General features: G+C 70.9%; 50 protein-coding genes and 2 pseudogenes (2 of these 52 running past the window's edge). 34 read left to right on the top strand and 18 right to left on the bottom strand.

The genetic code is table 11. From position 1 onward, the window contains the following. From leuA to ACWD12_RS17305, 6 genes are all read left to right on the top strand, one after another. Window positions 1–274: the 3' portion of a 2-isopropylmalate synthase gene (gene leuA / locus ACWD12_RS17330; RefSeq protein ID WP_358352898.1), read on the top strand. The gene continues 1,490 nt to the left of window position 1, outside the view; the window shows 274 of its 1,764 coding nt (coding positions 1,491–1,764); the start codon falls outside the window, past its left edge; the stop codon is at window positions 272–274. A 331-nt stretch (window positions 275–605) separates the two neighbouring features. Further along, complete coding sequence (locus tag ACWD12_RS17325) at window positions 606–1,226, top strand: TerB family tellurite resistance protein (protein ID WP_450100202.1); 621 nt, start codon at window positions 606–608, stop codon at window positions 1,224–1,226. Between the two features lie 53 nt (window positions 1,227–1,279). After that, window positions 1,280–2,032, top strand: a complete 753-nt coding sequence (gene recO, locus ACWD12_RS17320) for a DNA repair protein RecO (RefSeq protein WP_358352894.1) — start codon at window positions 1,280–1,282, stop codon at window positions 2,030–2,032. Between the two features lie 35 nt (window positions 2,033–2,067). Next, on the top strand, window positions 2,068–2,928 hold the full coding sequence (locus ACWD12_RS17315; protein WP_358352978.1) for an isoprenyl transferase: 861 nt from the start codon (window positions 2,068–2,070) through the stop codon (window positions 2,926–2,928). 75 nt (window positions 2,929–3,003) lie between these two features. Beyond that, entirely contained in the window at window positions 3,004–4,230 is a 1,227-nt protein-coding gene (locus ACWD12_RS17310; protein WP_450100201.1) for a permease, read from the top strand. Continuing rightward, the gene (locus tag ACWD12_RS17305; RefSeq protein ID WP_450100200.1) at window positions 4,215–5,105 is read left to right on the top strand and encodes a TIGR03943 family putative permease subunit; all 891 of its coding nucleotides are present in this window, start codon (window positions 4,215–4,217) and stop codon (window positions 5,103–5,105) included. The genes ACWD12_RS17310 and ACWD12_RS17305 overlap by 16 nt, the downstream gene beginning before the upstream one ends. A gap of 107 nt (window positions 5,106–5,212) precedes the next feature. Here the strand turns inward: ACWD12_RS17305 and ACWD12_RS17300 are convergent, their stop codons facing one another. The 4 genes from ACWD12_RS17300 to ACWD12_RS17285 form a co-directional block, all read right to left on the bottom strand. Further along, on the bottom strand, window positions 5,213–5,629 hold the full coding sequence (locus ACWD12_RS17300) for a Fur family transcriptional regulator (protein ID WP_358352888.1): 417 nt from the start codon (window positions 5,627–5,629) through the stop codon (window positions 5,213–5,215). Further along, window positions 5,626–6,621, bottom strand: a complete 996-nt coding sequence (locus ACWD12_RS17295; RefSeq protein WP_450100199.1) for a metal ABC transporter permease — start codon at window positions 6,619–6,621, stop codon at window positions 5,626–5,628. The genes ACWD12_RS17300 and ACWD12_RS17295 overlap by 4 nt, the downstream gene beginning before the upstream one ends. Window positions 6,622–6,670: 49 nt before the next feature. Continuing rightward, a complete protein-coding gene (locus ACWD12_RS17290) occupies window positions 6,671–7,462 on the bottom strand; it encodes a metal ABC transporter ATP-binding protein (RefSeq protein ID WP_450100198.1) in 792 nt (263 codons plus the stop codon). Between the two features lie 98 nt (window positions 7,463–7,560). Beyond that, window positions 7,561–8,550, bottom strand: coding sequence for a metal ABC transporter substrate-binding protein (locus ACWD12_RS17285; protein WP_450100197.1), 990 nt, complete (start codon window positions 8,548–8,550; stop codon window positions 7,561–7,563). Between the two features lie 179 nt (window positions 8,551–8,729). Here ACWD12_RS17285 and ACWD12_RS17280 point away from each other — a divergent pair, with 179 nt between their 5' ends. From ACWD12_RS17280 to ACWD12_RS17265, 4 genes are all read left to right on the top strand, one after another. After that, window positions 8,730–10,112 carry a glycine--tRNA ligase gene (locus tag ACWD12_RS17280; RefSeq protein WP_358352881.1) on the top strand — a complete coding sequence of 461 codons (1,383 nt, stop codon included), beginning with the start codon at window positions 8,730–8,732 and terminating at the stop codon, window positions 10,110–10,112. Window positions 10,113–10,450: 338 nt separating this feature from the next. Then, a complete protein-coding gene (locus ACWD12_RS17275) occupies window positions 10,451–10,960 on the top strand; it encodes a pyridoxamine 5'-phosphate oxidase family protein (RefSeq protein WP_450100196.1) in 510 nt (169 codons plus the stop codon). 193 nt (window positions 10,961–11,153) lie between these two features. Beyond that, the gene (locus ACWD12_RS17270; protein ID WP_450100195.1) at window positions 11,154–11,744 is read left to right on the top strand and encodes an RNA polymerase sigma factor; all 591 of its coding nucleotides are present in this window, start codon (window positions 11,154–11,156) and stop codon (window positions 11,742–11,744) included. Then, window positions 11,741–12,319: a hypothetical protein gene (locus tag ACWD12_RS17265; RefSeq protein WP_450100194.1), complete on the top strand. Its 579-nt coding sequence runs from the start codon at window positions 11,741–11,743 to the stop codon at window positions 12,317–12,319. Before ACWD12_RS17270 ends, ACWD12_RS17265 begins: the two co-directional genes overlap by 4 nt. Window positions 12,320–12,402: 83 nt before the next feature. Here the strand turns inward: ACWD12_RS17265 and ACWD12_RS17260 are convergent, their stop codons facing one another. Beyond that, the gene (locus ACWD12_RS17260; RefSeq protein WP_450100193.1) at window positions 12,403–13,044 is read right to left on the bottom strand and encodes an NADAR family protein; all 642 of its coding nucleotides are present in this window, start codon (window positions 13,042–13,044) and stop codon (window positions 12,403–12,405) included. A gap of 289 nt (window positions 13,045–13,333) precedes the next feature. Here ACWD12_RS17260 and dusB point away from each other — a divergent pair, with 289 nt between their 5' ends. Continuing rightward, window positions 13,334–14,521 carry a tRNA dihydrouridine synthase DusB gene (dusB, locus tag ACWD12_RS17255; protein ID WP_450100192.1) on the top strand — a complete coding sequence of 396 codons (1,188 nt, stop codon included), beginning with the start codon at window positions 13,334–13,336 and terminating at the stop codon, window positions 14,519–14,521. Window positions 14,522–14,563: 42 nt separating this feature from the next. Here the strand turns inward: dusB and ACWD12_RS17250 are convergent, their stop codons facing one another. Next, window positions 14,564–15,148, bottom strand: coding sequence for a hypothetical protein (locus tag ACWD12_RS17250; RefSeq protein WP_450100191.1), 585 nt, complete (start codon window positions 15,146–15,148; stop codon window positions 14,564–14,566). Window positions 15,149–15,269: 121 nt separating this feature from the next. Between ACWD12_RS17250 and ppdK the strand changes: the two genes are divergently transcribed. Continuing rightward, entirely contained in the window at window positions 15,270–18,161 is a 2,892-nt protein-coding gene (ppdK, locus tag ACWD12_RS17245; protein ID WP_450100190.1) for a pyruvate, phosphate dikinase, read from the top strand. 96 nt (window positions 18,162–18,257) lie between these two features. Beyond that, window positions 18,258–18,824 (top strand): annotated as a pseudogene (locus tag ACWD12_RS17240) (TetR/AcrR family transcriptional regulator); the annotation flags it as partial. Between the two features lie 444 nt (window positions 18,825–19,268). Here ACWD12_RS17240 and ACWD12_RS17235 read toward each other — a convergent pair. Further along, window positions 19,269–19,811: pseudogene (locus ACWD12_RS17235) on the bottom strand (peptidoglycan DD-metalloendopeptidase family protein); the annotation flags it as partial. A 388-nt stretch (window positions 19,812–20,199) separates the two neighbouring features. Continuing rightward, on the bottom strand, window positions 20,200–20,442 hold the full coding sequence (locus ACWD12_RS17230; protein WP_450100189.1) for a hypothetical protein: 243 nt from the start codon (window positions 20,440–20,442) through the stop codon (window positions 20,200–20,202). 640 nt (window positions 20,443–21,082) lie between these two features. Between ACWD12_RS17230 and rpsB the strand changes: the two genes are divergently transcribed. From rpsB to rlmN, 6 genes are all read left to right on the top strand, one after another. After that, window positions 21,083–22,036, top strand: coding sequence for a 30S ribosomal protein S2 (gene rpsB / locus ACWD12_RS17225; RefSeq protein ID WP_358352869.1), 954 nt, complete (start codon window positions 21,083–21,085; stop codon window positions 22,034–22,036). Window positions 22,037–22,179: 143 nt separating this feature from the next. Then, window positions 22,180–23,013 (top strand): translation elongation factor Ts, encoded by an 834-nt coding sequence (gene tsf / locus ACWD12_RS17220; protein WP_450100188.1) that lies wholly within the window; start codon window positions 22,180–22,182, stop codon window positions 23,011–23,013. A gap of 191 nt (window positions 23,014–23,204) precedes the next feature. Continuing rightward, window positions 23,205–23,903 carry a UMP kinase gene (pyrH, locus tag ACWD12_RS17215; RefSeq protein ID WP_358352974.1) on the top strand — a complete coding sequence of 233 codons (699 nt, stop codon included), beginning with the start codon at window positions 23,205–23,207 and terminating at the stop codon, window positions 23,901–23,903. A gap of 36 nt (window positions 23,904–23,939) precedes the next feature. After that, window positions 23,940–24,497, top strand: coding sequence for a ribosome recycling factor (gene frr / locus ACWD12_RS17210; protein WP_358352866.1), 558 nt, complete (start codon window positions 23,940–23,942; stop codon window positions 24,495–24,497). Next, a complete protein-coding gene (locus ACWD12_RS17205) occupies window positions 24,497–25,777 on the top strand; it encodes a phosphatidate cytidylyltransferase (RefSeq protein ID WP_450100187.1) in 1,281 nt (426 codons plus the stop codon). Before frr ends, ACWD12_RS17205 begins: the two co-directional genes overlap by 1 nt. A gap of 215 nt (window positions 25,778–25,992) precedes the next feature. Beyond that, window positions 25,993–27,099: a 23S rRNA (adenine(2503)-C(2))-methyltransferase RlmN gene (gene rlmN, locus ACWD12_RS17200; protein ID WP_358352863.1), complete on the top strand. Its 1,107-nt coding sequence runs from the start codon at window positions 25,993–25,995 to the stop codon at window positions 27,097–27,099. 446 nt (window positions 27,100–27,545) lie between these two features. Here the strand turns inward: rlmN and ACWD12_RS17195 are convergent, their stop codons facing one another. After that, a complete protein-coding gene (locus ACWD12_RS17195; RefSeq protein WP_450100186.1) occupies window positions 27,546–28,868 on the bottom strand; it encodes a hypothetical protein in 1,323 nt (440 codons plus the stop codon). An 18-nt stretch (window positions 28,869–28,886) separates the two neighbouring features. Then, window positions 28,887–29,621 carry an ABC transporter ATP-binding protein gene (locus ACWD12_RS17190; RefSeq protein ID WP_358352859.1) on the bottom strand — a complete coding sequence of 245 codons (735 nt, stop codon included), beginning with the start codon at window positions 29,619–29,621 and terminating at the stop codon, window positions 28,887–28,889. A gap of 407 nt (window positions 29,622–30,028) precedes the next feature. On the opposite strand from ACWD12_RS17190, the gene ACWD12_RS17185 reads away from it, so the two are divergent. Then, complete coding sequence (locus ACWD12_RS17185) at window positions 30,029–30,844, top strand: tyrosine-protein phosphatase (RefSeq protein WP_450100185.1); 816 nt, start codon at window positions 30,029–30,031, stop codon at window positions 30,842–30,844. Window positions 30,845–30,962: 118 nt separating this feature from the next. Here the strand turns inward: ACWD12_RS17185 and ACWD12_RS17180 are convergent, their stop codons facing one another. The 4 genes from ACWD12_RS17180 to ACWD12_RS17165 all read right to left on the bottom strand — a co-directional run bounded on the left by ACWD12_RS17180 (window position 30,963) and on the right by ACWD12_RS17165 (window position 34,996). Continuing rightward, a complete protein-coding gene (locus tag ACWD12_RS17180) occupies window positions 30,963–32,339 on the bottom strand; it encodes an NAD(P)/FAD-dependent oxidoreductase (protein ID WP_450100184.1) in 1,377 nt (458 codons plus the stop codon). After that, window positions 32,336–32,998, bottom strand: a complete 663-nt coding sequence (locus tag ACWD12_RS17175) for a pyridoxamine 5'-phosphate oxidase family protein (RefSeq protein WP_450100183.1) — start codon at window positions 32,996–32,998, stop codon at window positions 32,336–32,338. Before ACWD12_RS17175 ends, ACWD12_RS17180 begins: the two co-directional genes overlap by 4 nt. A gap of 145 nt (window positions 32,999–33,143) precedes the next feature. Then, complete coding sequence (locus tag ACWD12_RS17170; protein ID WP_358362088.1) at window positions 33,144–34,526, bottom strand: aspartate aminotransferase family protein; 1,383 nt, start codon at window positions 34,524–34,526, stop codon at window positions 33,144–33,146. Next, entirely contained in the window at window positions 34,523–34,996 is a 474-nt protein-coding gene (locus ACWD12_RS17165; RefSeq protein ID WP_358362091.1) for an Lrp/AsnC family transcriptional regulator, read from the bottom strand. Before ACWD12_RS17165 ends, ACWD12_RS17170 begins: the two co-directional genes overlap by 4 nt. A 257-nt stretch (window positions 34,997–35,253) precedes the next feature. On the opposite strand from ACWD12_RS17165, the gene ACWD12_RS17160 reads away from it, so the two are divergent. After that, window positions 35,254–36,690 (top strand): gamma-aminobutyraldehyde dehydrogenase, encoded by a 1,437-nt coding sequence (locus tag ACWD12_RS17160; RefSeq protein ID WP_358362093.1) that lies wholly within the window; start codon window positions 35,254–35,256, stop codon window positions 36,688–36,690. Between the two features lie 219 nt (window positions 36,691–36,909). Next, a complete protein-coding gene (locus ACWD12_RS17155; RefSeq protein ID WP_450100182.1) occupies window positions 36,910–38,121 on the top strand; it encodes a polyamine ABC transporter substrate-binding protein in 1,212 nt (403 codons plus the stop codon). Between the two features lie 55 nt (window positions 38,122–38,176). Here ACWD12_RS17155 and ACWD12_RS17150 read toward each other — a convergent pair whose 3' ends face one another. Beyond that, a complete protein-coding gene (locus ACWD12_RS17150; protein ID WP_450100181.1) occupies window positions 38,177–39,436 on the bottom strand; it encodes a cation:proton antiporter in 1,260 nt (419 codons plus the stop codon). 118 nt (window positions 39,437–39,554) lie between these two features. Here ACWD12_RS17150 and ACWD12_RS17145 point away from each other — a divergent pair, with 118 nt between their 5' ends. After that, a complete protein-coding gene (locus ACWD12_RS17145) occupies window positions 39,555–40,817 on the top strand; it encodes a geranylgeranyl reductase family protein (protein WP_450100180.1) in 1,263 nt (420 codons plus the stop codon). On the opposite strand, the gene ACWD12_RS17140 is transcribed toward ACWD12_RS17145, so the two are convergent. Further along, the gene (locus ACWD12_RS17140; RefSeq protein ID WP_450100179.1) at window positions 40,786–41,475 is read right to left on the bottom strand and encodes a hypothetical protein; all 690 of its coding nucleotides are present in this window, start codon (window positions 41,473–41,475) and stop codon (window positions 40,786–40,788) included. The genes ACWD12_RS17145 and ACWD12_RS17140 overlap by 32 nt on opposite strands. A 368-nt stretch (window positions 41,476–41,843) precedes the next feature. Then, window positions 41,844–42,569, bottom strand: a complete 726-nt coding sequence (locus ACWD12_RS17135; RefSeq protein WP_450100178.1) for a hypothetical protein — start codon at window positions 42,567–42,569, stop codon at window positions 41,844–41,846. Between ACWD12_RS17135 and ACWD12_RS17130 the strand changes: the two genes are divergently transcribed. Together ACWD12_RS17130 and ACWD12_RS17125 are read left to right on the top strand one after the other, a co-directional pair. Then, window positions 42,562–42,837: a hypothetical protein gene (locus tag ACWD12_RS17130; protein ID WP_450100177.1), complete on the top strand. Its 276-nt coding sequence runs from the start codon at window positions 42,562–42,564 to the stop codon at window positions 42,835–42,837. The two genes, ACWD12_RS17135 and ACWD12_RS17130, sit on opposite strands and share 8 nt — an antisense overlap. Before the next feature lie 332 nt (window positions 42,838–43,169). Next, window positions 43,170–45,158: a protein kinase domain-containing protein gene (locus tag ACWD12_RS17125; protein ID WP_450100176.1), complete on the top strand. Its 1,989-nt coding sequence runs from the start codon at window positions 43,170–43,172 to the stop codon at window positions 45,156–45,158. 49 nt (window positions 45,159–45,207) lie between these two features. Here the strand turns inward: ACWD12_RS17125 and ACWD12_RS17120 are convergent, their stop codons facing one another. Next, window positions 45,208–46,821 carry a PucR family transcriptional regulator gene (locus ACWD12_RS17120; RefSeq protein WP_450100175.1) on the bottom strand — a complete coding sequence of 538 codons (1,614 nt, stop codon included), beginning with the start codon at window positions 46,819–46,821 and terminating at the stop codon, window positions 45,208–45,210. A 455-nt stretch (window positions 46,822–47,276) separates the two neighbouring features. On the opposite strand from ACWD12_RS17120, the gene ACWD12_RS17115 reads away from it, so the two are divergent. From ACWD12_RS17115 to ACWD12_RS17075, 9 genes are all read left to right on the top strand, one after another. Beyond that, complete coding sequence (locus ACWD12_RS17115; RefSeq protein WP_450100174.1) at window positions 47,277–48,773, top strand: gamma-aminobutyraldehyde dehydrogenase; 1,497 nt, start codon at window positions 47,277–47,279, stop codon at window positions 48,771–48,773. Between the two features lie 95 nt (window positions 48,774–48,868). Further along, window positions 48,869–49,993 (top strand): ABC transporter ATP-binding protein, encoded by a 1,125-nt coding sequence (locus tag ACWD12_RS17110; protein WP_450100173.1) that lies wholly within the window; start codon window positions 48,869–48,871, stop codon window positions 49,991–49,993. Continuing rightward, window positions 49,990–50,913: an ABC transporter permease gene (locus ACWD12_RS17105; protein WP_450100172.1), complete on the top strand. Its 924-nt coding sequence runs from the start codon at window positions 49,990–49,992 to the stop codon at window positions 50,911–50,913. Before ACWD12_RS17110 ends, ACWD12_RS17105 begins: the two co-directional genes overlap by 4 nt. Next, a complete protein-coding gene (locus ACWD12_RS17100) occupies window positions 50,913–51,719 on the top strand; it encodes an ABC transporter permease (protein WP_450100171.1) in 807 nt (268 codons plus the stop codon). Before ACWD12_RS17105 ends, ACWD12_RS17100 begins: the two co-directional genes overlap by 1 nt. A 116-nt stretch (window positions 51,720–51,835) precedes the next feature. Continuing rightward, the gene (locus ACWD12_RS17095; protein ID WP_450100170.1) at window positions 51,836–53,251 is read left to right on the top strand and encodes an NAD(P)/FAD-dependent oxidoreductase; all 1,416 of its coding nucleotides are present in this window, start codon (window positions 51,836–51,838) and stop codon (window positions 53,249–53,251) included. Between the two features lie 204 nt (window positions 53,252–53,455). Continuing rightward, window positions 53,456–54,958: a CoA-acylating methylmalonate-semialdehyde dehydrogenase gene (locus ACWD12_RS17090; protein ID WP_450100169.1), complete on the top strand. Its 1,503-nt coding sequence runs from the start codon at window positions 53,456–53,458 to the stop codon at window positions 54,956–54,958. Between the two features lie 224 nt (window positions 54,959–55,182). Continuing rightward, entirely contained in the window at window positions 55,183–56,127 is a 945-nt protein-coding gene (locus ACWD12_RS17085) for a metallophosphoesterase (protein ID WP_450100168.1), read from the top strand. An 80-nt stretch (window positions 56,128–56,207) separates the two neighbouring features. Further along, on the top strand, window positions 56,208–57,011 hold the full coding sequence (locus tag ACWD12_RS17080) for a tyrosine-protein phosphatase (RefSeq protein WP_450100167.1): 804 nt from the start codon (window positions 56,208–56,210) through the stop codon (window positions 57,009–57,011). A 224-nt stretch (window positions 57,012–57,235) separates the two neighbouring features. Then, a protein-coding gene (locus ACWD12_RS17075) for an aminotransferase class IV family protein (protein WP_450100166.1) crosses the window boundary here: on the top strand, window positions 57,236–57,671 show its 5' portion. The gene runs 392 nt beyond the window's last position; 436 of the gene's 828 nt are visible here — the first part of the coding sequence; the start codon lies at window positions 57,236–57,238; its stop codon lies beyond the right edge, outside the window.

Here is a 57,671-nt window from a genome sequence, read left to right as displayed (position 1 = left end):
CGTGGACGGCGCCGCGCAGACGCTGGAGGGTGTCGGCAACGGCCCGATCGACGCGTTCGTACGGGCGCTGGGCGGCATCGGCTTCGACGTCCGCGTGCTGGACTACACCGAGCACGCGATGAGCGGCGGCGAGGACGCGCGGGCCGTGGCGTACGTCGAGTGCGCCGTCGACGGCCAGGTGCTGTGGGGTGTGGGCGTCGACGAGAACATCGTGCGCGCCTCGCTGAAGGCGGTCGTGAGCGCGGTCAACCGGTCGGCGCGCCAGGCCGGTTGAGGTCGGCCGAGGCAAGCGGGTTCAGCGACGGGTTGAGACAAGCGGGTTGAGACAAGCAGGTTGAGGCGGCGGTCCCGGTTTCCGGGGCCGCCGCCTCGGCGTTCGGAGTGGTGGGCCGCGGTGGGCCGGGGAGCCGGCCGCGGTGAGACCTTGAGCGGGCCGCGGTAAGTCGCTGAGCCCCAAGTGCCCCTTGTGTCACGGGAGTAGCACGCATGCCACGCGTACTGTAGCTCTCTGTGCCCAAGTGATGACGTGCCGTGAAAACTGTGCCAGTATCGAACGCGGGAACGCGTTGGCGCGTCGCGGCCGAGGGGTGCAGGGGAGCCACGCCATGGTGGTCATCGTGGGGGTCCGGACACTGCGGACAGTGCTCGACGACGGTGAGTTCTTCTGCCCGGAGTGCGGCGGCGACCGGCGCTACCAATACGGCGTGGGACGGCGCTTCCTGGTCGTGTTCGGCATATCTGTGCTCCCGTTGTCCCGCTCGGCGGGAAGCGTCGAATGCGCGGTGTGCCGCGTGGCGTTCGACCGTACGGTGCTCGAAGTGCCCACCGGGCGAAGACTCACCGTGCTGCTCCGGGACGTGACGCGCGCACTGGCGGTCGGCGCGCTGGTCGCGGGCGGCGAGTCGTCGCCGGCCGCGCGGGCGGCCGCGATTGCGGCGGTGCGCGAGGTGGGGGTGTTGGCGTACACCGACGAACTGCTCGGCGCCGACCTGTACGCGCACATAGGTGACGACGACGCGGCGGAGGCACTTGCCGCGCTGGCGGACCACTTGGCACCCGAAGGGCGTGCGCGATTGGTCGCGGTGGGCGCGCGCGTGGCCCTGGCCGACGGGCCGTACCGCACGCTGGAACTGGACATGCTGCTGTCGGCCGGCGCGCGGCTCGGGCTCACGCGGGACGAGGTGGACCGGGTGCTCGACGAGGCCGCGGGGCACATGCCGCTGTGAGGGCGGGGCCCTCGGCGGAACACCTGTCGGTCCCGGGAGTCAATAATGGGGGCATGGGTCTCTACCGCGACGAGGGTGTTGTGCTGCGCACCCAGAAGTTGGGTGAGGCGGACCGCATCATCACCCTGCTGACGCGCGGGCACGGCCGCATAAGGGCCGTGGCGCGGGGGGTACGCCGCACGAAGTCGAAGTTCGGCGCGCGCGTCGAGCCGTTCGCGCACGTCGACGCGCAGTTCTTCGTCAAGGGCAGCGACTTCCCCGGGCGCGGGCTGCCGGCGATCACGCAGGTGGAGACACTGGGGGCGTACGGCGGCGGGCTGGTCTCGGACTACCCGGCGTACACCGCGGGGACCGCGATCCTGGAGACCGCCGAGCGGCTCACCGACCACGAGGGGGAGCCCGCCCTCCAGCAGTACCTGCTGCTCATCGGGGCGCTGCGCACCCTCGGGGCCAAGTCCCACGAGCCCGCCCTGGTGCTCGACGCCTTCCTGCTGCGCTCGCTCGCGGTCGCCGGGTACGCGCCGAGCTTCGCCGACTGCGCGCGCTGCGGGCTCACCGGCCCGCACCGGTTCTTCTCCGTCGCGGGCGGCGGCGTAGTGTGCGGGGACTGCCGCCCGGCCGGATCCGTCGTACCCTCTCCCGAGGCCCTCGACCTGCTCGGCGCACTACTGACCGGGGACTGGGCCGGTGCCGACGCGAGCGAGCCGCGGTACCGGCGCGAGGGCAGTGGCCTGGTGGCCGCGTATCTGCAATGGCACTTGGAGCGGGGAATCCGCTCGTTGAGACTGGTGGAGCGATCATCGTGAGTCAGGCACGCGGCCGATGGGGTCTGCTCTCCTTCCTGAGGAGGCCGCAGCAGTCTGCGGCGCGGACCGAGGCCCGGCAGCCGCACGAGTACCGCGAGCCCAAGCCGCACGCCGGTGGTGCGCAGCCGCCGGACTTCCCGCGCGACCTGGTGCCGCGGCACGTCGCGCTCGTCATGGACGGCAACGGCCGCTGGGCCAAGGAGCGCGGGTTGGCCCGCACCGACGGGCACACCGCCGGCGAGGCGTCGTTGTTCGACGTGGTCGAGGGGGCGGCGCAGATCGGTGTGGAGTACGTGTCGGCGTACGCCTTCTCCACCGAGAACTGGAAGCGCTCGCCCGAGGAGGTGCGCTTCCTGATGGGCTTCAACATCGAGACCATCCACCGGCGCATCGACGAGATGGACGAGCTGGGCGTGCGCATCCGCTGGTGCGGGCGGCGGCCGCGGCTGTGGAAGAGCGTCATCCGCGAGCTGGAGATCGCCGAGGAGCGCACCAAGCACAACACGCGGCTCACGCTGGCGATGTGCATCAACTACGGCGGCCGCGCGGAGATCGTGGACGCGGCGGCCGCGCTGGCCGAGGATGTACGCGCCGGCAAGGTGGACCCGAAGAACGTCGACGAGCAACTCTTCGCGAGCTACCTCGACGAGCCGGACATGCCGGACGTCGACCTGTTCATCCGTTCGTCGGGCGAGCAGCGCACCTCGAACTTCCTGCTGTGGCAGTCGGCGTACGCCGAGATGGTGTTCGACGACGTCCTCTGGCCGGACTTCGACCGCACGCACATGTGGAAGGCCGTCGAGTCGTACGTCTCCCGCGACCGCCGCTACGGCGGGGCGCTGCCGAACATCGTCACCGCCGACCCGGCTTCGCCCGCGGATACGAACGCCCGGTAAACCCGTAGCGAAACGGTCGCGGAACCGGGTGACATTTGCGGGCCGGAGGGCTGCCCGGATGCCAGCATGTACGGCATGTCCGAGCAGACCGTGCCCGCCCACGGACCACCGCCGCCCCACGGCCCCGACGCCGCGGACGCCGAGGCCGCGCGCCCTGAGGCCATGACCGCAGGGGGCGCCGACCCCCAGGCCGCGACGGCGGACGTGTCCGCGCGTACGCCCGTCTCCGTGTCCGCCACGGCAGCGGGGGCGGGGGAGGGAGTCGGCGTAGGCGTCGGCGCGGGCGCCGGAGCGGGTGTTCCGGGGCAGGTGCGCGGCGGTTCCGGAGCCCCGGCGGCGCCGGCCGGTCCGTGGCGGCCCGGCCAACTCGAACTGTTCGTCGTGGGCCTGCTGGTGCTCCTCGTCGGCCAGTCGTGGATCGTCGACCGCCTCGACACACGCGCGATCCAGACATGGAGCACGGTCTTCGTCGCGATCGCCGTGCAGGCGCTGCCGTTCCTGGTGCTCGGCACGGTCATCTCGGCGGCGATCACCGCCTTCGTCCCGGCGTCGGTGTTCACCAAGGTACTTCCGCGCAATCAGGCCCTCGCGGTGCCGGTCGCGGGCGCCGCGGGGGCGGTACTGCCCGGCTGCGAATGCGCATCGGTGCCGGTCGCCGGGGGCCTGATGGCCCGAGGCGTGGCACCCGCAGCGGCGCTCGCCTTCCTGCTCTCGGCTCCGGCGATCAACCCGATTGTCATGACGGCAACGGCCGTTGCCTTCCCGGGCCGACCCGAGATGGTGTTCGCGCGCTTCGCGGCGTCGCTGGCCACGGCCGTCTTCATGGGCTGGTTGTGGGTGCGGTTCGGCAAGGCGGAGTGGCTGCGCATCCCGAAGCGCTTCACCGAGGCGGGGTCCGGGTCGCGGTGGGAGGACTTCCGCACCGGGATGCAGCACGACTTCCTGCACGCCGGGGGCTTCCTCGTGGTCGGCGCCATCACCGCCGCGACACTCAATGTCACGGTGCCCAAGGACGTCATCGACGCGGTCTCCGACAACTGGTGGATCGGCGTCATCGCCCTGGCGTTCCTCGCCGTCATCCTGGCTGTGTGCTCGGAGGCCGACGCCTTCGTGGCGGCCAGCCTCACCGGCTTCTCGCCCACCGCCAAGCTCGCGTTCATGGTCGTCGGCCCGATGGTCGACGTGAAGCTGATCGCCCTGCAGTCGGGCACGTTCGGCAAGGGCTTCGCGGCCCGGTTCTCCAGTGTGACGTTCGTCGTCGCGGTGCTGACCAGCATCGTCGTGGGGTGGTGGCTGCTGTGAAGCGCGACGTCCAGTCGATCGTGCTGGTCCTGATCGGCGCGGCGCTGCTGCGCATCTCGCTCGACGACGCGATGTACCTGAGGTACGTCAAGGAGGGCCTGCGGCCGGCGCTGATCGCCTCCGGGGTGATCCTGCTGGTGCTGGGCGCGGTCGGAGTGGTCCGCGACGGCATCCTGCGCAAGCACGAGCGCGCGGAGGCGCACGTACCCGCACACGACGCAGCCGGCGCCGACCAGGCGCACGGCGGGGGTGACCACGGCGACGACCACGGGGGAGACGGGGGAGACGGCGACCACGGTCACGGGCACGGCTCCGACCGCGGACACGGTGCTCACGAGGGGCATGACGGGCATGACGGGCACGGTCATGACCACAGCAAGGGACCACATGTCGCCTGGCTGCTCTGCCTCCCGGTGCTGGCGTTGTTCCTGATCGCGCCGCCGGCGCTCGGCTCGTACACCGCGGAGCGCTCCGACACCACGATCGCCAAGCCGGCCGCCAAGACGGTCGACGCGGGCTTCCCGGCGCTGCCGCCCGGCGACCCGTACGACATGACCCTCGGCGACTTCGGGGTGCGCGCCGTCTGGGACCCCGCCGAGACACTGACGGGCCGCAACATCCGGCTGACCGGCTTCGCCACTCCCGGCAAGGACGGCACCTGGTACATCAACCGCCTGGTCATCAGCTGCTGTGCCGCCGACGCGGTGGCCCGCAAGGTCCAGATCCACGGCGTCCCCGCGCCGCCCACGGACACGTGGGTGACCGTGGTGGGCACCTGGCTGAAGACCGGTGAGGCCGCGTCCGAATCGGCGACGCCGGCCCTGACCGCCACGAGTGTGGAAACGGTCCCGGCGCCCAAGGAGCCGTACGAGTAGCCGGACCGCGCCGGACGCGCCTCCGCACCCGCGTACCTCCGAGCGAGGGCCGGGTGCGGGCCGGGGGCAGAGGCCGTCCGTGTCCGCGACGGGTGTCAGGGACAGGCTCAGGGACGGGCGGCCAGGGTGCAGGGGCCGCAGGTGCCGAAGATCTCCAGTTCGTGGGAGACGTCCGTGAACCCGTGTTCGGCGGCGATGCGGCCTGCCCAGCGTTCGACGGCGGGGCCCTCGACTTCGACGGTACGGCCGCAGACGCGGCAGACCAGGTGGTGGTGGTGCCCCTGGCTGCACCGGCGGTAGACGGCCTCGCCGTCCTGGGTGCGCAGCACATCGACCTCGCCGGCGTCGGCGAGGGACTGGAGCGTGCGGTAGACCGTCGTCAGGCCGACGGATTCCCCGCGCTGCTTGAGCAGGTCATGCAGGTCCTGTGCGCTGCGGAAGTCCTCCACCTCGTCCAGCAGGCTCGACACGGCCGTGCGCTGCCGCGTCGACCTGCCACGGGCCGGGCTGTTCGCGGTGGTCACCGGGGCTCCTCCTCGACGGGCGGCTTCTCGACGGCGCCTGGGGCGCGGCGCGTCCCCGACATTGTGCCGGAAGCGGCGGTGCCGCCGTCGGGCCGCGGCGCGGCGCCGACCTGGAGGTCGTCCTGCGGGGCGTTGTCGAGAGCGCCGGAGTCGGCGGCGAGGTCGGCGGCGTGTGCCGCCCGGCGTGCGCGGCGGTGGTTGAGTGGCGCCGCGACCACGCCGACCACGACGAACAGGCCGATCGCGAGGAGCACGATGGTCGCGCCCGGCGGCGCCTCGACGTAGTAGGTGAGGGTGGTGCCGGAGACCGACACGACCACCCCGATCCCGATGGACGCCGCGGCGGTGAGGGCGAAATTGCGGGTGAGCTGCTGCGCGATGGCGACCGGTACCACCATCAGGGCGCTGACCAGCAGCAGGCCGACGACGCGCATGGCGACGGTGACGGTGACGGCGGCGGTCACCGCGATCAGGAGGTTGAGGGTACGGACGGGCAGGCCCGTGACGCGGGCGAACTCCTCGTCCTGACACACCGTGAACAGGGGCCGCCGCAGGCCGATGGTCACCGCGAGCACCGCGATCGCGAGGATGACGATCACCCGGAGGTCGTCCTCGGAGACGGACGTCAGCTGGCCGAACAGGTACGCGTCGAGGTTCGCCCCGGACTCGGACTGGCTCGCGAGCATCACACCGCCCGCGATGCCGCCGTAGAACAGGACGGACAGCGCGACGTCGCCGCTGACCTTGCTGCGCTCGCGGATCAGCTCGATCGCCACCGCGCCCGCGGCCGCGGTGATCACCGCGAAGAGCACCGGAGAGCCCTTGAGGAGCAGGCCGAGTCCGACGCCGGTGAGCGCCACGTGGCCGATGCCGTCGCCCATGAACGCCTGGCGGCGCTGCACGAGGTAGACACCGACGGCGGGTGCGGTCATGCCGACGAGCAGCGCGGCGAGCAGCGCGCGCTGCATGAACTCGTACTGGAGCAGGCTCACGTCGGCAGTCCCGGGTGTGTGGCGGTGTCGGTGGCGGGCGGGGCGGGGGTCACGAGAGCAGCCCGGGCCTGGCGTTGTGGTGGTCGTCGGCGTGCGGGTGCACGTGGTCGTGGCCGGGCAGCGCGTGCTGGCCGGTCGCGGGCGGCGGTGCGCCGTCGTGGCACACGCAGCCCTCACGCAGCACCACGGCCCGGTCGATCAGCGGTTCGAGCGGGCCGAGTTCGTGCAGGACGAGCAGCACCGAGCGGCCCTCCTCCTGCTGGCGGTGCAGCGTCTCGGCCAGGACCTCCTGGCTGGCGAGGTCCACACCGGCCATCGGCTCGTCCATGATCAGCAGGTCGGGACGCCGGGCGAGGGCACGCGCGATGAGGACGCGCTGCTGCTGGCCGCCGGACAGCGCGTCGATGCCGTCGCGGGCCCGGTCGAGCATGCCGACGGCGTCGAGCGCCTCGTCGACCGCGGTGCGGTCGTCGCCGCCGAGGCGGAACATCCGGCGCCGGGTCAGGCGCCCGGACGCGACGACCTCGCGCACGCTCGCGGGTACGCCGGCCGCGGCGGTGGTGCGCTGCGGGACGTACCCGACGCGCGACCAGTCGCGGAACTTCGCGTACGGCGTCCCGAAGAGTTCGATGTGTCCGCCGGTGAGCGGTACCAGGCCGACGAGGGTGCGGACCACCGTGGACTTGCCGGAGCCGTTGGCGCCGAGCAGGGCGACCACCTCGCCGCGTGCCACCTTGAGGTCGACGCCGCGCAGCACGGTCCGGCCGCCGAGGGCGGCGGTGCCGCCGGTCAGGCGTACGGCGGGGGGCGCGGTGGAGGCGGGTATCGCGGTGTCGGTCATCGTGGCACCACCCTGGCACGGGGCGGGGGGAGCCGCATGGGCGCGCTGCCCCGGTCGGCCGGGCTGCGCGGGCACCTGCCCCTGCCGCCGACGTGAGTTCACGAGCATGAGAGGGCCTTCCGCAGGGCGTCGAGGTTGGCGCGCATGACGGTGAAGTAGTCGGCCTTGCCCTCGTCCTTGATTCCCTCGATCGGGTCGAGGACGCCGGTCGAGACGCCGGTGTCGCGGGCCAGGGTCTCGGCGGTCTTCGGGCTCGCGAGGGTCTCGAAGAAGACCGTGGTGACGCCCTTCTCCTTCACCAGCTTCTGGAGTTCGGCGATGCGGGCCGGGGCCGGCTCGGACTTGGGGTTGACGCCGTTGACCGCGACCTCGTGCAGGCCGTAGCGCTCGGCGAGGTAGCCGAAGGCGGCGTGGCTGGTGACGAACTCCCTGCGCTGGCAGGTCGCCAGGCCGGTCTTGTACTCGTTGTCGAGGGCGTCGAGCTTGCCGCTCAGGTCGGCGGCGCGGGTGCGGTAGTCCTGGGCGTGCGTGGGGTCGGCCTGGGCGAGCGTCTCGGCGACGCCGTTCGCCACGGCGGCCAGGCGGGTCGGGTCGAGCCACAGGTGCGGGTCGCCGCCGTCGCCGACGGCGTGGTCGTGGCCGTCGTCCGCGCTGTGCTCCTCCTCCGCGTGGTCTTCCTCGCCCGCGTGTCCGGAGCCGTCGACCTCGGTGCCGTGCGTCTCCAGCGGGCTGAGCGCGCTCGCGTCGACGGTGTGCTTCGGCTTGTTCTGGTCGACGGCCTTGTCGACGGCGGGCTGGAAGCCCTTGAGGTACAGCACCACGTCGGCGTCCGAGACGCTCGCCACCTGCTTGGCGGTCAGTTCGAGGTCGTGCGGCTCGGCGCCGGCCTTGGTCAGATTGGTGATCCTGACCTCGGGGCCGCCGACCTGCTGGGCGACGAACTTGAGGGGGTAGAACGACGCGACGACGTCCACCGATCCGCTGCCCGACGCCCCGGCCTTGTCGTCCGTGCCGCACCCGGTGAGCAGCAGCGCGGACGCGGTGGTCGCGGCAAGCAGGGACATGGGGACGGCGCGGCGTATGTTCATGACAATCATTCTCAACTTAGATGACAATGATTGTCAATTGCGCATGTTCGGGGCGGATGCCGCGCGGGCCGACGGGCCTGCGCCATTGCGGGTGACAACGACGTGGCCGCGGTACTCCGCGCGCCGGTACCCTGTGCGAACACCGTCACTGACCGCATCGTCGCACCGAAGAGAGCATCGTGGCCGCCGACAAGATCGACACCATCGTCCAGCTGAGCAAGCGCCGCGGGTTCGTCTACCCGTGCAGTGAGATCTACGGCGGCCAGCGGGCCGCGTGGGACTACGGACCGCTCGGCGTGGAGCTCAAGGAGAACATCAAGCGCCAGTGGTGGCGCTCGATGGTCACCTCGCGCGACGACATCGTCGGACTGGACTCGTCGGTCATCCTCGCGCGCGAGGTGTGGGAGGCGTCCGGCCACGTCGAGGCGTTCGTCGACCCGCTGACCGAGTGCACCTCGTGTCACAAGCGGTTCCGCGCCGACCACCTCGAAGAGGCCTACGAGGCCAAGCACGGCCGCCCGCCGGCCGACGGCCTCGCCGACGTCAACTGCCCCAACTGCGGCACCAAGGGCGCGTTCACCGAGCCGAAGCTGTTCAACGGGCTGCTGCAGACGTACCTCGGCCCGGTGCAGGACGAGTCGGGCCGCGCGTACCTGCGTCCCGAGACGGCGCAGGGCATCTTCGTGAACTACAAGCTCGTGCAGGAGAGCGCCCGCAAGAAGCCGCCGTTCGGCATCGCGCAGATCGGCAAGAGCTTCCGCAACGAGATCACGCCGGGCAACTTCATCTTCCGCACGCGCGAGTTCGAGCAGATGGAGATGGAGTTCTTCGTCAAGCCGGGCGAGGACGAGCAGTGGCACGAGTACTGGCTCCAGGAGCGCTGGAACTGGTACACCGGGCTCGGGCTGCGCGAGGAGAACATGCGCTTCTTCGAGCACCCGAAGGAGAAGCTGTCGCACTACTCCAAGCGGACCGCGGACATCGAGTACCGCTTCCAGTTCGGCGGCAACGAGTTCGGTGAGCTCGAAGGCGTCGCGAACCGCACCGACTTCGACCTCTCGACGCACTCCAAGCACTCCGGCACCGACCTCTCCTACTTCGACCAGGAGACGAAGGAGCGCTGGATGCCGTACGTCATCGAGCCGGCCGCCGGTGTGAACCGCGCGATGCTCGCGTTCATGATCGACGCGTACAACGAGGACGAGGCGCCCAACGCCAAGGGCGTCATGGAGAAGCGCGTCGTCATGCGCCTCGACCCGCGCCTGTCGCCGGTCAAGGCCGCCGTGCTCCCGCTGTCGCGCAACGCCGACCTGTCGCCCAAGGCGCGCGGGCTCGCCGCCGACCTGCGGCAGTTCTGGAACGTCGACTTCGACGACGCGGGCGCCATCGGCCGCCGCTACCGCCGCCAGGACGAGATCGGCACGCCGTTCTGCATCACCGTCGACTTCGACACCCTCGAGGACAACGCGGTCACCATCCGGGACCGCGACACCATGGGCCAGGAGCGCGTCTCGCTCGACCGCGTGCGCGAGTTCCTGGCGCCGCGCCTGCTGGGCTGCTGAGCGCCGGCTTCTTCGCGCGCCCGCGCTTTCGTGCAGTACCCGGGCCCCGGGTTCCGTGCCGCCACTGTGATGGCGGAAATCGGAACCCGGGGCCTTTGGTGTGTCCGGACTGTCCTTGGCGCTCCGTGCCGAGCCGGCGTTGCGGTGCGCGGCCGTCGGTGCGCGGCCTTGGCACTCGGACTCGTTGCCCGGTGCTCGGCGGGTACCTCGGTCACTTTGAAGTGCCTACTTCCGCGCGGTCGGCGCCGGGCGCACGATGTTCCCAGGAGCCGATAGGCACCAAAAGGAACTGAGGGGCTCAGTGGGAACTGACCCCACCTTGCGAGGAGGGCACCATCATGGCCACCACGACCCGCGAATTCTCCGCCGTCGCCGACGATTTCCTGCGTACCGTCGCCGAGATCAAGTACGCCACGATGACCACCGTCGACGGCCTGGGGAGGCCGCGGGCACGCGTACTGCTGCCGATCTGGGAGGTGGTCGACGGCAGGCCGGTCGGGTGGCTCGCGAGCTTCCCGACGCGCGTCAAGAAGGCTCATCTCGCGGCGAACCCGCACTCGACCCTGTCGTACTGGGCGCCTTCGCAGAACACGGCCTCGGCGGACGCCGTCACGGCCTGGGTCGAGGACCCCGAGACCAAGCATGCCGTCTGGGAGCTGTACCGGAAGGGCAGCCCGCGCGGTGTGGGCTACGACCCACGCGCGTACTGGCGACAGGGGCCGGACGACCCGGGTTACCACCTGCTCCGCTTCGACCCGTTCCGCGTCCAGGTGATGTCGGGGCGCGACCTGGCGACGGGTCGCCCGGCCCGGATCTGGGTCGCGGATCCGGTCCAGGCAGGGAGGTGAGTGCCGTGGCTTGTCAAGCGCTCCCGCGTGATTCCCCAGCGGGTGCAACCCGCTGGTAGCCTCCTGGCCCGGCCGCGAATCCCCTTGTGCCACTCGGGATTTCGCGGCCTGGTCCACGCCGCCGCCCGCCTTCCGGACACGTCGGAACGCAAGCGGCGACCCACGGGGGAGGTTCATTCAGAACGTGGCAGATGTGCCCTTTACCAAGGCGTACCGGACGCATTACGCGGCCGTCCTCAAGTACGTGCTGCGCAGGACCCACGATCCCGAGAGCGCGCAGGACATCGTGGCCGAGGTGTTCGCCGCCGCGTGGCGCCGCCGGGACACTTGGCTCGGGCCCGCCGAAGCCGAGCAGCTGATGTACCTCTACCGCACGGCGTATCTGACCGTGCAGAACGCGAACCGCGCGCAGTCGCGGCTCACCCGGCTCTTCCAGCGCGCGCAGCGCGATCCGCTGACCGCTCCCGAGCCCCGGGCCGACGAGGACGAGACGGCACAGGAGGTCCTCGCCCGGGCCGCGGCCGCACGGGCGTACGCCGCGCTGTCGGCCGGCGACCGCGAGGTGCTGGCGCTGATCGCCTGGGAGGGGCTGGGCGCCCGCGACGTCGCGAAGGTGCTCGGACTACGTACTGTCGACGCCGCGCATTCGCGGATCCACCGGGCACGCAAGAATCTTGAGCGCGGGTTGGTGGACGTGGACATGGGCATGGACATGGACATGGACACAGGCGGGGACGCGGACGGCGATGCGACCGCGCCGAGCGCGGCGGGGAGAGGTGTATGACGCGGGACGGCAGCGGCGACGAGGCCGCGATCCGCGCGTTGCTCGGCGGCGCCGACCCCGCCGGAGCACCCGTGTACGACGAGTTCCTGCGCGCCCCGATCCCGCCGCCGCTCCTCGATGCCGCCCCGGCGGGCCCGGTGCGAGTACGCGGCGCCGGGCGGTTCTCGCGGCGCGCACGATGGGGACTCGTCGGCGTGGTGGCCGTGTTCGCGGGTGCCGGGGGAGTGGCCGTCGGTTGGGACGGCCGGGCGGGCCGCCCCAAGAACACCGACGTGATTCGGTGCTACTCGGACACCGACGTCGGCGGTGGCGACACGTTCAACGGCGCGGTGGCCGGCATCGGCCGAGGCACGAAAGACTCGGGCGAACCGTGGCCGGTGCTCAAGACCTGTTCGTCGATGTGGCGCACCGGGATGCTTGTTCCGGGGGGCCACATCCGAGAGACGCAGGCGGGAGCCGACCTACCGGTGCCACCCCTGATCACCTGCGTGGCCCACGGGAACGTGTCCGCACTTCCCGCGTTCAACGGCGAGACCTGCGCGTCGCTGAAGTTGAGAACCTGGCCGACGGAATAGCGCCGCGGCCGAAGCCTTCCGCCCCTCGGCCCGACCCCCGGCCACGGCCCCGGCGGCACGCGGCAGCCGGGGCCGTGGCGCGATCAGACGGGGTCCGCCGCCCGCAGGCGTGCGCGCGTCTCCATCAGCGCGAAGCCCAGGAGGTTGAGGCCCTGCCAGTTCTCCGGCTGGTCGGCGTACGCCTCCGCGGCCGACAGGCCGATGCCCCACACCCGGTCCCGCGGACTGGCCTCCACGAGCACCCGCGTGTTCGTGCCGAGCAGGTACGCGCGCAGCGCCGGGTCCTGCCCGAACTTGGCGACGTTGCCCGCGACGACCAACTCGAACCGGCCCGCGACCCACGTGGCTTCGTCGAAGTCGCGCACCTGGCGGCCCACTGCCTTCGCCGTCTTGGGGTGCTTGGCCGTGATGGCGCGCTGCTCCGCCTCGGCGTCGCCGAACATGCGGGCCTTGCCGGCCATCATCCAGTGCTCGGCCGTCGCGTAGGTCACGCCGTCGACCGTGAACGGCGAGGGCCACCACTGGCTGAGGCACCCGGCCCCCAGCGAGCCGTCGGCCTGGGGCTGGTGCCCCCAGAAGTGCAGGAAGCGTACGCGCCGGCCCGTCGCGACCAGCGCCTTCAGGCTCTCCACGTCGCGGGGCTCGGCGGTGCTGCCGGGCGCCGCCTCACGAGCCGCGTCGTGGGCTGCCTCGTGGGTCGACCCGGGCTGTGTCTGCGCGTTCATGTTCCCCGCCTCCGATGTTCGCGGCCATGCCGACCCGGCAATCGTGGCAGGCCGCGGTCACCGCGGCCACTGGTTTTTCTCGCTATGAGAACAACGAGACGGTGGGCGGCAGGACGTGAGCGGAGAGCGGTCGGAATCGCAGACCGAACCGATGACCAAACCGAAGACCGAACCGCAAACAGACACGCAGACCACGCGGACGGACCGGGCCGGAACGCAGGCGGCAATGCAGTGGACCGGGTGGGTGACAATGGGTGCATCCGCTGTAGCCGACCAGGAGCGATCCGCTATGACCCCGACCGGGACCCCCGCCGTCGAGACCCGTCCGGCGGCGACGGAGTTCGCGCCGCTGCGGCTCGGCCCTGTCGAGGTATGGCCGCCGGTCGTACTTGCCCCGATGGCGGGCATCACCAATGCCCCCTTCCGCACGCTGTGCCAGGAGCAGGCGGAGCGCGCGACCGAGGTACGCCCGGCAGGCCTGTACGTCAGCGAGATGATCACCACGCGCGCACTGGTCGAACGCGACGACAAGACGATGCGGCTCATCCGCTTCGCCGAGACCGAGCGCCCGCGCAGCATCCAGTTGTACGGCGTGGACCCGGACGTCGTCGGCCGCGCCGCCGCGATGATCGTCGATGAGGACCTCGCCGACCACATCGACCTCAACTTCGGCTGCCCGGTGCCCAAGGTCACCCGCAAGGGCGGCGGTTCGGCACTGCCGTACAAGCGCAACCTGCTGCGCGACATCCTGCGTTCGGCGGTCAAGAACGCCCGGCACCTGCCCGTCACCATGAAGATGCGCAAGGGCATCGACGACGAGCACCTGACCTACCTCGACGCCGGTCGCATCGCCCAGGACGAGGGCGTCACCTGGGTCGCGCTGCACGGCCGCACCGCGCAGCAGCACTACGGCGGCACCGCCGACTGGTCCTCGATCGCCCGCCTCAAGGAGGCCGTGGACATCCCGGTCCTGGGGAACGGCGACATCTGGGACGCCGACGACGCGCTGCGAATGCTGCGCGAGACCGGGTGCGACGGCGTGGTCGTCGGGCGCGGCTGCCTCGGCCGCCCCTGGCTGTTCCGCGACCTGGTCTCCGTCTTCGAGGGCAGCGACGAGCGTGCGCGTCCCGCGCTGCGCGAGGTCGCCGCGGTCATGCGCAGGCACGCCGAACTGCTCGGTGGCTGGATGGGCGAGGAGCGCGGCGTCACGGACTTCCGCAAGCACGTCGCCTGGTACACCAAGGGGTTCTCGGTGGGCTCGGAGATGCGCCGCGGCCTCGCGATGGTCGGCAACCTCGCCAACCTCGACGAACTCCTCGGCGGCCTGCACCTGGACCAGCCGTGGCCCGCCGGTGCCGACGGCCCGCGTGGCCGCACGGCCGGGGGCAAGAAGGTCGTGCTCCCGGAGGGCTGGCTCGACGACCCCGAGTGCGCCACGCCGCCGTCCGACGCCGAGCTCGACCACTCCGGCGGCTGACCGGCCGCGGGCGGACGCCCGATTCCCGGCCCCGACAAGCCGCTACCGGGTGCGTGGACGCGTGAACCAGGTCCTTGCCTCAGCGGTGGCCAACTGCGCGATGAGCACGCCCTGGACGACGGCCCCGACCAGCAGCTGCGGTTGACCCTGAGCCGCACGGCCGAGCGCGACCAGGATGCCGAGGCTCGCACAGACGATGGCGCCGATGTGCACACCCCGGCGCCCGGTCCTGAACCGCAGCGCCAGGACGAACGCGACGATGTTGGTGACGGAGGCCCCGAGCACGAACCCGGCGGTGCGGGCGGATTGGTCGGCGGCGCCGGCGACGACGGCCACGGCGAACGTGAGGCCGAAAAGGAGGTAGACCATGATCCGCGCGGTCCGCACCGACTTCGGCATCTCGACCGGGTACGGCAGCGGCTGCCCGTAGCCCGGTCCGACGTGCGGAGGGTACGGCTGCCTTCCGTAGGGCCCGTGCCCGTAGGCCGCCTGACCGTACGGCTGCGGGTGGGGCTGCCCGTGCTGGAACGGTCCGGGAGTGGGTTGTTGCTGGGGCTGCTCCGGGTCCGACGACTGCCAGTACGGCTGCCGGTGACGGGAGGACTCGGGCATCTGCGGGTCGGACATCCACGCGATGTTACTGCGACGGCCACGAAAGCTCGCCGCACTACGCCCGGGCCGCCGTCGGCGGGGTTCGGCGGCGCCGACGTGCCGGGGCACTCGCGTGGCGTGATCCTGGTGTGAGGGCATGCCCGACCGACGCGGGCGGGTACGCTCCCGGCCATCAGGGCAATTGGGCCGCGCGAATACCGCCGGTTCTTGCGCGGAGCCTCCCTCGGCTCCGCGGCGGCGGTCACGCGGCTCTCCGTCGTGCGCGAGGGGGATACCCGTGCCGAACACCCCGAAATACGTCTACGCCTTCGCCGAGGGCAACAAGGACCTCAAGGACCTGCTCGGCGGCAAGGGCGCCAATCTGGCGGAGATGAGCAACCTCGGGCTGCCCGTGCCGCCCGGGTTCACGATCACGACCGAGGCGTGCCGCGCCTACCTCGCCGGTGGCGAGGAGCCCACCGGCCTGCGCGGCGAGGTCGACGCCCACCTGGCCGCGCTCGAGGAGCGCATGGGCCGCAGGCTCGGGCAGCCGGACGACCCGCTGCTGGTGTCCGTGCGGTCCGGTGCCGCGTTCTCGATGCCGGGGATGATGGACACCGTCCTCAACATCGGCCTCTCGGACGCGTCGGTCGACGGGCTCGCCGCCCAGGCCGGCGACGAGCGCTTCGCCTGGGACTCCTACCGGCGGCTCATCCAGATGTTCGGAAAGACCGTCCTGGGTGTGGACGGCGAGCTTTTCGAGGAGCGCCTGGAGTCGGCCAAGGACGCCAAGGGTGCCGCGTCGGACCTCGACCTGGACGCGTCGGACCTGCGGTCCCTCGTCACCGCGTACAAGGAACTCGTCGCCAAGGAAGCCGGCCAGGACTTCCCGCAGGACCCCAGGACCCAGCTCGACCTGGCCGTCCGCGCGGTCTTCTCGTCCTGGAACGGCGAACGGGCGCGGCTCTACCGCAGGCAGGAGCGCATCCCCGACGACCTGGGCACCGCGGTCAACATCGTCGCGATGGTGTTCGGCAACCTGGGCGCCGACTCCGGCACCGGGGTCGCCTTCACCCGCGACCCGGCGACCGGCAAACAGGGGGTGTACGGCGACTACCTCGCCAACGCGCAGGGGGAGGACGTCGTCGCGGGCATCCGCAACACCGTGGCGCTCGCCGACCTCGAACGCCTCGACAAGGCCTCCTACGACCAACTCCTCGACATCATGCGCACCTTGGAGGACCACTACCGGGACCTGTGCGACATCGAGTTCACCATCGAGCGCGGCACGCTCTGGATGCTGCAGACCCGGGTCGGCAAGCGCACCGCCGAGGCCGCGTTCCGTATCGCGGCGCAACTCGTCGACCAGGGGCTCATCGACGAGGACGAGGCACTGCGTCGCGTCACAGGCGCGCAACTCGCCCAACTGATGTTCCCCCGGTTCGCAGAGCGCACCGAGCGCACCGAGCGCGCCGACGCATCCGACGACGGGGATTTCCGGCCGATCGCGCGGGGCATCGCGGCCTCGCCCGGAGCGGCCGTGGGCCGCGCGGTCTTCGACCAGGACACCGCCGTCGAATGGGCGAACAACGGCGACCGCGTGATCCTGGTGCGCCGCGAGACCAATCCGGACGACCTCGCCGGGATGGTCGCCGCCGAGGGCATCCTCACCAGCCGCGGCGGCAAGACCTCGCACGCCGCGGTGGTCGCCCGTGGCATGGGCAAGACCTGTGTGTGTGGGGCGGAATCGCTCGACGTCGACCCCGGACGGCGCCGTTTCACCGCCCCCGGCGGCATCGAGGTCGGCGAAGGGGATGTCATCTCCGTCGACGGCACGAGCGGTTGCGTCTACCTCGGGGAGGCACCCGTCGTGCCCTCCGCGGTCGTCGACTACTTCGAGGGCCGCACGGCCCCGACCGACGGCGAGTCCGACGCGTTGGTGCCGGCCGTCCACCGGATCATGGCGCACGCCGACGCGCGCAGGCGCCTGCGCGTGCGCGCCAACGCCGACACCGGCGAGGACGCCGAGCGCGCACTGCGGTTCGGGGCCGAGGGCATCGGTTTGCTGCGCACCGAGCACATGTTCCTCGGGGAACGGCGCAAGCACGTCGAGCGCCTGGTGCTCGCCGACACCGACGACGGGCGGACCGCCGCTCTGGAGGCGCTGCTGCCGCTGCAACGCCGGGACTTCGCGGACGTGCTCGCCGCGATGGACGGACTCCCGGTGACGATCCGCCTCCTCGACCCGCCGCTGCACGAGTTCCTGCCCGACCTGACCGACCTCTCCGTGCGCGTCGCCCTCGCCGAGGCCCGCGGCGAGGAGGACGCCGACGACCGGGCCCTGTTGGACGCCGTCCGGAGGCTGCACGAGCAGAACCCGATGCTGGGTCTGCGCGGCGTGCGGCTCGGACTGGTGATCCCCGGGCTGTTCGCGATGCAGATCCGGGCGATCGCCGAGGCGGCCGCCGAGCGGGTCCGCGAGGGCGGCACCCCGCACGCCGAGATCATGGTCCCGCTCGTCGGCGGCGTCCAGGAGCTGGAGATCATCCGCGACGAGGCGCACTCGGTCTTCGCCGCGGTGGCCGAGGAGACGGGGGCGGAGGTGTCCTTCCCGGTGGGCACGATGATCGAGCTGCCGCGGGCCGCGCTCACCGCGGGGCAGATCGCGGAAGCCGCCGAGTTCTTCTCCTTCGGCACCAACGACCTCACCCAGACGACCTGGGGGTTCTCCCGCGACGACGTCGAGGCGTCCTTCTTCACCGCCTACCTGGACGCGGGCATTTTCGGGGTCTCCCCGTTCGAGACGCTGGACCGGGACGGGGTGGGCCGGCTCGTCGCCCTCGCGGTGTCCGAGGGCCGTGCCACGCGCCCGGACCTCGCGCTCGGCGTGTGCGGCGAGCACGGCGGCGATCCGGAGTCGGTGCGGTTCTTCCACGACGTGGGACTCGACTACGTCTCCTGCTCGCCGTTCCGCCTGCCGGTGGCCCGCCTGGAGGCCGGTCGCGCCGCCGTCGCGCGGGACGGAGGGAAGGGCGGAGACACCCGCTGACCTGGCGGTCGGTCGGTTTTGGTGGAGTTGGCCGCAATACGCAGGTGTTGTGGCCACTCTTGAAACCGGCCCGCGAGGACGCTCTACAGTGATCTCGTGCCGAAGATACGTGCTGCATCCGTCGCCGAGCACCGCGCCATGCAACATGCCGCGCTGCTCGATGCCGCCCGTGCGCTTCTGGACGAGGGCGGGTTCGCCGCACTGACCTTCCCCGCCCTCGCGGAACGCACCGGCCTCGCCCGCTCCTCCGTGTACGAGTACTTCCGCTCGCGGGCCGCCGTCGTCGAGGAACTGTGCGCCGTGGACCTCCCGGCCTGGGTGGCCGAGGTCGAGGACGCCATGGCCGCGGTCGAGGACCCGGCCGGGAAGATCGCGGCCTACGTCAACCGCCAGCTGGAGCTGGTCGGCGACCGCACGCACCGCGTGGTCGTCGCCATCTCCACCGGCGAGCTGGACGCCAACGCCCGCGAGCGCATACGTGCCGCGCACGGCCGGATCGTCGAGCTGGTCGTGAGCGCGCTCGCCGACCTGGGCCACCCCGACCCCATGCTGGTCGCCTCGCTCGTGCAGGGCATGGTCGACTCCGCGGTACGCCGCATCGAGTGCGGCGCCGACGGCGCGGAGGTCACCGCCGCGACACTCGGCCTCGTGCTGGGCGGTGTGGCGGAGGTCCGGCTGCCGGTGTCGGCCGAGACTGCCGAGCCGACCAAGACTGCCGAGTCGGGCGAAGACGTCGCCGAAGCGGTCGGCTCGCACGCTGGACCGGAAGCCGGCGTCGACGTCGGTGCCGACGGCGACGCGGTGCCGGCGGACGCCTGAGCTACCGCGCCGCAAGGCCGGACGGCGTCGCGGCGATGCCCGATGCGGTGCTGCCGGGCCGTGCGGCAGACATGCGTCGTACCGGGATGTGCGGTGCCGAGATGGACGACGCCCCGCTGAACCGCGTGCCCGCGTGCTCGCCGTGCCGGTCGGCAGTGGTGGTGTCGGCAGCGGACCGTGCGGCGGATACAGGCGTACGCCGGTGCCGCGCATCAGCTTGAGCGGATCCCGGTAGTCGGGGGCACCCTGCGCGGCGGCGCCGGAGGGCCCGTCGACCAGTCCCCAGTGCAGGCAGGCATGGGCGGCGCAGTGCGAGGGCGCCGCCGACAGCGTGCCGATCACCGAACCCGGGCCCACCGCGGTGCCTGGTGCGACGGATGCTGCGACCGGTTCGTACGTCGTGAGCCGCCGGTCGTGCCGCACGGTCACGACGCCCTTCCCCGCGATGACGCCGGCGAACTCGACGATGCCCGCGCCCGCGACGCGCACCTGCTGCCCGGCCGTTCCGGCGAGATCGACACCGCGGTGGCCGGGCAGCCAATCGTGGTCCGGTGGGGCGAACAGGTGCACGACGACCGGGCGGGGGTCGAGCGGCCACACCCAGGCCCCGGTCGGCTGCGGCGGCACGAGCGGTGGAGGGATCGCACGGGACGCCGCGAGCGCCGGCAACCCGACCCCGGCCGTCGCGACGACGCAGACCGCGAGCGCGGCCAGCCCCGCACGCGCGGGCGGACGGATGCAGGCCCGGTCTCTCGGTGCCCGGTGCGCCCGGCGCCGGACTGCCGCCGGATCGCCCTTCCTGGCCGGTCGCGCGACGGCCCGCCGGAGCATCCGCCGAAGCGGACGCCCGGCAGGGCGGCGGTGGCCGGGACCACGCTGCCTGGGGCTGTGCGCGGGTGCTTGGGCGGAGCTGCGAGCGGGCCCCTGGGCGGGGTTGCCCGCTGAGTTGGGTGCGGGGTGATGGGCTGCGGCGGAGCTGGGAGGCGTCATGGACCGAGCGTGCGCGATCTCGCGGACGCCGCCGACCACCCGGCCAAGATCTGTGGAGTACCGCGAAAGTGGTCCGAAGCCTGTGGACAAATCAGCCCCGCCGCGGCACCGGCGACTGATCCTCCGGGCGCGCGATCCGTCGGCGGTATCCCGGCCGGTCTTCGGGCGAGTTCCCGGTGAGTCGGTGAGTCGGTGAGTCGGCGAAACAACGAGACAACGAGACAACGAGTCACGGACGCGGCGAGACGTCCTCGTCCTTGGACAGGTCGAGCATGAAGGGCGGCCCCGGCGCCTGCGGGTTCCAACCGCGCGACAACGCGAGTCGAATCGTCCGGGCGACATCCGAGGGAACGACAGGGGCACTGGGAAGGACGAGCCAGTTCCCCGGATGCGCGTGGCCGGTATGGACCACCAGGACCGTCCCGGACGCGCCTTCGAGTTCCACCGCGTAGGTGCAGGGCGTCCAACCCAAGCCCTGGGAGTACGTAGGTCGCCCTCGCAGCCGCCACCGATAGGCGGCCTCGCCGACGACGATGCGACGCGAGCCTCTCCTGCCGAGTGCCATCGATGTGCCTCTCGTGTCCACGTCTTCGACGGCAACCCTCGCAACCCGGCCTCCGAACCTGCAACCTCCGACCCCGCCCTCCGAACCGGCAACTTCCGAACCCACGCCCCCCGAACTTCCGAAGGCAGGGGATCGGCCCGATCGTCCGACGAACTGCCCGTCGCTGCGGCCTCGGTGGGTGTGGCCTGGCGGTCGCCTATCGCTTCCCGCCCCACCCCGCGGGAGGTCTTCGCGGGGTCCGGACCGGGGCCGAAGTGGGGCCCTTGTTCGGTGGTTGGCCCCGTGGTCGCCGGGTCCCGTACACTTCGGACAGCGGCCCGGGGTTCCGGGCCGACTTCGCACGCCCACCTTCGGGCCCTCCGGTTTTCCACCGGTCATTTCGTGACCAGCGGAAAGACGATGCCGGGTCCGGTGGGACACCTCTCGGTCCGGGGGCCTGGCCCCCGGCGCGGTGTCACGGGCGTCAGGCGCGCGGACAACCCGTCGGCGCGGACAACCGAGCAGGCCCCGTGCACGTTATGCGGGGCGTACCACAAGGAGTACGGCCATGGCCGTCGTCACGATGCGGGAGCTGCTTGAGAGCGGCGTCCACTTCGGGCACCAGACCCGCCGTTGGAACCCGAAGATGAAGCGCTTCATCTTCACGGAGCGCAACGGCATCTACATCATCGACCTGATCCAGTCGCTGGGCTACATCGACCGGGCGTACGAGTTCGTGAAGGAGACGGTCGCGCACGGCGGCACCGTCCTCTTCGTGGGCACGAAGAAGCAGGCCCAGGAGGCCATCGCCGAGCAGGCGACCCGCGTCGGTATGCCGTACGTCAACCAGCGCTGGCTGGGCGGCATGCTCACCAACTTTTCGACCGTCCACAAGCGCCTCCAGCGCCTGAAGGAGCTCGAGGAGATCGACTTCGACGACGTGGCCGGCTCGGGCATGACGAAGAAGGAACTCCTCGTCCTCAAGCGCGAGAAGGACAAGCTCGACAAGACCCTCGGTGGCATCCGCGACATGCAGCGCGTGCCGTCCGCGGTGTGGATCGTCGACACCAAGAAGGAGCACATCGGCGTCGGCGAGGCGCGGAAGCTCAACATTCCGGTCGTCGCGATCCTCGACACCAACTGCGACCCGGACGAGGTCGACTACAAGATCCCGGGCAACGACGACGCGATCCGCTCCGTCACGCTGCTCACCCGCGTGATCGCCGACGCCGTGGCGGAGGGCCTGATGTCCCGCGCCGGCGCGTCGCAGGCCGACACGAAGGCCCCCGAGGTCGCCGCCGGCGAGCCGCTGGCCGAGTGGGAGCTCGAGCAGCTCCAGGGCGAGAAGAAGGCCGACGAGCCCGCCGCCGAGGCCCCGGCCGAGGCTGCGGCCGAGCCGGCCGCGGAGGCCCCGGCCGAGGCTGCCGCCGAGACCCCGGCCGCCGACGAGGCCCCGGCCGCCGAGGCCGAGGTGCAGGAGTCGGCCGAGACCGAGAAGGCCGTCGAGGCCGAGCAGTCCTGACGCCGTGTTGCGGGGGGTACGCCGGGAATCCGCGCGTACCCCTCGCATTCGTGCGGGCAGCGCCCGCGACCCGGTCACGGCCGCGTCCGCACGGAACCCCCGAAGACCACCGCGAGACGACACGCGAGAAGAAGAGATCTGACATGGCGAACTTCACCGCCCAGGACGTCAAGAAGCTCCGCGAGCTCACCGCCGCCGGGATGATGGACTGCAAGAAGGCCCTCGAAGAGGCGAACGGCGACCTGGACAAGGCCGTCGAGATCCTGCGCGTCAAGGGCCAGAAGGGCGTCACCAAGCGCGAGGGCCGCTCGGCCTCCAACGGTGCCGTCGTCGCCGTCCTGGACGGCACCTCCGCCGGCGTCCTGCTTGAGCTCAAGTGCGAGACGGACTTCGTCGCCAAGGGCGACCGCTTCATCGCCGTCGCCAACGAGATCGCCGGACACGTCGCCAAGACCTCTCCCGCGGACCTCGACGCCCTGCTCGCGAGCGAGATCGAGCCCGGCAAGACCGTGCAGGTGTTCGTCGACGAGGCCAACGCGACCCTCGGCGAGAAGATCGTCCTGGACCGCTTCGCGCAGTTCGCCGACGGCTACGTGGCCGCGTACCTGCACAAGACCAGCCCGGACCTGCCCCCGCAGGTCGGCGTGCTCGTCGAGCTCTCCGGCGAGAACGCCGAGGTCGCCAAGGACGTCGCGCAGCACATCGCGGCCTTCTCCCCGACCTACCTGAGCCGCGAGGACGTCCCGGCGGAGATCGTCGAGAACGAGCGCAAGGTCGCCGAGGCCACCGCGCGCGAGGAGGGCAAGCCGGAGGCCGCCCTCACCAAGATCGTCGAGGGCCGGGTGACGGGCTTCTACAAGGAGAACGTCGTCCTGGAGCAGGCGTTCGCCAAGGACAGCAAGAAGTCGGTGCAGAAGATCCTGGACGAGGCAGGCGTCTCGCTCAAGCGCTTCGCCCGCTTCCGCGTCGGCGTCTGATCCGGCTCGCAGCGCCAGAAGTACCGGCAACACCAGCGGTGAACAGGCGTCCGGGACCGGAGTACCGAGTCCCCGGCGCCGGGAAAGACGAGGAGGCCACTTCCGTGGAGGGACCCGTGCAGGAAACCGAAACGGGGGCGGCCTCGTCGTCTTCCGACGGGGTCGACCCGAAGGCGTACCGCCGGCGCGTCCTGCTGAAGCTCTCGGGCGAGGCGTTCGCGGGCGGCGGTGGCCTCGGTGTCGACCCCGACGTGGTCCAGGGCATCGCCCGGCAGATCGCCGAGGTGGTACGCCTCGGCACCGAGGTCGCCGTGGTCATCGGGGGCGGCAACTTCTTCCGCGGCGCGGAGCTCCAGGTGCGCGGCATGGACCGGGCCCGCTCCGACTACATGGGCATGCTCGGCACGGTCATGAACTGCCTTGCGCTCCAGGACTTCCTGGAGAAGCTGGGCATCGACACGCGCGTGCAGACCGCGATCACCATGGGGCAGGTCGCGGAGCCGTACATTCCGCGCCGCGCCATCAGGCACCTGGAGAAGGGCCGCGTGGTGATCTTCGGTGCGGGTATGGGCATGCCGTACTTCTCGACCGACACCACCGCCGCACAGCGGGCCCTGGAGATCGATGCGTCGGCCATTCTGATGGCCAAGGGCGTGGACGGCGTGTACGACTCCGACCCGAAGACGAACCCCGACGCGGTCCTGTTCGACAGTCTGGACCACGCCGAAGTGCTCGCCCGCGAGCTGAAGGTCGCCGACGCGACGGCCATCAGCCTCTGCATGGACAACCGACTGCCGATCGTCGTGTTCAACCTGCTGGTCGAGGGCAACATCGCCCGGGCCGTGCGGGGTGAGAAGATCGGCACCCTGATCAGCCGTACCAACGGCTGATCCACGGCGACACCGGACCGGGACAGGAGCCGAGACGTGATCGATGAAACCCTCCTCGAGGCCGAGGAGAAGATGGAGAAGGCCGTATCGGTCGCCAAGGAGGACTTCTCGGCGATCCGTACGGGGCGTGCCACCCCGGCGATGTTCAACAAGATCGTCGTCGACTACTACGGCGCGATGACCCCGGTGAACCAGCTCGCCTCGTTCACCGTGCCCGAGCCCCGCATGGTCCTGATCACGCCGTTCGACAAGAGTTCGACCAACGCGGTGATCAAGGCGATCCGCGACTCGGACCTGGGCGTGAACCCGACCGACGACGGCAAGGTCATCCGCGTCGTGTTCCCGCAGCTGACCGAGGAGCGCCGCAAGGAGTTCATCAAGGTCGCCCGCGGCAAGGCCGAGGACTCCCGCATCTCGATCCGCAGCGTGCGCCGCAAGGCCAAGGAGACGCTCGACAAGCTCGTCAAGGACGGCGAGTCGGGCGAGGACGACGTGCGCCGCGCGGAGAAGGAGCTCGACGACATCACCCACCGCTATGTCGTGCAGGTGGACGAGCTGCTTAAGCACAAGGAAGCCGAGCTGCTCGAGGTCTGATGAACAACTCCACCTGGGACGGCGCACCGGAGCCCGAAGGGCGTTCCGGGCACGGCCCGTTCCAACCGTACGACCCGTGGGCGGGCCAGGCCGTGCAGGCGCCGGGCCCGCAGTCGGCCTACGACGCGGACGCGCTGCGCACCCAGGTGATACCGGCGGTGCCCGTCGACATGGCGGGCATGGCCGCGGCGGACGGGACCCCCGACGCGTGGCCCGGAGAGTACGGCTCGCGATCCACCCGGGCGCAGCAGCACCCGGACACCGTCGAGGGGGTACAGGATTCCGGTGGGATCCATGACGGCACGGCCGCGTACCCCGACGACGGTGCACCTGATGGCGACGACGGAGGGCACACGGCCTATCTGCCGGTCGTCGACCCGGGCGTACGCGCGCCCCGCGACACTGCCGAGCCGCCGGTGACCGGGCGCGAGACGCCCGGCGCGCCCAAGAAGAGCCGGGCGGGCCGCAACCTCCCCGCCGCGATCGGTGTGGCGCTGTTGCTGGGCGGGGTGATCGTCGGGTCGCTGCTGACCGTGCCGGTGGTCTTCGTCGGCATCGTGCTCGCCGCGGCCCTCATCGGCCTGTGGGAGTTCTCCGGCGCGCTCGGCCGCGCCCGGGAGGGCAAGGGCGACCAGGGCGTGTCCGTCCGCCTGCCGCTCATCCCGCTGGCGGCCGGCGCCGTGGCGATGGAGATCGCCGCGTACCAGCGCGGTCCCGAAGGGCTGGGCATCGCCCTCGCGCTCACCGCGCTCGCCGTCATGGTGTGGCGGATGACCGAAGGCCCCGAGGACTACCTGCGGGACATGGCCACGGGCGTCTTCGCGGCGTTCTACCTGCCCTTCCTGGCCGGGTTCGCGGTGCTGATGCTGGCCGCCGACGACGGTGCCAAGCGCGTCCTGACCTTCATGATCGTCGTGGTGTGCAGCGACACCGGCGCCTACGCGGCCGGAGTGTCGTTCGGCAAGCACAAGATGGCTCCGACCATCAGCCCCGGCAAGACGTGGGAGGGCTTCGCGGGCGCGGTCGTCACGTGTGCGGTCGGCGGCGCGCTGTGCCTGACGCTCATGCTCGACGGCCAGTGGTGGCAGGGCGCGCTGCTCGGTGCGGCGGTCGCCGCCACCGCGGCGCTGGGCGACCTCGTCGAGTCGATGATCAAGCGCGACCTGGGCGTCAAGGACATGGGCAATCTGCTGCCCGGCCACGGCGGCCTGATGGACCGCCTCGACTCGCTGCTGGCCTCGGCCCCGGTGGTGTGGCTGCTGCTGGAGCTGTATCTGTAGCGCCTGGGAAGTCCGCAGCACGGAAGACCACGCAGTACGCGTCGAGCCCGGCAGGCCGCCTGCCCGCCGGGCTCGACGCATGCCGGGGATGCACGCCCCGCGGGCCGCGACGCTTGCCAAGCTCAGCCCGAGCTTCGCGACGACCCCGAGCTTCGCGGCGACCCCGGAGCGAGGCGTACGGGGCACCCCGCCGGACCTGAGACACTGGACAGATCATGCCCAAGCCTGGAGAGCTCACCTTTGCCGCCCCGCGCCGCGCCAAGCCGCCGCGTCACCTCGCCGACCTGTCGCCCGCCGAGCGCCGTGAGGCGGTCGCCGCGCTCGGTGAGAAGCCGTTCCGGGCCGGGCAGTTGTCGCGCCACTACTTCACCCGCCTCGCCGACGACCCCGCGCAGTGGACCGACATGCCGGCCGCGTTGCGCGAACGGCTCGCGGGCGAACTGATGCCCGACCTGATGACCTCGGTGCGGGACATCGCGTGCGACGACGGTGCGACGCGGAAGACGCTGTGGAAGCTCTTCGACGGCACACTCGTCGAGTCGGTCCTCATGCGCTACCCCGAGCGCGTCACCATGTGCGTGTCCTCGCAGGCCGGCTGCGGCATGAACTGCCCGTTCTGCGCGACCGGTCAGGCGGGGCTCACCCGCAACTTGTCGACGGCGGAGATCGTCGAGCAGGTCGTCGCAGGTGCCCGCGCGCTGCAGCGCGGCGAGATCCCCGGCGGGCCGGGCCGGGTCAGCAACATCGTCTTCATGGGCATGGGCGAGCCGCTGGCCAACTACAAGGCGGTCCTGGGTGCGGTACGCCGCATCACCGACCCGTCGCCCGACGGCCTGGGCATCTCACAGCGCTCGGTGACGATCTCGACGGTCGGCCTGGTGCCGGCCATGGAAAAGCTCGCCGACGAGGGACTCAGCTGCACGCTCGCGCTGTCCCTGCACGCGCCCGACGACGAACTGCGCGACACCCTCGTCCCGGTCAACACCCGCTGGCCGGTCCGCGAGGTCCTGGACGCCGCCTGGCGCTACGAGGACAAGACCGGGCGCCGCGTGTCGATCGAGTACGCGCTGATCAAGGACATCAACGACCACGCGTGGCGGGCCGACCTGTTGGGCAAGCGCCTGCGGAACCACAACGCGCACGTCAACCTGATCCCGCTCAACCCGACGCCCGGATCGAAGTGGACGGCGTCGACGCAGCAGCGCCAGGACGACTTCGTACGCCTGCTGGAGGCGCACGGCGTCCCCGTCACGGTTCGCGACACCCGGGGCCGCGACATCGACGGAGCCTGCGGCCAGCTCGCCGCTGCTGACGTCGGCTGACCCGCCCCGCGCAGGCACCCCCCGCGGTCGTCCGGGGCCTCACCCGGGAAACCACTTCAAAGTCCGTCGGCCAACCGCTCGGACGCTTATCGCACCCTTAGGTCCCGTGAGGGACAGTGGAGTCAGTACCGCCGCAGAGGTTCCGGAACCCCCGTACGGAACACGCGGCGGTACGACCAGGCCGCCCGCCCCGCAGGAGGCGGGCCGGCCCGGCGCAAGCGTCCCGGGGCAGTGCGTGGCCCCCGGAGGCGATAAACACGCCCGGGCCGTCGCGGAAGGGGACGCCGCGACGGTCCGGATGTGTTGACGAAGCCCGGTCCGCCCCAAGCGGCCCGGGCTTTGGCGTCTTCCACGGTGAGTTCGCGGCTGTCGGTCGTGGCGGCAGCTTCGGGTGGTCGGGGCCGGGGCACAGACTGTGGTCGGCGACGAGATCGTAAGCGTGGCGGTCACGCGCTCGGGGGCATGACGACCGCGGCGGGGCGGCCCCAGCCGGTGACACCGCCGCGCGCGAGTCGCCGCGTCACCAGCGCGACGGCGATCGCGACACCTGCCGCCAGAGCCATGCCGAAGGTGACGCCCGCCGTCACCGCCTGCTCGGACACCGGAACCGAGGGCTCGTGTCCGCCCAGCTCCAGCGGCCACGTCGCGACGACACCGAGAACCGCCGCCCCGCCCCAGGCGACCGTGACCGGGAGCAGCACCGTGAGTGCCAGCGTGGCCCGGTCGACCCAGGGCGCCGCGCCGAGCATGTGCAGATTGCGTGCCGAGTCCTGCCGCGTGTGGGCGTTCTCGACCAGGACCGCCAGCAGGCCTGCCGCGGCGCACACCGTCGCGGCGGTCACCAGCGCCAGCAGCGGCAGGTCGCCGGGAGCGTTGCCGGGACCCCGCACGTGCAGCGTGCGCGACGTCACCAGCAGCGTCGTCGTCCCCGCGAGCAGCCCGAGCGGTACGGCCAGCGCCGCGGTGTCCGCCTCCATCCGCCGCGCGGCACACAGCAGCGCGGGCAGCCGCGTGTGCGCCACGACCGACTCCGCGGCCCAGTGCACCAGCCAGGGCACCGACAGGGCCGCGCCGACGACGACAAGCGCGTAGCCCACGGCCGCCAGCGGGTGCACCAGCCCGAGTCCGCCCGGCAGCCGGACCGGCGGCGCGATGGCGTGGGGCAGTACCTCGGCGAGCATGCCGGCGCCGATCATCGTGGGCCCGGCGACGCCGACCGTACGTGCGGTCGGCGTGGTGTGCGGTCGGGGGGCGGGGGCACGTAGTGCGGACGTTGTCGCGAGGACTGTCGTGAGCGGCACCACGCCGAGGACGAACACCAGTCCGAGGAGCGGGATTTCGTTGCCGACCGCGAGAACGTCACGGACCAGCCCGCTGCCCGGCACGTCGGGATCGAACACCGCGCGCGCGATGAGATGCGCCTGCAGGCCGGCCACCGTGCCCATGGCGCTCGCCAAAGCCGCTTCGGTCGCCGCGAGTTCGCGGATCTGCTCGGGCATCGAGGCGGGGCCGACCAGGAGTTCCGTGCGCTCCGCGCGCGCGGCGGCGGTGAGCCGCGAGACGACCGCGGTCAGCTGCGCGGTCACCGCGAGGACGAGCAAGCCCACGAACACCGGCCTTGCCACGCTGTCGCCGCGTCCTGCCGCGGCATATGCCATGGCGCACAGCAGCAGCGCGGTCCCGACCGCAGCGACACACGCGGTGCCGAAGAGCCGGAGGTGGTCCGCGCGCGTACCTTCGCGCAGATTGCCGAGCACGATCCGGATCACAAGGCCCTCCGGCCGTCGTCAGGCGTCGGCGCGCGCCGGGGCGGGGCGTCCGTCGCGGAGTTCGAGGTGCCGGTCGGCGTGCGCCGCGACCTTGGGGTCGTCGGTCGCCAGCACGAGGGCGATCCCGTGCGAGCGCGACGCGGTGACCAGAATGCGCATCAGATGGTCGAGTTCGGCCGTGTCGAGGCCCAGCGCCGGTTCGTCGGCGAAGACGACGTCGGGGCGGGCGACGAGGGCGCGGGCGACGGCTGCGCGGCGCAGCAGGGCGGTCGGCAGCTCGTGCGGCCGGCGTTCGGCCTGGTCGAGGACGTCGAGGCGGCCCATCCAGTGCCGGGCGGCGGCGAAGGCCGAGTCGCGGGCGGAGGGTTCGAGCAGCAGTGGCAGCGCGACGTTCTCCAGCACGGTGAGTTCCGGCATGAGCCGCGCGCGGCCGTCCATCATCCCGAAGTGCGTGCGGCGCAGTTGCGCGCGGGCGCGTTCCCCGAGCGTGTGCAGGGGGCGGCTGTTGAACCACACTTGGCCGGCGTCCGCCGCCAGTACGCCCGAGAGCACCGCGAGGAGCGCGGACTTGCCCGACCCGGGAGGACCGGTGACCGCGAAGGTCTCGTCGGCCCGGATGCTGACCGACAGGCGGCGCAGGATGGTCGCCGGACCGCGCGTGACGGTGACGTCCTGGGTGCGCAGGACGTCGTTGTCCGGGTTGCGGGTGCCGTCCTCGGCGATCGCGAAACCGGTGCCCGGGGTGTGCGGCACGGGCTCCTCGGACACCTGGCTGACCGCCGACCGGGTCGACCGCGCCGTACGGGGCGAAAGGGCCGACCGGGGTGAAAGGGCCATATCGATACCTCCGGGACAGGACTGTCCGCCCCCGTCCCGCCCAGTGCAACGAGCCGCGCCGGTGAGAGGGCACGGGTGGGTGAACCGCTGCTCCAGCCGGGTGCGGCCCGGTGCCCCGAAAGGGGTCGAACAGGTGTGGCAGGCGGCGTCCGCGGAACGATTTTCACACCGGCTGTTCGGCCGCCCGGCCCAAGTAGTCACCGGTTCTTCGGCGGCACGTCCGCCGTTCGCCCGGCAAGCGCCCTGGTCACCTTTACCCGCGGCGGCGATGATGGGCCGTCAGGGCCCGACGGGCCGGGGTGTGGGAAGAGCGGGGACCTGCAATGCACGAGATCGGTTGGCTGGAACTGCCGAACCAGCTCAACGCGCGGGATGTGGGCGGTCTGCCGCTCGCGGGCGGCGGGAGCACGCGGGCGGGTGTCCTGATGCGCTGCGAGACGCCGGACCTCCTGACGGACGAGGCGGTGGCGCGGCTGTCGTCGGCGTACGGCGTGCGCCACGTGTTCGACCTGAGGTCCGTGGGCGAAGGCCTGCCGGTGGTGCAGTGGCCCGGGATCGTGCGGCACAGCATGCCGCTGCTCGGGCGCCGCGCCGGTGCCGCCCAGGACGCCGATGAGGCCCGCGGCGTGGGCGACATCTCGGCGGGCCAGGTGGACGTCCTGGGGGACGATGCCGACCTCGACCTCGCGACCGTCGACGTGCACGGTGCGGGGCGGCTCTACATGGGCATGGCCGAGCGCGGCAAGGACGCGTTCGCGCAAGCCCTGCGGCTGCTGACCGACGACGACGCGGGGCCGACGCTCGTGCACTGCACGGCGGGCAAGGACCGTACCGGCGTGCTCGTGGCCCTTCTGCTGTCGGTGGTCGGGGTGGAACGGCAGGCGATCGTCGACGACTACTCGGCGACTCGCATCCACCTGCGCGAGATGTTCCGGCGGATCGACCGCATCCCGTCCCAGCCGCGTTTGCAGCCCGGTACGCCCGCGGCGGCGGCCCTGCGCGACGCGGCTCCCGAGTCGATGGAGGCGTTCCTCGACGCGGTCGGCGAACGCTATGGCACCGCCGCGGAGTTCTTCCTCAAGGCCGGTGCCGAGCCGGTGTGGATCGAACGCTGGCGCGAGCGCTTCGTGGACGCCTGAGCGAGGCCCCGAGCCCGAGTGGATTCGGGAACACGTGTGGAGGCAGGGCAACTGCCTGCCTCCACAAGGTGTGCGGCGCCGTTTGGTGATCGACTCGGTGACCGGCCCGGTGACCGGCTCAGTGGCCGACGAACCGCCCGAACGCCGCCGCGAGGCGCGACTCGCGGTTGGTGCGCTGCTCCTCGCCGTCGGCCGCCGACATTACGCGCAGGCCGACGTTCGTGCCCAGCCAGCGCAGCGGCTCGGGCTCCCAGCGCGGCGAGCGGTGCTGCACCCACGGCAGGCGCGTCAGGTCGGAGTACTGGTCGCGGATCAGGTCGGCGAGCGTACGTCCGGCCAGATTGGCGGTGCCGACGCCGTCGCCGACGTAGCCGCCCGCCCACGCCAGCTTGCGCGCCCGGTCCATGCCGCAACTGGCGTACCAGTCACGGGACACGCCCAACGCGCCGCCCCACTTGTGGGTGATCTTCGCGCCGCCCAGCGTGGGGAACAGCTCGCGGAGCACCCTGTGCAGTTCCGCGAACACCTTTTCGTCGCGGTCGAATTCGGGGCGGATCGAGGAGCCGAAGTGGTATGGCGCACCGCGCCCGCCGAAGGCCAGCCGTCCGTCCGCCGTCCGCTGCCCGTAGATGATCAGGTGCCGCAGGTCGCTGAACGTCTCGCGCTCGGCGAGCCCGACCTCGTCCCAGAAGCTGTCCGGCAGCGGCTCGGTGGCGATCATCAGGGAGTACACCGGCACCAAGTCGCGCCGGAAACCCGGAAGTTCGGGGGTGTACCCCTCGGTCGCCCGGACCACCATCTCGGCGCGTACGGTGCCGTTCGGCGTCACCGCGGCGCCACCGTCGATCAACGTGACCGGCGTGCCCTCGTAGATCGTGACGCCGCGCCGCTCGACCGCCTCGGCGAGCCCGCGCGCGAGCTTCGCCGGCTGGATGGCCGCGCAGTGCGGGGTGTAGACGGCGCCGAGGACATCGGTCGCGTTGAACCGCGCCCGGGCCTCGTCGGCGAGCAGCAACTGCACGTCGTCCTTGCCGAAGCCCCACGAGCGTTCGTCCTCGACCATGGCGTGCGCGCGGCGCATCTGCACGTGGCTGCGCGCGGCCATGATGGTGCCGCCCTTGGCGAAGCCGCAGTCGATGCCCTCGGCGGCCACGACGCGCCCGACCTCGTCGACGGTCGCGTTCATCGCGCGCTGCTGTGCGACGGCGCGCTCGCGCGTACTGCTGCGGGCGACCTTGGCCAGGCTCGCCGGGAACAGCGCCGAGCACCAGCCGCCGTTGCGGCCGGACGCGCCGAACCCGGCGATCTCGCGCTCCAGGACCGCGATGCGCAGCGACGGGTCGGCCTCGGCCAGGTAGTACGCGGTCCACAGGCCGGTGTAGCCGGCGCCGACGATCGCGACGTCGACGTCCAGGTCGCCGGACAGTGCGGGACGCGGCTTGACGTCCTCGTCCAGCGTGTCGAACCACAGGGACAGATCGCGGTAGCCGCTCACCGGCGCCACGTCCTCACATATTCGGGAACCGGCAACTCGTGGCGCAGGTCCGGGGCGGGGATCGGATCGTAGAACGTCTCGCCGAGCGGAACCGTGCCCGCCCATACGGGTGAGTCGAGATCGTCCTCGTCGTCGTCCGGGTCGCCCGCGGAGACCTTGACCGACGCCTCGTCCAGCGGCAGGGCCAGGACGAGCGTGGCCGCCAGCTCCTTGCCCTTGTGCGCACGGAGTTCGGCGCGGCGCCCGGGCATCAGGTGGTCGGTGAGCAGGTCGAGCGCGGCCGCCTTGGCGTCCCCGTCGACGACCTCGCAGCTGCCCAGGACCATCGCGCAGCGGTAGTTCATGGACGACTCGAACGCCGAGCGGGCCACGACCAGGCCGTCGAGCAGCGTCACGGTCAGGCAGGTCGGCGCGCCCGCGGCGAGGGTGCGGAACAGGCGGCTGCCGGTCGAGCCGTGGATGAGCACGCGGTCGCCGTCGCGGGCGTACGCGACGGGCAGGACGTACGGGCGCCCCTGCTCGTCGGACACCGCGACGTGCGCCACGAGACCGGCGTCGAGGACGGCGTGCAGGACCGCGCGGTCGGTGACCGCTTTCTCGGCGAGCCGTCGTATGCGCGTGCGGTCGGTGCTTCCCGGGGCGGGTGGTGCCGTGGCCAAGGTCGCGGGCCTTCTCTCGCGTAGGACGTCGGATACGACTGTGCCGTCGGCGTGCCAGAGGCGCGCCGACGGCACAGTCGCGAGGGTTGTCAGTATTGCTCGGGGAGTCGCCCGGCGGCATGCGCCGGGCCGGCGACTCGGTGGATCAGAGCTTGGTCCACGCCTCGGTGAGCACCGAGCGCAGGATCTGCTCGATCTCGTCGAAGGTGCCCTGGTCCGAGATCAGCGGCGGGGAGAGCTGGATGACCGGGTCGCCGCGGTCGTCGGCACGGCAGTACAGGCCGGCGTCGAAGAGCGCCTTCGACAGGAAGCCGTACAGGACGCGCTCGATCTCGTCGTCGTTGAAGGTCTCCTTGGTGGCCTTGTCCTTGACGAGCTCGATGCCGTAGAAGTACCCGTTGCCGCGCACGTCGCCGACGATCGGCAGGTCGAGCAGCTTCTGCAGGGTGGCCAGGAAGGCGCCTTCGTTGTCGAGGACGTGCTTGTTGAGGCCCTCGTTGTCGAAGATGTCGAGGTTGGCCAGCGCGACCGCCGACGAGACCGGGTGGCCGCCGAAGGTGTAGCCGTGCAGGAACATCTCCTCGCCCTTGTAGAAGGGCTCGGCGAGCTTGTCGGAGACGATCATCGCGCCGATCGGGGAGTAGCCCGAGGTCATGCCCTTGGCACACGTGATGATGTCCGGGACGTAGCCGAACTTCTCGCAGCCGAACATGGTGCCCAGGCGGCCGAACGCGCAGATGACCTCGTCGGAGACCATCAGGACGTCGTACTTGTCGCAGATCTCGCGGACCCGCTGGAAGTACCCGGGCGGGGGCGGGAAGCAGCCGCCCGCGTTCTGCACCGGCTCGACGAACACCGCGGCGACGGTCTCGGGGCCCTCGTTGAGGATCTGGACCTCGATCTGGTCGGCGGCCCAGCGGCCGAAGGCCTCGGGCGAGGAGTCGGCCAGGAACTCCGGCGCGCGGTAGATGTTGGTGTTCGGCACGCGGAACGTGGACGGCACCAGGGGCTCGTACGGCGCCTTCAGGCCCGGCAGGCCGGTGATCGACAGGGCGCCCTGCGGCGTGCCGTGGTACGCGGTCGTGCGCGACAGCACCTTGTGCTTGGTCGGCATGCCCTTGAGCTTGAAGTAGTGCTTGGCGAGCTTCCACGCGGACTCGACGGCCTCGCCGCCGCCGGTGGTGAAGAAGACCTTGTTCAGGTCGCCGGGGGCGTAGTTCGCCAGGCGCTCGGCCAGCTCGATCGCCTTCGGGTGCGCGTAGCTCCACACCGGGAAGAAGGCCAGCTCCTCGGCCTGCTTGCGGGCGACCTCGGCCAGCTCGGCGCGGCCGTGGCCCGCCTGCACGACGAACAGGCCCGCGAGGCCGTCGATGTACTTGCGGCCGTTGGAGTCCCAGATATGGACGCCCTCACCGCGCACGATCGTCGGGACGGGCGCGTTCTCGTACGACGACATGCGGGTGAAGTGCATCCACAGGTGGTCGTACGCCTTCTTCGACAAGGCGGCGGTGTCGAGCTGGTCTGTCATCGAGTACCCCATGTGTAGGTCTGCTTCCGGAGCTTGAGGTAGACGAAGCTCTCGGTGCTCCGTACTCCGGGGATCGCTCGGATCCTCTTGTTGATGATTTCGAGCAGGTGGTCGTCGTCCTCGCAGACGAGCTCCGCGATCAGATCGAAGGAACCGGCCGTGATGACGACGTAGTCCACCTCGTCCATGGTCGCAAGGATGTCCGCGACCGGCTCGATATCGCCTTCGACGCGCATGCCGACCATCGCCTGGCGGTGGAAGCCCACCGTCAGGGGGTCGGTGACCGCGACGATCTGCATGACGCCCTGGTCGAGAAGGCGCTGCACGCGCTGGCGCACCGCTGCCTCGGACAGGCCCACGGCCTTCCCGATGGCGGCGTACGAGCGGCGTCCGTCCTCCTGGAGCTGCTCGATGATCGCCATGGACACGGAGTCCAGCGATCCGCCCGGGTTCCTGTCTCGACTGGCCACGGCGTCACTCTGCCTTATCTGTCGGGTATTGCGCAAGGGAATCAGTTGACTTTCGTCCTGCGTACAACTGATTTAGTTGTTCTGCTGGGTCCATGCTGATGATCCCGGCAGGTATGGGGTTACTCTTGGCGCGGTACTGGCGGGGTCCCCGTGTGCCTCGCGGGAGTTTCACCCGGATACCGCAACGTGACGGCATCCTCCCGCGCGGCCAGGACCGGCGTACGACCACTTCGGCGAAGTCAGAGGAGACTGGGGACATGAGCGATCTGCGGACCCTGCGTAATTTCATCGACGGCAAGTTCGTCGACGCGGCCGACGGCCAGACCCTGAACATCGTCGACCCCGCGACCGGAGAGGTGTACGCGACCTCGCCGCTCTCGCGTGAGGCCGACATCGACGCGGCCATGCAGGCCGCCGCCAACGCCTTCGAATCGTGGAGCGAGACCACCCCCTCCGAGCGCCAGCTCGCCCTTCTCAAGATCGCCGATGCGTTCGAGAAGCGCGCGGACGAGCTGGTCGCCGCGGAGTGTCGCAACACCGGCAAGCCCCGGGGCCTGACCGCCTCCGAGGAAATCCCGCCGATGGTGGACCAGATCCGCTTCTTCGCGGGCGCCGCGCGCCTGCTGGAGGGCAAGTCCGCCGGCGAGTACATGGCGGGCCACACCTCCTTCGTGCGGCGCGAGCCGGTCGGCGTATGCGCCCAGGTCGCGCCGTGGAACTACCCGATGATGATGGCCGTGTGGAAGTTCGCGCCGGCTATCGCGGCGGGCAACACCGTCGTCCTCAAGCCGTCGGACACCACCCCGGAGTCCACCGTGCTGCTCGCCGAGATCATGGGCGAGATCCTGCCGCCCGGCGTCTTCAACGTGATCTGCGGCGACCGCGACACCGGCCGCCTGATGGTCGAGCACAAGACCCCGGCGATGGCCTCCATCACCGGCTCGGTACGCGCCGGCATGGCGGTCGCCGAGACCGCCTCGCGCGACCTCAAGCGCGTGCACCTGGAGCTCGGCGGCAAGGCCCCCGTCCTGGTGTTCGAGGACGCCGACATCCCCGGCGCGGTCGAGGGCATCGCGGGCGCCGGCTACTTCAACGCCGGCCAGGACTGCACCGCCGCCACGCGCGTGCTCGTCCACGAGAGCGTCCACGACGAGTTCGTGGCCAAGCTCGCCGAGGCCGCCGCCAACCTCAAGACCGCCGGCCCCGACGTCGAGGACGCCGACTTCGGCCCGGTCAACAACGTCAACCAGCTCGCCCAGGTCAGCGGCTTCATCGACCGCCTGCCCGAGCACGCCAAGGTCGAGGCGGGCGGCCACCGGGTCGGCGACACCGGCTTCTTCTACGCCGCGACCGTCGTCTCCGGGCTGCGCCAGGACGACGAGATCATCCAGAACGAGGTCTTCGGCCCGGTCATCACCGTGCAGAAGTTCGCGGACGAAGCCGAGGCGCTGGAGAACGCCAACGGCGTCGAGTACGCGCTCGCCTCGTCGGTGTGGACCAAGGACCACTCGCGCGCGATGCGCCTCGCGAAGAAGCTCGACTTCGGCTGCGTGTGGATCAACACCCACATCCCCCTGGTCGCCGAGATGCCGCACGGCGGGTTCAAGCACTCGGGCTACGGCAAGGACCTGTCGGCGTACGGCTTCGAGGACTACACGCGCATCAAGCACGTGATGTCGTACATCGAGGACTGACACGCCTGCCCGGGGCTCTCCCGGGCGTCCGGCGGGCACTCTCGGCGCCGCCCCGGCCGCAACGGCCGGGGCGGCGCCGTCGCGTTCGGGACGGTCCGGCGCGGACCCGGAACCAGCCTGTCAAGGTGTCCGCCGCACGCCTGACACGGTGCGTGTTGTCCCAGGTCAGCGGGCGGCGGCAGGATGCACGAGGTCCACCATCGAACGAGGAGCTCCCGCATGATCCGCAACCGCGTCGCCGTGCCTTCTTCGCGGATCGGCCGGGGCTTCGACCGCCGTACGCTCCTGCGCGGCGGCGGTGCGCTGGCCGCGGCCGGGACGCTCGCGGCATGCGGCGTACCGTCGGCGTACGTGCCGGAGAACAAGCGGACGGGCGTCGACAAAAGCGAGCAGGACAAGCGCGTGCGCTTCTCGAACTGGGCCCTCTACATCGACGTCGACGACGAGGACGAGAACGCGCACCCCACCCTCGACGCGTTCGCCGAGGAGACCGGCATCTCGGTGAAGTACACCGAGGAGATCAACGACAACGACGAGTTCTTCGGCAAGATCCACCCCGCGATCCAGGCGGGCAAGGAGCCGGGCCGCGACCTCATCGTCATCTCCGACTGGATGTGCACGCGCTTCGTCGGCCTCGGGTGGGTCCAGGAACTCGACAAGGCCAACCTGCCCAACGTGCAAGCCAACCTGGCGCCTTCGCTGCGCAGCCCGGGCTACGACCCGGAGCGCAAGCACACCGTGCCGTGGGCGAGCGGGATCACCGGCATTGCGTACAACAGGAAGGCGCTCGGGCGCGAGATCCGCCACGTCGAGGACCTGTGGGCCAAGGACCTCGCGGGCCGCGTGACGCTCTTCTCCGGCTTCATGGAGGCCGTGACACTGCTGATGATCGGCGAGGGGGCCGACGTCACCGCGTTCACCGAGAAGGACGTGGACAAGGTCATGGAGCGCGTGCAGAAGCTCGTCGACCGCAAGCACATCCGCAGCTTCACCGGGAACGACTACACGTCGGGCCTCGCGTCCGGCGACGTGATGGCCTGCATGGCGTACTCCGGCGACGTGCTGCAACTGCAACTCGACAACCCCGACATCGAGTTCGTGGTGCCCGAGGAGGGCGCCGAACTCTGGTCGGAGAACCTCATGATCCCCAACAAGGCCTCGCACAAGGCCAACGCCGAGGCCCTGATGGACTGGTACTACCGGCCCGAGGTCGCGGCGGATCTGGCGGCGTACGTGCAGTACATCTGCCCGGTACCGGCCGCCCGGGAGATCATCGCGGCGAGCGACGACGAGGAGGTCGCCGTCCTCGCCGACAACGAGCTGATGTTCCCGAGCGAGGAGACGCAGGCGCGCCTGCACACCATGCGCGAGGTCGGCGTCGACGAGTCGCGCGGGTGGGAGAAGGTGTGGGGCGGCATCATCGGCCTGTGAGCCGTACGCGCCCCCTCGTGTGCTCGAGGTCGTTCGGCGCCGCCCGATCGGCCGGTCAGCGGTCGCGCAGCACTTCTTCCTCGTCGTCGCCCGGCGGGTCTTCGGGGGCGTCGAAGCCCTGAGGATGTGGGCCCGCCGCGTCGTCGCCCGCGGTGCGCAGCGCGAGCTGCGGGAAGACGAGGACGGAGAGCATCCCCGCGCCGACCAGTGCCGCGGCGGTGCCGCCCGTCAAGTACTCGTTCTCGATCGCGATGTTCGTGATCACCACGATGAGCGGCAGCGCGGTCGAGGCGAACAGCGCCAGTTCGCGGCGGCGGTCGGCCAACTCCCCGCGTCCGGCCAGCACGTACGTCGGCACGCCGCGTACCACCAGGAACAGCAGCAGGATCACCGGGATCAGCGCGATCAGCTTCGGATCGCCGAGCAGCGCGTCGAGGTCGAACCGCACGCCGCTCATGACGAAGAAGATCGGCACGAAGAAGCCGAAGCCGATGCCGTCCAGCTTCGCCGAGATCATCTCCACCAGGGCGCCGGGCGTGTGCGTCAGCGACAGGCGCAGCGCGACGCCCGCGGTGAACGCGCCCAGCAGATTGTCCAGTTCGAGTTCGTCGGCGAACCACACCAGGACCACCGTCAGCAGCATCGCGAGCCGGATCGCGAGCTGGCCGCTGGAGTGCAGCGTGCGCTCCACGACGCGGTCCAGCCACGGGGGGTTCGGCCGGACCGCGAGCAAGACCGTGGCGGCGGCCAGCAGCGCGAAGACGGCGAGGGCGGCGATCGTCGCGCCAGGATGGCGTCCGCTCAGCAGCAGCGCGATCGCCACGATCGGGGCGAACTCGCCGACCGTGCCGATCGCCATGATCCGCGCACCCAGCGGCGTCGGCAGCAGGCCCGCGTCGCGGATGATCGGCAGGAAGGTGCCGAGCGCGGTCGTGGTGAGGGTGAGGCCGATGGCCACGCCGGTCATCGTCGCCCCCTCGACGACCAGCGACATCAGCAGGCCGGCACCGAGGCCGAGCACGAGCGACACCGCCCAGCCGGCCGCCGCGCTTCGCAGCGGCCGGCCCTTGATGCGCGGTACGTCGATCTCGTAGCCCGCGAGGAACATCAGCATCACGAGCCCGAACTCGGAGAGCCCGCCCACGACCGGGCCGTCCCTGTCGATCCAGCCCAGGACATCGGGACCGGCCAGCACACCGAGCAGGATTTCGACGACCACGGTCGGCACGCGCACCCACCGGGAGACACCGGCGGTCGCGATCGGCGCCAGCGCCACCATCAGGATGACCACGACGAGACCTTTGGTGCCCTCCATGCAACCTCCCGTCGTGGGCCGGTTGGTGATCATATGTAGCCAACGGGACAAATCGCAGCAGCCGCGCGGGGCGCGCGGCGCGGGAGGCATCGCCTCCGGCTCGATAGGCTCAGGGCCTATGACCAGCACCCCCGCCCAGCCTTCGCAGGCCCCCTCCCACGACCCCGCCGCCGGCCTCGACGGCGATCTCGCAGACGGCGTCGCAGACGGTCTCGCCGACGACGAGCGGACATGGGACGTCGTGGTCGTCGGGGCGGGCCCCGCGGGCGCATCCGCGGCACTCGCGGCGGCCGAGGCGGGCCGTACGGTCCTCCTGGTCGAGAAGGCGGCGCTGCCGCGCTACAAGACGTGCGGCGGCGGCATCATCGGCCCGTCCGCAGGGGCCCTCCCGGACGGGTTCCGGCTGCCGGCCAAGGAGCACGTGCGCTCCGTCGCGTTCACGATGCGGGGACGCTGGCGCCGCACCCGCCGCGCACGTTCCGGACAAACGATGTTCTCGCTGGTCAACCGCCCCGAATTCGACGCCGGGCTGGTCGACGCGGCCCGCGCGGCGGGGGCGGTCGTCCGCGAGGGAGCCACCGTCCAGCGCATCGACCAGGACGCCCGATCTGTCGTCCTGACGCTCGCCGACGGCGGCACGCTCCGCGCCCGGGCGCTGGTCGGGGCGGACGGCAGCGCGGGGCGTACCAGCGCGTACGTGGGCGTCACCTTCGAACAGGTGGACCTCGGCCTCGAATCCGAGATCCCCGTCCCGCCCGAGGTCGCCGACCACTGGCGCGGCACGGTGCTCATCGACTGGGGGCCGATCCCCGGTTCGTACGCCTGGGTCTTCCCCAAAGACGACGTCCTCACCGTCGGCGTCATCTGCGCCCGCGGCAACGGCGAAGCCACCCGCGCCTACCTCCGCGACTTCATCGCGAGCCAGGCACTGTCCGGCTTCCCCCCGTCGGTCACCTCGGGCCACCTCACCCGCTGCCGCACCGACGAATCCCCGCTCTCCCGCGGACGCGTCGTGGTCGCGGGCGACGCCGCGGGACTCCTCGAACCGTGGACCCGCGAGGGCATCTCCTTCGCCCTCCGCTCCGGCCGCGCCGCGGGCGAGGCCGCCGCCCTCGTGGCCGCCGCCCACGACGACGCGGACGTCAAGGAAGCCACCGAGTCCTACCGGACCCGCATCGACACCACCCTCGGCCGCGAGATGCGCGCCGGCCGCCTCATGCTCGCCGCGTTCACCCGCCGCCCTGCGGTCTTCCACGGCGCCGTGACCACGATCCCCAAGGCCTGGACCGCCTTCCAGGCCATCGTCCAGGGCCGCAAGACGCTCGCCGCGTACGTCGAACGAACCCCCGTCAAAAAGACCCTGGCCCGCCTCGCCCGCTGAAGCGGACCGACGAGCCAGGGCCCAATCTGCTCAAAGCCCAAGGTCGAACGCAGCTTCCGTGTCGTTCGGACCGGTGCCGAGTAGTCGATCGCCCGCTCCGGGGCGATGGTGACGAATGCGCCTGGCAGCGCGTCCAGTGTGTCCGATGGGGTCTCGTCGTGAGCGTGGATGGTGGCGGCGAACGCCGCCATTCGATGTTCGCTGACGCGTCGGCGGGGTTGGTGATCCGTGGGATGTTGTCCGGCCCCGCGGTGGTCGGATGCAGGGTAAGCGTGTGGCAGCCTTCGGGTCCGAACCCGAAGGGACCGCGAGCCCAACGGGACGTCGCGCGATTCTGACTGACGACGAGGAGCATGACGGGCAACTTGGACTTCGCGGCGAGGAAGCCGACGTAGTATGCCCAACAGGACGGCTTGTCCAAGTCCTTCTTGCCCTGCGATTCCACCGCGAGCAGGAAGCTCTCGCGTTCGGGCGGGTCGATGCGTAAGACCGTGTCGATACGGCGCTCCACCGGGCGCATCTCCGTCACATCAGGCGTCACGACCGTGAAGGACGCGTCGGCCGGCAACGGCAGGCACAGGAGTTCGAAGATTGCCGACAGCACTTCCGGATGCTCCTGGATGATCCGGTGTGTCGCTTCGTGGTTCGAAGTGACCATGCGGCGACGTTAGGGCGGCCGAACGGGTGAGCGGTGGCGTACGCCAGGTAGTTCACTCGAATGGCCCAGCGCACGCCGGAGTGAACACGGTGAGACCGCGTCCAGCGTCGGCATATGCTCTGCGGCAGAACGGACATGATGGTCCGTCAGAGATGCAGAGAAGAAGCTGAGCGCATGCTCATGGGGCTGGACGACGTCCCTTGGAATTCGCTGAAGCACCACTACGGGTCCGCGGAGGATGTTCCCGGCCTGCTGCGGGATCACCTCGACCCCGCCGGTCGGACGCGTTGTGCGGGATGGGGTGATCGGGGTTCGTGCGGGTCGTCGGATGCCGACGACCCGCACGGGTCGACCGTCTGCTGTCCGATTTAGACGGTCGAGCTGGTGGTACGGGCGCGCATGCGCGCCAGTTGGACCAGGGCGGTGCCGAGGAGCAGGAGGCCGAGGGCGCCGCCGGCCATGGAGAGGGTCCAGGGGACCAGGCCGGTCTTGGGGAGGGCGGTCGGGGAGTTGGGCGTGTTGTCGGTGATGGGGGCAGGGCTTCCGGGCGCGGCGCCGTCTCCGGCCGCGGGGGTGCCGCCGGGTGGCCGGCGGTTGGCGGCCGCGGTCGTGCCGGATCCTTCGCCCGCGTGCACGGTGAACCCGATGACGTTGGGGGCGTTGCTGCCGAAGGAGAGGCGGAGAGGTCCGTCCTGGCCGAGGACGACACGCAGGTTGGTGGCGCCTTGGGGGACCACGACGACGGTGAAGGTCGAGATGTCGGACTGGTCGACCAGCGGCACCGCGACGGGCGCCGCGCGGCCTGCCTGTGCGCCGCCGGGGCGGGTGGCGGGCAGGTAGCGGATGTCGGCGGTCCAGGTCCGGGACTCGCCCGGCTTCAAGGCAGGAAGTGTGCAGCGGAAGCTGTCGCGCCAGCCGTCGCCGATCGGCGGCGCGGCGGCGCAGCCCGGGACCGCGGGGATCTCGAGTTGGTTCGTGCTGAACGCGTAGACGTCACGCGCGGGTTGGGCCTTGTCGGTGCTGTTGCCGACAGTGAAGGTGATCGAGCCGAGCCCGGTTGTCGCGTCGATGCTGACCTGGCGCGTGATGCCCACGCCGTACGAGCGCGCGGTGGAGGCGCTGGGGGACGCCGGAGCGGAGGTGCTGGTGGGCGGCGGACTGGTCGGGGCGGTGGTCCTGGTGGGGGGAGTGGACGTTGTGGGCTTTGTCGGCGGGGCCGTTCGGGTTGTCGGCGGCTTGCCGGTCGGCGTGGTGGTGGTCGGTTTGGTGGTGGTCGGCTCGGTCGGCGGTTTTGTCGCCTCCGTGGTGCTGGGGGAGACCGTGGGGATCGTCGGTTCGCCCGGCCGAATGCTCGTGGTGTGACTGTGGTGCCAGTGCCCCGGGTGCCCCGGGTGTTCCCCCCTGGTGCCGGAGTCGGCGATGGCCAGCCCCGCTTGCACGGTCAGGGCCAGGCCGACGGGGAAGGCGACGACAATTGACGCCTTCCGCACTCTTTGTGATCGAAATTTGCGTGGGATGGCCACGCGGCAGCCCCCTCATAGAAAAATGGCACAAATGGATCTTGCTTTTCCCGCCCGATATCCATTGGCCGTGTCGCTTTGTTTTACCATGAACCGCCGGGAATTCTGCTGGGCTCTCCGGCGTATGTTTCACCCGAAAGTGGGATTGTGGTGCGGGGGGAAGTGGGGGGCGGGATGCCGCGCGGACAGGGGTACGCCGAGGGTGGCCAGATGGTCGGCGGCCGATATCAATTGGTCAGTGTCATCGGCAGCGGTGGCATGGGCACCGTGTGGCGCGCACACGACCAGTTGTTGGACCGGCCGGTCGCCGCAAAGGTGCTGAATGTAGTTTTCGGCCGGGATTCCGAGGAACAGCACCGGCGCGAACGTTCGCTGCGCGAGGCGCGCGCCACGGCGCGTATCAATCATCCGAATGTCGTGCGTGTGTACGACTATGTCGAGGACGACGATCGTTTGTGGATCGTCATGGAGTTGGTCGCCGCGCGTTCGCTCGACGCCGTTCTCGACGAGGACGGCCCGATGACGCCGCGGGACGCCGCCGGGGTCGGGGTGCAGCTCGCCCGCGCGCTGCGTACCGTGCACGACCACGGCGTGCTGCACCGCGACGTCAAGCCGGGCAACGTGCTCATCGAGCCCGACGGCCACGCGGTGCTCACCGACTTCGGGATCGCCGCCCTTGAGGGCACCAGCGGGCTGACCGGCACGGGCGCCATCGTGGGTTCCCCCGAGTTCATGGCCCCCGAGCGCATCGAGAGCGAGAGCCCGGGACCCGCGTCCGACCTGTGGTCGCTGGGGGTCACCCTGTGCGCCGCGGTGACCGGGCAGTCGCCGTTCCGGCGCGCCACTCCGGTCGCCACGCTCGCGGCCATCGTCATCGCCGAACCCGAAGTCCCGCAAGGGATAGGGCCATTGGAGCCACTGGTACGCGCGCTCTTCGCCCGTCAGCCGGACAAGCGTCCGACGGCCGGCGAGGTGATGGCGATGCTGGAGAGCGTCCTCAGCGAGGAGGTCCGGCAGCACGCGAACGAGCCGACGCACCTCGTGACCGCGCTGCCCACCGACGCGCCGACCTGGCGGATGCGCCTCAAGCGCCTCACCAACCCGCGCGATGCGTCGACCGCGGACCTCACCGTGGTCACGTCCAGGGCGTCCACGGCACCCGTCGAAGACTCGACCGCGTCGCTCGCCAAGCCCGCGGTACGCGAGACCCCCGTCGACCACCCGGCGGCCGACCCCACCGGGTCCCTGCCGCGTGTCCCCGCACCGCCGTCGGCCGCCGAAGTGCCTTCGACAGGCGGAACGTTCGTCCCGCCGGCGGGGTCGGCGGGGTCGGCTGGCGGCGCGACCGCGGAAACACGCGCGTCGCCCGGGTTGTCCGGCGCGACCCGACCGTCGACGACACCTCTCGGTCCCACCTTGACCCCGCTGCCCGACGACGCACCGCCAGAGGCGCGGCGCACCTGGTGGCGCCGCCGGGTCGTGGTCGTACCGCTGGCGGTGACAGTCGTCGTGGCGGCGGTGGTCGGGATCGCACTCGCCCTGCAGGGCGACAAGGGGGCCGGTCGCAGCGGCAGCGTCGGCATCGACGCCCCTACGGTCGGGGGTACGCTGCCCGCCGGCGGCGCGGCTCCCACCCTCGGTGAGGCGGCCCGGTCCGGCGTGACTCCCCTGCCGCAGGCCGCCGTTGCCGCGTACCCGCCGGTCGTCCCGACGACCGCACCGGCCGGCGTCCCGCTCGCGACGGCCGACGAGAAGCGGTTCACCTGGCCGGTCCCCGCGGCGTGGTCGCGTGCCGAGCGGGACCAGACGATCAGCTACGTCGGGCCCGGGCGCAATTCCGTGCTCGCCGCGCGTACCGCGTTCAAGCAGACCGACGATTTGTTGGGCGCGTGGCGCGAGGAGGAGAGCAAAGCGCCGGCGGTGCTCGCGGGTTACCAGCGGATCCTTTTCGAGACGCGGACGATCCGCGGAAACCCCGGTGTGGTGTGGGAGTACACGTGGACCGAGGCGGGCGTCGAACGGCACGCCGTCCTCGCCGCGTTCCTGGAGAACGGCCTCTATGTCGAGGTTGACGTGTTCAGCAATCCGGCCGCATGGGAGCAGGACCAGGCGCTGTTCCAGTGGGCGTTGCAGAACATCCGGCTGGCCACCGGAGGCGCCTGACCGGGTTCCGCCGTGCCGCGGCCGCGCACCCGTGCCGCACCGCGCGCTGCTACCGCCGCAGCGCCTCCAGCCCCAGCAGCGCAACATGCAGCGAAAGGCAGCTCTCCACCTGGTCGAGGTCCACCGACAGGACACGCTCGATCCGGTGCAGCCGCTCGTAGAAGGAGGGCCGTGACAAGTGCGCGGCGTCGGCGGCGGCGGACTTGTTGCGGCCGTGCTCCAAGTACACGCCGAGCATCTGCACCAGCTGCGTGCCGTGCTGCGCGTCGTACGCGAGCAGCGGCCCCAACTCCCGTTCCACGTACGTCTGCAGCCGCGCGTCGTCGCGAAGCAGGTGCAGCAGCCCGCGCAACCGCACGTCCGGCAGCCGGTAGAAGGCCGCGCCGCCGCCCTGGTGCACCGCCGCGTCCGCGACCTGCGTGGCCTCCAACAGCGAACGCCGCGCGTCGCGCACCGCGCCCACGGACGAGCCGACCGCGATGACGATGTCGGCCGCGATGTCGGGCGCGAGCTTGCGCAGCGTGACGGAGAAACCTTCCAGCGCCGCGTCCTCGGTGTCCTGTGCGCCCAGCGCCACGAGGAGGCCGACGCTGTCGTCGTCCAGTCCGCCGACGAGGGCGGCGAGCCGACGCTCGCGTACGGCGGCCGCGGCCGTCTCGGTGAAGTCCCGCAGCCGTGCCTGGGACTCGAGTGCCGCCGGACTCACCCCGCGGCGCAGTCGCAGCACCACGCCGACCAGGCGGCGTCCTTCCAGCTGCACCCCCAAGGCCCGTGCGCGCAGGGTGACTTCGGCGACCGTGTAGGAGTGCGTCAGGATGCCGGAGAGCAGCGTGCGGTGCGTCTGCCGCTCCAGCGTCTCGCGGTCGCGCACCACGAGCCGGTTCAGCGCGAGCGTGGACGCCGCGCGCTCCAGCAGCATGGTCTGCTGCGGCGGGGGAGAGGTGCCGTCGCCGACCAGGATCAGGCGGCCCCAGTCGTGGCCGCGGGCACCCACCATCGTGACCAGCCACCCGGCGCGCTCGTCGAAGCCGGTGCGCGCGCCCAGGCGTACCTGCCGCGACCGGTCCTCCCAGTGGTCCAGCAGCGATTCCGCGCGCACCCCCGCCGCGTCGTACGCGAGCACCTGGTGTGCCAGGTTCTCCAGCACCACCGGCCGGCCCGACATCCGCGACGCCTGCCGCACCACGTCGCCGGGCTCCGCGCCCTCGACGGCCAGCTCGTTGAACGCCTGGTGCACCGCCTCGGACGCCTGCAGTTCGGCGAGCTGCGCGTCGATGATCAGGCCGTGCACCGCCTCGGTGATGCCCACGAAGTGGGTCTCGTGGCGCAGCGTGACGACCGGGAGACCGGCCTGCTCGGCGGCGGCGACCAGGGCCCGGGGGAGTGTGTCGGCGTACCGGCGGCCGAGCTCGATGACGAGTCCCGCGGCGTCCACCTCGACCAGGTCGCGGACGTAGCGCTGCAGCCCCTCGCGCTCCTCGGGCAGCGCGATGCCGGTCGCGAGCACGAGCTCGCCGCCCCGCAGCAGCCGGGCGGCGTCCGGGATCTCGCTGATGTGCACCCACCGGACGGGTCGGGACAGGCCGCGCTCGCCCGCGACGACCTGGGGCATTCCGCGGCGTACGGCGTCGAGGGCCACTACGTCGGCGACCGTGGGAAACACTGACCTACCTCCACAACCTGTAAATGCGCACTGGCGCACCACTGCCATCGTGACAGGTTGCGTGCCGCAAGCGACGCTCCCCCCGAACGTACGCCCGAGCCCGAAACCGGACACCGGGCCTTGCCGATGTGTAAAGCCATGCGGCCCCGGCCTGTCGTCGTGGCAGTTGCGGCACCGGGTGTCGGGACGGCATCGTCCTACGCTGACGCGGTAGACGCGCCGATCGGATGGATACATCAGCCAGAATGGCACCTGACCACGGATTCCATCGCAAACAACGGTCAATTCTGTGGAGACCATCCTTCCGGATGGCCAACCGCGAAGCTCAACGGCGAGCCGCGCGGCAGCCCCGCAGGCACGGCCGGGACCCCGCACCATTGAGGGAAGACGTACGTCGGGACTGCCGTTCAGCGCAGTCCGCCGGATTCGAGCAGGGAGCGCCAGTGGAGGGCCGAATGCAGGACTTCGCCGAAGGTCACCAGTTCATCGGGGGCCGCCTGCGGTCCGGATCGTCCGGTGAGACCTTCGATGTCACCAACCCGGCGGACGGGCGGATCGTCGAGACCGTCACGCTCGCCGACACGACCGACGTCGACAGTGCCGTCGCCGCCGCGAGTGCCGCCTTCCCCGAGTGGTCCCGTGCCACCCCGGCCGACCGTGCCGGGGCGCTCAACCGGCTCGCCGCGGTGCTGGCGGAGCGGGCCGAGGACTTCGCGCGGGCCGAGACCGCCCAGGCCGGCAAGCCGATCAAGCTGACACGCGAATTCGACGTGCCCGGCACGATTGACAACGTCTCCTACTTCGCGGGCGCCGCGCGCAACCTCGAGGGCAAGGCGTCCGCCGAGTACACCGGCGACCACACCTCCTCGATCCGCCGCGAGCCCATCGGCGTGGTCGGCTCGATCGCGCCGTGGAACTACCCGCTGCAGATGGCCGCGTGGAAGATCCTCCCGGCGATCGCGTCCGGCAACACGATCGTGCTCAAGCCCGCCGAGATCACGCCGCTGACGTCGCTGATGTTCGCGCAGGCCTGCACCGACGCCGGCATCCCCGACGGCGTGGTCAACGTCGTCACCGGCAAGGGCCGCACGGTCGGCGAGTACCTGATGGCGCACCGCGACGTGTCGATGATCTCGTTCACCGGCTCCACCGGGGTCGGCAAGCGCGTCGCCGAGGTCGCCATCCAGACCGTCAAGCGCATGCACCTCGAACTCGGCGGCAAGGCCCCCTTCGTGGTCTTCGACGACGCCGACCTCGACGCCGCCGTGCACGGTGCGGTGGCCGCGTCGCTGATCAACACCGGCCAGGACTGCACCGCGGCGACGCGCGCGTACGTCCAGCGCCCGCTGTTCGACGCGTTCGTCGAGGGCGTCGCCGAGCTGTACGCCGCGGTCCGGCACGGCGACACCATGGACCCGTCCACCGACAACGGCCCCCTGGTCTCGCGCCGCCAGCAGGAGTCGGTCGCCGGCTTCATCGAGCGCGCGCGCGGCTACGGCGCCAAGATCGTGGTGGGCGGCGAGGCCCCCGGCGGCGACCTGGCGAACGGCGCGTTCTACCGCCCGACCCTGGTCACCGGCGTGGCCCAGGACGCCGAGATCGTGCAGGACGAGATCTTCGGCCCGGTCCTGGTCGTGCTGCCGTTCGACGGCGACGAAGAGGGCATCCGGCTCGCCAACGACACCCCGTACGGCCTGGCCGCCTCGGCCTGGACGCGCGACGTGTTCCGGGCCGGCCGCGCGACCCGCGAGATCCAGGCGGGCTGCGTGTGGGTCAACGACCACATCCCGATCATCAGCGACATGCCGCACGGCGGCTACAAGGCCTCCGGCTTCGGCAAGGACATGTCGCAGTACTCGTTCGACGAGTACACGAACGTCAAGCACGTGATGTACGACATCACGGCGGTCGCCAAGAAGGACTGGCATCGCACGATCTTCGGAGACCGGTAACCACCCCATAGCCGAGACACACGCGGTACGGCGGGCCAACCGCCGTACCGCGTACTTCGGCCTGTACCAACGCACCTAGTGCGGCCAGAGGGAACATGAGCGAGCAGCAGCGCGCCGGCGCGACCGGCGACGTCAATCTGGTGGGTCTGAGCAAGCGCTTCGGCAGCAATATCGTCGTCCAGCCCACGGATCTGACGATCCCGGAGGGGTCGTTCTTCGCGGTCCTCGGCGCGTCCGGGTGCGGCAAGACGACGACGCTGCGGATGATCGCCGGCCTCGAGGAGCCCAGCTCCGGCCAGGTGGTCATCGGCGGCCAGGACGTGACCGCACTTCCGCCGTACAAGCGGCCGGTCAACACGGTGTTCCAGAGCTACGCGCTGTTCCCGCACCTCACGGTCGCCGAGAACGTCGCGTTCGGGCTGCGCCGCAAGGGCCGCAAGGACGTCGACCGGCCGGTCAAGGACATGCTGGAGCTGGTCCAACTCGGGCACCTCGCGGGCCGCAAGCCGGCGCAGTTGTCCGGTGGCCAGCAGCAGCGGGTGGCGGTGGCACGGGCGCTGATCAACCACCCGCAGGTCTTGCTGCTCGACGAGCCGCTGGGCGCGCTGGACCTGAAGCTGCGCCGCCAGATGCAGCTGGAGCTCAAGCGCATCCAGACCGAGGTCGGCATCACCTTCGTGCACGTGACGCACGACCAGGAAGAGGCCATGACCATGGCCGACACCATCGCCGTCATGAACGGCGGCGTCATCGAGCAACTCGGCAGCCCCGCCGAGCTGTACGAGTCCCCGCGCACCGCCTTCGTCGCCAACTTCCTCGGCCAGTCCAACCTGCTCGACACCCGCATCACCGGCACGAGCAACGGCTACCTGCTGATGGACGTGCACGGCACGCGCATGGCGCTGCCCGTCGACCGCACCGCGGCGCAGGGCGAGCAGGTGGTCATGGGCATACGCCCGGAGAAGATATCGATCCAGCACGCGTCGTCCGCCGATTCCGACGGCAACCGCAACAGGATCGACGGCGGTGTCATCGTGGACGCCAGTTTCATCGGCGTCTCGACGCAGTACACCGTGCGCATGCCATGGGCCCAGGAACTCACCGTCTTCGAGCAGAACATGGAGCGCGACGGCCGCCTCGTGCCCGGTGCGCCGGTCGTCCTGCACTGGAACCCCGACCACGGCTTCGGCCTCGCGCCGGAGCGGGGGGTCAAGGCATGAGCGTGCTTGCCCACACGGGTGGCGGCGGCGGGGGTGACGACCTCAAGGAGCCCCCGAAGCGCGGGCGCTGGGTGCCGTACGCCCTGCTCGCGCCCGGCCTCATCTGGCTGGTCGTTTTCTTCCTGATCCCGATGCTGGTGCAGGGCGGCACCTCGCTCCAGACCGGCGGCCTGGAGAAGGGCTACGACTTCACCTGGCACTGGTCGACGTACTGGGACGCGCTGGAGCAGTACTACCCGCAGTTCCTGCGGTCGTTCGGCTATGCCGCGGCCGCGACCGTCATGTGCCTGGTGATCGGCTACCCGCTCGCATACGCCATCGCCTTCAAGGCGGGCCGGTGGCGCGGGCTGTGGCTGGTCCTGGTGATCGCGCCGTTCTTCACCAGCTTCCTGGTCCGCACGCTCGCCTGGAAGACGATCCTCGCGGACAACGGCGTGGTCGTCGACGTGCTCAACACGCTGCACTTCACCGACGTGACCGCGCTGCTCGGGCTGACCGAGGGCGACCGCGTGCTGGCCACGCCGCTCGCGGTGATCTGCGGTCTGACGTACAACTTCCTGCCGTTCATGGTGCTGCCGCTGTACGCCTCGCTGGAGCGCATCGACCCGCGCCTGCACGAGGCCGCCAACGACCTGTACGCGGACCCCAAGGCCACCTTCCGCCGCGTCACGTTCCCGCTGTCGCTGCCCGGCGTCGTCTCCGGCACGCTGCTGACCTTCATCCCGGCGTCCGGCGACTACGTGAACGCCGCGTGGCTCGGCTCGCCGGACACCGGCATGGCCGGCAACGTCATCCAGACGCAGTTCCTGCGCGTCCTGGACTACCCGACGGCGGCCGCCCTGTCGTTCATCCTGATGCTGCTGATCGTCCTGATGGTGTCGGCGTACATCCGCAAGGCCGGGACGGAGGAACTCGTCTGATGGGCACCTTCACACGCTGGCTGCGCAACAACGTCGTCACGCTGTTCGGCGTCCTGGCGCTCGCGTACATGACGCTGCCGAACCTGGTCGTGCTGCTGTTCTCGTTCAACGACCCGAACGGCAAGTTCAACTACACCTGGAACGGCTTCACCCTCGACGCGTGGAAGGACCCGTTCGGCGTCGCGGGCATCAAGGACTCGCTGATCACCAGCCTGGAGATCGCGGTCCTGTCGACCGTCGGCGCGACCGTGCTGGGCACCGCGGTGGCGTTCGCGCTCGGCCGGTACCGGTTCCGCGGGCGCGCGATGACCAACACGCTGCTGTTCCTGCCGATGTCGATGCCCGAGGTCGTCATGGGCGCCTCGCTCGGCACGCTGTTCCTCAACATGCGCATCTCGTTCGGCTTCTGGACGATCCTGATCGCGCACGTCATGTTCTGCCTCAGCTTCGTCGTGGTCGCCGTCAAGGCCCGCGTGCTGGGCATGGACCCCAAGCTGGAGGAGGCGGCGCGGGACCTGTACGCGTCGCCGGCGCAGACCTTCCTCCGGGTCACCCTGCCGATCGCCGCCCCCGGCATCGGCGCGGGCGCGCTGCTCGCCTTCTCGCTCTCCTTCGACGACTTCGTCATCACGAACTTCAACTCGGGCGACACCGTCACCTTCCCGATGTTCGTGTGGGGCGCGGCGCAGCGGGGTACCCCGCCGCAGATCAACGTGATCGGCTCGGCGATGTTCTTCATCGCCATCGCGATCGTGGTCGTCGGCCAGGTGCGGACGAACCGCAAAGCGAAGCAGAAGGCCGCCTGAGCTCCGGGCGGCCGCAGAGGTGGAGACACCTACGCGGTACAGCGGTACAAGAGACGCGGTTCAAGAGACGCGGTACACGAAGCGACGACGCTTCACGAGAGAGGTTGTGGAAACCGATGGATCCCGTGCCCTCCCTGGATCCCACCCGGTCCCTCGCGGACGCGACGCCGGTCCCGTTCTGGCTCGACGACCCCGCCCGCCCCGCGGCGCTCCCCGCCCTGACCGGCGAGGAGCACTGCGACCTCGCGGTGGTCGGCGGCGGTTACTCGGGCCTGTGGACCGCGCTGATCGCCAAAGAGCGCAACCCCTCGCGCGACGTCGTGCTCATCGAGGGCCAGGAGATCGGCTGGGCCGCCTCGGGCCGCAACGGCGGCTTCTGCGCGGCGAGCCTGACGCACGGCTTCTGGAACGGCCTGGAGCGCTGGCCGGACGAGATCCGCACACTGGAGGCGATGGGCGAGCACAACCTCGACGAGATCGAGGCGGCGGTCAAGCGCTACGGCATCGACTGCGCGTACGAGCGCACCGGCGAACTGGCCGTCGCCACCGCCCCGTACCAGGCCGACGAACTGCGCGAGGGCGCCGAGCTGCTGGCGAACGAGTACGGCAGCGACGCGGTGTTCCTGGACCGCGACGAGGTCCAGGCGCAGGTGAAGTCGCCGACGTACCACGCCGGTTTGTGGGACAAGAACGGCTGCGCGATGGTCAATCCGGCGAAGCTGGCGTGGGGCCTCAAGGCCGCGTGCCGCTCCCTCGGCGTGCGCATCTACGAGCACACCCAGGCCACCAGGCTCGCGGCGCACGGCGCGGGCATGGTGCTCACCACCGGGTACGGGCGCCTGTACGCCGGCCGCGTGGCGCTCGGCACGAACGTGTTCCCGAACCTGGTCCGCCGCCTTCGCTCGTACGTGGTCCCGGTCTACGACTACGCGATGATGACCGAGCCGCTGAGCGACGAGCAGCTGGCCTCGATCGGCTGGCAGAACCGGCAGGGCATCGGCGACAGCGCCAACCACTTCCACTACTACCGGCTGTCCGAGGACAACCGGATCCTGTGGGGCGGCTACGACGCGGTCTACGACTTCAACCAGAAGGTGTCCGCCGAGCACGACCAGCGCCCGGCGACGTTCGCGAAGCTGGCCGGGCACTTCTTCGAGACCTTCCCGCAGTTGGAGGGCCTGCGCTTCACGCACACGTGGGGCGGAGCGATCGACACGTGCAGCCGGTTCTCGGCGTTTTTCGGCACCGCGCACAAGGGCAAGGTGGCGTACGCCATGGGGTACACGGGCCTGGGCGTCGGCGCGACGCGGTTCGGTGCCGAGGTCATGCTCGACAAGCTGGACGGCCGCTCGACCGAGCGCACCGAGCTGAAGATGGTGCGGACCAAGCCGATCCCGTTCCCGCCGGAGCCGGTGCGCTGGGTGGGCATCGAGCTGACGCAGCGCGCGTTGACCCGGGCGGACGCCAACGAGGGCAAGCGCAATCTGTGGCTCAAGGCGCTCGACAAGGCGGGCATGGGCTTCGACAGCTGATCCAGTAGGCCGTACTGGGCTGAAAGGGAGACGACATGTAAGGCGAATCCCCGAACGGCCGACACGGTGCAGGTTGAGCGCGGCGTCGGCGGCGAAGAGACTGGCGTATGCAGGGGTGCGACCCTCGGGATCACGGGCACCCTCGCGTACGACATCTTCGCCGCCGACGCCTCTTTGTTCGGCGCCGTCACCGGAGGCCCTCTCTTGAGCAAGCACATCACCCACTGGATCGGCGGCGCCGCCTGGACCGGCACTTCCGAGCGCCGCGGCGACATCTACAACCCCGCCACCGGCAAGGTGACCGGCACGGTCGACTTCGCGTCGGTGGCCGAGGTGGACCAGGCGGTCAGCGCCGCCGTCGAGGCGTTCGCTTCGTGGCGCAACGCGTCGCTCGCCAAGCGTTCGCAGGTGTTGTTCAAGTTCCGCGAGCTGCTGGACGCGAACAAGGACAAGCTGGCCTCGATCATCGTCGAGGAGCACGGCAAGGTGCACTCCGACGCGCTCGGCGAGATCGCCCGCGGCCAGGAGGTCGTGGAGTTCGCGTGCGGCGTGCCGCAGCTGCAGAAGGGCGGCTTCTCGGAGCAGGCGTCCACCGGCATCGACGTCTACTCGATCCGTCAGCCGCTCGGCCCGGTCGCGATCATCTCGCCGTTCAACTTCCCGGCGATGGTCCCGATGTGGTTCTTCCCGATCGCCATCGCGACCGGCAACACCGTGGTCCTCAAGCCGTCCGAGAAGGACCCGTCGGCCGCGCAGTTCCTGGCCGAGCTGTGGAAGGAAGCGGGCCTGCCGGACGGCGTGTTCAACGTCGTGCACGGCGACAAGGTGTCCGTGGACCGCCTGCTGGAGCACCCGGACGTCAAGTCCGTGTCGTTCGTGGGCTCCACCCCGATCGCCAAGTACGTCTACGAGAACGGCACCCGCTACGGCAAGCGCGTGCAGGCGCTCGGTGGCGCCAAGAACCACATGCTGGTGCTGCCGGACGCCGACCTGGACCTGGTCGCAGACGCCGCGGTCAACGCGGGCTTCGGCGCGGCCGGCGAGCGCTGCATGGCGATCTCGGCCCTCGTCGCGGTCGAGCCGATCGCCGACGAGCTGATCGTCAAGATCAAGGAGCGCATCGCGGGCCTGCGCGTCGGCGCCGGCTGCAACGCCACCTCCGAGATGGGGCCGCTGGTCACGCGCCAGCACGCGGACAAGGTCATCTCGTACGTCGAGGCGGGCGTGAAGGAGGGTGCCGAGCTGGTCGTGGACGGCCGCCTGCACCCGATCGACGGCGACGACACGGCGGACGGCTTCTGGCTGGGCCCGACGCTGTTCGACAAGGTCACCCCGGAGATGTCGGTCTACACCGACGAGATCTTCGGCCCGGTGCTGTCGGTCGTGCGCGTCGAGTCGTACGACGAGGGCCTGGCCCTCGTCAACGGCAACCCGTACGGCAACGGCACCGCGATCTTCACCAACGACGGCGGCGCGGCCCGCAAGTTCCAGAACGAGGTGGAGGTCGGGATGGTCGGCATCAATGTGCCGATCCCGGTGCCGGTGGCCTACTACTCGTTCGGCGGCTGGAAGAACTCGCTGTTCGGCGACACCCACGCGTACGGCGCCGAGGGCGTGCACTTCTTCACGCGCGGCAAGGTCGTGACGCAGCGGTGGCTGGACCCGAGCCACGGCGGCATCAACCTGGGCTTCCCGACCAACAGCTGAGGCCGCGGCCCGGCGGCCGGGCACGACGGGCCCCCGCCCGACACATGGCGTGTCGGGCGGGGGCTCGGCCGTATCCCCCGACGCAACCACCATACTCAGGCGTATGTAACGTATGGCCATAGCCAACGGGAATGCGTCCGGTGTTTCCCGTTCGGGGATTCCCGTGCGCGGCGGCGGATGGCAGCATGCGTGACGACTCGTCAGATGATCGATCGAAGAGGCGCATGAGCCAGGTTGCGGACGCCATCAACGTCGTCCAGATTTCCGATCTGCACTTCCCCGACACCGCCAGCGTGCGCGGGTTCGTGCAGCACGACCCCGACCGGGGTCTCGCGGCCGTGCTCGGCCACGCGGACGCCGAGATCGCCGACGCGGACCTGGTGGTGGCCACCGGCGACCTCGCGGACCTGGGCGAGCCCGGAGCGTACGAGCGCCTCGGCGAGGTCTTGGACCGCCTGCCGGCCCCGGTCTACTGCGTGTCGGGCAACCACGACAAGAACGACGCCTACCAGGCGTGCCTGCCGCGTCCGAACGTCCACCTGGAGCAGGCGGTGCGCGTCGGCCCGTGGCTCATGCTGTTCCTGGACAGCAATGCGCGCGGCCGCGAGGAGGCGGGCGACGGCGTCTACCGCGACCGGGACGACCGCATGACGGCGGCCGAGCAGCCCGGCCTCACCCTTGGCGACGCGGCGCGGGCCCGGGCGCTGTTGGAGGCCTCGAACGCCGAGCACGTCTTCGTCTGGCTGCACCACCCGCCCCTGCCCGACATCGCGCCCGACGCCCAGGGCGACACCGAACTGGCCCGGCTCGTACGCGACTTCCCGCGGATCAGGGCCATCGGCGCGGGCCACCTGCACGGCGACCTGAAGGGCGAGTTCGAGGGCAGGCCGGTGTACGTGTGCCCGTCCACCACGTACAGCATCGACTATGTGGGACGGGTGTTCGACGGCCCCAGCTACCGCGTGTACACGCTTTACGCGGACGGACGCGTCGAGTCCGAGGCCCGGACGGTCCCGGGGAGTATCACCGACACGATGCGCGCCAAGTCCGCGCCGAAATTCCTGACCGACCTCATGATGGGACGCGTCACCCTCGAGGAGATGAGGGCGCTGACCGACACCGAGTTCGAGGAACGCTTCGGCGAGCCGCGGCCGACGAGGGGCGCCTGAACCTCCCCGTCCGGCCGCATGATCTGTGAGGGGTCCCGCCAATCCAGGTGGGGCCCTCAGTACGTGTGAGAGGAGCACGTGTGGGGCACCAGCACGCGGATGCCGAGGGCGGCACCGTCGCCCTTGAAGGCGTCCGCAATTTCCGGGACATCGGCGGCCTGCCGACCGCCGACGGGCGCCGCGTCCGTCCCGGCCGCTACTTCCGCAGCGGCCACCTGGCCAAACCGACCGAGGACGACCGCAAGAACCTCGCGACGCTGGGCATCCGGCTGATCGTCGACCTGCGCAGCCCGGCCGACATCGAGCTCGACGGCGCGGACCACGTGCCCGACGGCGCCCGGTGGATCAACCTGCCGATGACCGATCCCGCCCGGCACTCGGACTTCTGGTCCGACATGAAGAAGGGCGACATGGCGGTGCTGCGCGACCGCCTCGGCGACGGCAAGGCGGAGAAGGCCATCGCGTTCGACTACCGCGACCAGGTCGTCTCGCGCACGGCCAACCACGCGGTGCTGCTCAACTCCCTGGTCGAGGCGGACGGCCTGCCGGCCGTCGTGCACTGCTCCGCGGGCAAGGACCGTGCCGGGATCGCCGCGGCACTCGTGCAGCGCATCGCCGGGGTCCCCGACGAGGTGATCCTCGCGAACTACCTGGAGAGCAACGACCCGGAGCGCCGCTACCGCCCGAACAGCGACAAGCTCGCGATGCGCCCCGAACTCATGGAGCTGTTCGCGCCGTTCCTCGAGGTGCGGGCCGAGTACCTGCACGGCGCACTCACGATGATGGACACCAACTGGGGCTCCTTCGACGCGTACCTGGCGGACGGCCTCGGCTTCGGCCCGGAGAAGCAGCAGCGCCTGCGGGAACTGATCGTCGAGGACTGACGCGCCGTCCGGGCCCGGACCACGCCGTATCCGGGTGCGGGCCCGGCCCTGGGGGCGGGTCCGGTCAGGGGCCGCACGGACGGCGTTCGCGGCCGGGGCACGACGTGCGCGCCCCGGCTCCGCTTGACCTTCACACCGGTCTCAAGGCCTACGTTCCGAGGCAGCCGCCCGACCGGCGGGCGGCTGCCGGAGGATCCGTGCGTACGACCAGGAGTGTGGTGGCCATGTCCGCGAACCCGACTTCCCCCGACGCCTTCGCCGTCCACCTGGACGGCCGCGACGCGACCGCCGCCGAACTGGGCACGCTGGCGTTAGCGGGCTACGCGCACTTCACCGCCATGCAGGTGCGCGGCGGCCGGGTGCGCGCTCTCGACCTGCATCTGGCACGGTTGCGGGGTGCCTCGCTCGAACTGTTCGGCGAGGCGTTGCCGGACGCGCAGATCACGGCGTACCTGCGCGCGGCCATTGCGCAGAGCCCGCCCGACGCGTCGCTGACCGCCACCGTGTACTCCCAGGAAGGCGAGTACACCGCGTCCGGCGGCGACAGTGCGCGCCTGCGCGTGCTGGTACGCACCGGGCCGCCCTCGAACGGGCCGACCGGGCCGCTGGACCTGGCGGTCGTCGAGTACGAGCGCGTCGCGCCGGGCATCAAGCACGTCG

This window comes from Streptodolium elevatio, from assembly GCF_053592165.1.
The sequence above is the reverse complement of the archived record's forward strand: the minus strand, read 5'-3'. Positions and strand labels throughout refer to the sequence as shown.

Coding starts and splice junctions, on each gene's coding strand:
- ACWD12_RS17325 (WP_450100202.1), top strand. CDS start 606: ATGGTGGTCATCGTGGGGGTCCGGACACTGCGGACAGTGCTCGACGAC.
- recO (WP_358352894.1), top strand. CDS start 1,280: ATGGGTCTCTACCGCGACGAGGGTGTTGTGCTGCGCACCCAGAAGTTG.
- ACWD12_RS17310 (WP_450100201.1), top strand. CDS start 3,004: ATGTCCGAGCAGACCGTGCCCGCCCACGGACCACCGCCGCCCCACGGC.
- ACWD12_RS17290 (WP_450100198.1), bottom strand. CDS start 7,462: ATGACCGACACCGCGATACCCGCCTCCACCGCGCCCCCCGCCGTACGC.
- ACWD12_RS17285 (WP_450100197.1), bottom strand. CDS start 8,550: ATGAACATACGCCGCGCCGTCCCCATGTCCCTGCTTGCCGCGACCACC.
- ACWD12_RS17275 (WP_450100196.1), top strand. CDS start 10,451: ATGGCCACCACGACCCGCGAATTCTCCGCCGTCGCCGACGATTTCCTG.
- ACWD12_RS17265 (WP_450100194.1), top strand. CDS start 11,741: ATGACGCGGGACGGCAGCGGCGACGAGGCCGCGATCCGCGCGTTGCTC.
- ACWD12_RS17260 (WP_450100193.1), bottom strand. CDS start 13,044: ATGAACGCGCAGACACAGCCCGGGTCGACCCACGAGGCAGCCCACGAC.
- dusB (WP_450100192.1), top strand. CDS start 13,334: ATGACCCCGACCGGGACCCCCGCCGTCGAGACCCGTCCGGCGGCGACG.
- ACWD12_RS17250 (WP_450100191.1), bottom strand. CDS start 15,148: ATGTCCGACCCGCAGATGCCCGAGTCCTCCCGTCACCGGCAGCCGTAC.
- ppdK (WP_450100190.1), top strand. CDS start 15,270: ATGCCCGACCGACGCGGGCGGGTACGCTCCCGGCCATCAGGGCAATTG.
- rpsB (WP_358352869.1), top strand. CDS start 21,083: ATGGCCGTCGTCACGATGCGGGAGCTGCTTGAGAGCGGCGTCCACTTC.
- tsf (WP_450100188.1), top strand. CDS start 22,180: ATGGCGAACTTCACCGCCCAGGACGTCAAGAAGCTCCGCGAGCTCACC.
- ACWD12_RS17205 (WP_450100187.1), top strand. CDS start 24,497: ATGAACAACTCCACCTGGGACGGCGCACCGGAGCCCGAAGGGCGTTCC.
- rlmN (WP_358352863.1), top strand. CDS start 25,993: ATGCCCAAGCCTGGAGAGCTCACCTTTGCCGCCCCGCGCCGCGCCAAG.
- ACWD12_RS17185 (WP_450100185.1), top strand. CDS start 30,029: ATGCACGAGATCGGTTGGCTGGAACTGCCGAACCAGCTCAACGCGCGG.
- ACWD12_RS17170 (WP_358362088.1), bottom strand. CDS start 34,526: ATGACAGACCAGCTCGACACCGCCGCCTTGTCGAAGAAGGCGTACGAC.
- ACWD12_RS17160 (WP_358362093.1), top strand. CDS start 35,254: ATGAGCGATCTGCGGACCCTGCGTAATTTCATCGACGGCAAGTTCGTC.
- ACWD12_RS17155 (WP_450100182.1), top strand. CDS start 36,910: ATGATCCGCAACCGCGTCGCCGTGCCTTCTTCGCGGATCGGCCGGGGC.
- ACWD12_RS17150 (WP_450100181.1), bottom strand. CDS start 39,436: ATGGAGGGCACCAAAGGTCTCGTCGTGGTCATCCTGATGGTGGCGCTG.
- ACWD12_RS17145 (WP_450100180.1), top strand. CDS start 39,555: ATGACCAGCACCCCCGCCCAGCCTTCGCAGGCCCCCTCCCACGACCCC.
- ACWD12_RS17140 (WP_450100179.1), bottom strand. CDS start 41,475: ATGGTCACTTCGAACCACGAAGCGACACACCGGATCATCCAGGAGCAT.
- ACWD12_RS17130 (WP_450100177.1), top strand. CDS start 42,562: ATGCCCACGCCGTACGAGCGCGCGGTGGAGGCGCTGGGGGACGCCGGA.
- ACWD12_RS17125 (WP_450100176.1), top strand. CDS start 43,170: ATGCCGCGCGGACAGGGGTACGCCGAGGGTGGCCAGATGGTCGGCGGC.
- ACWD12_RS17115 (WP_450100174.1), top strand. CDS start 47,277: ATGCAGGACTTCGCCGAAGGTCACCAGTTCATCGGGGGCCGCCTGCGG.
- ACWD12_RS17110 (WP_450100173.1), top strand. CDS start 48,869: ATGAGCGAGCAGCAGCGCGCCGGCGCGACCGGCGACGTCAATCTGGTG.
- ACWD12_RS17105 (WP_450100172.1), top strand. CDS start 49,990: ATGAGCGTGCTTGCCCACACGGGTGGCGGCGGCGGGGGTGACGACCTC.
- ACWD12_RS17100 (WP_450100171.1), top strand. CDS start 50,913: ATGGGCACCTTCACACGCTGGCTGCGCAACAACGTCGTCACGCTGTTC.
- ACWD12_RS17095 (WP_450100170.1), top strand. CDS start 51,836: ATGGATCCCGTGCCCTCCCTGGATCCCACCCGGTCCCTCGCGGACGCG.
- ACWD12_RS17085 (WP_450100168.1), top strand. CDS start 55,183: ATGAGCCAGGTTGCGGACGCCATCAACGTCGTCCAGATTTCCGATCTG.